53 protein-coding genes (2 of these 53 running past the window's edge) are annotated in these 57044 nt (G+C 59.0%); 30 read left to right on the top strand and 23 right to left on the bottom strand.

Going from position 1 to position 57044, the window contains the following annotated elements; translation table 11 throughout:
* The 16 genes from murG to C1J05_RS13630 form a co-directional block, all read left to right on the top strand.
* Window positions 1-230, top strand: the end of a protein-coding gene (murG, locus tag C1J05_RS13705) for an undecaprenyldiphospho-muramoylpentapeptide beta-N-acetylglucosaminyltransferase (protein WP_114870747.1). 868 nt of this gene lie to the left of the window's left edge; only the last 230 of its 1098 coding nucleotides appear in the window; its start codon lies beyond the left edge, outside the window; it ends in the stop codon at window positions 228-230.
* Window positions 230-1630, top strand: a complete 1401-nt coding sequence (murC, locus tag C1J05_RS13700) for a UDP-N-acetylmuramate--L-alanine ligase (protein WP_114870746.1) — start codon at window positions 230-232, stop codon at window positions 1628-1630. The genes murG and murC overlap by 1 nt, the downstream gene beginning before the upstream one ends.
* Before the next feature lie 102 nt (window positions 1631-1732).
* Window positions 1733-1987, top strand: a complete 255-nt coding sequence (locus C1J05_RS13695) for a DUF2484 family protein (RefSeq protein WP_205388949.1) — start codon at window positions 1733-1735, stop codon at window positions 1985-1987.
* Complete coding sequence (locus tag C1J05_RS13690; protein ID WP_114870745.1) at window positions 1984-2238, top strand: DUF2484 family protein; 255 nt, start codon at window positions 1984-1986, stop codon at window positions 2236-2238. Before C1J05_RS13695 ends, C1J05_RS13690 begins: the two co-directional genes overlap by 4 nt.
* Window positions 2228-2500, top strand: a complete 273-nt coding sequence (locus C1J05_RS13685) for a hypothetical protein (RefSeq protein WP_114870744.1) — start codon at window positions 2228-2230, stop codon at window positions 2498-2500. The genes C1J05_RS13690 and C1J05_RS13685 overlap by 11 nt, the downstream gene beginning before the upstream one ends.
* A gap of 2 nt (window positions 2501-2502) precedes the next feature.
* A complete protein-coding gene (locus C1J05_RS13680) occupies window positions 2503-2820 on the top strand; it encodes a hypothetical protein (protein WP_114870743.1) in 318 nt (105 codons plus the stop codon).
* Entirely contained in the window at window positions 2817-3755 is a 939-nt protein-coding gene (gene murB, locus C1J05_RS13675) for a UDP-N-acetylmuramate dehydrogenase (RefSeq protein WP_114870742.1), read from the top strand. Before C1J05_RS13680 ends, murB begins: the two co-directional genes overlap by 4 nt.
* Window positions 3756-3854: 99 nt before the next feature.
* Entirely contained in the window at window positions 3855-4733 is an 879-nt protein-coding gene (locus tag C1J05_RS13670; protein WP_254684801.1) for a D-alanine--D-alanine ligase, read from the top strand.
* Window positions 4721-5620 (top strand): cell division protein FtsQ/DivIB, encoded by a 900-nt coding sequence (locus C1J05_RS13665; RefSeq protein WP_114870740.1) that lies wholly within the window; start codon window positions 4721-4723, stop codon window positions 5618-5620. Before C1J05_RS13670 ends, C1J05_RS13665 begins: the two co-directional genes overlap by 13 nt.
* Window positions 5617-6954: a cell division protein FtsA gene (gene ftsA / locus C1J05_RS13660; protein ID WP_114870739.1), complete on the top strand. Its 1338-nt coding sequence runs from the start codon at window positions 5617-5619 to the stop codon at window positions 6952-6954. Before C1J05_RS13665 ends, ftsA begins: the two co-directional genes overlap by 4 nt.
* A gap of 176 nt (window positions 6955-7130) precedes the next feature.
* On the top strand, window positions 7131-8783 hold the full coding sequence (ftsZ, locus tag C1J05_RS13655; RefSeq protein WP_114870738.1) for a cell division protein FtsZ: 1653 nt from the start codon (window positions 7131-7133) through the stop codon (window positions 8781-8783).
* A 209-nt stretch (window positions 8784-8992) separates the two neighbouring features.
* Window positions 8993-9913: a UDP-3-O-acyl-N-acetylglucosamine deacetylase gene (lpxC, locus tag C1J05_RS13650; protein ID WP_114870737.1), complete on the top strand. Its 921-nt coding sequence runs from the start codon at window positions 8993-8995 to the stop codon at window positions 9911-9913.
* A gap of 165 nt (window positions 9914-10078) precedes the next feature.
* Window positions 10079-10930: an outer membrane protein assembly factor BamD gene (locus C1J05_RS13645; protein ID WP_114870736.1), complete on the top strand. Its 852-nt coding sequence runs from the start codon at window positions 10079-10081 to the stop codon at window positions 10928-10930.
* Window positions 10931-10967: 37 nt separating this feature from the next.
* A complete protein-coding gene (gene recN, locus C1J05_RS13640; RefSeq protein ID WP_114870735.1) occupies window positions 10968-12617 on the top strand; it encodes a DNA repair protein RecN in 1650 nt (549 codons plus the stop codon).
* A 138-nt stretch (window positions 12618-12755) separates the two neighbouring features.
* Window positions 12756-13100 (top strand): hypothetical protein, encoded by a 345-nt coding sequence (locus C1J05_RS13635; RefSeq protein ID WP_114870734.1) that lies wholly within the window; start codon window positions 12756-12758, stop codon window positions 13098-13100.
* 169 nt (window positions 13101-13269) lie between these two features.
* Window positions 13270-14922 (top strand): chloride channel protein, encoded by a 1653-nt coding sequence (locus tag C1J05_RS13630; RefSeq protein ID WP_441351666.1) that lies wholly within the window; start codon window positions 13270-13272, stop codon window positions 14920-14922.
* Window positions 14923-14944: 22 nt separating this feature from the next.
* Here C1J05_RS13630 and C1J05_RS13625 read toward each other — a convergent pair whose 3' ends face one another.
* From C1J05_RS13625 to C1J05_RS13605, 5 genes are all read right to left on the bottom strand, one after another.
* Entirely contained in the window at window positions 14945-15289 is a 345-nt protein-coding gene (locus C1J05_RS13625; RefSeq protein ID WP_114870732.1) for a DUF427 domain-containing protein, read from the bottom strand.
* Between the two features lie 68 nt (window positions 15290-15357).
* Complete coding sequence (locus C1J05_RS13620; RefSeq protein WP_114870731.1) at window positions 15358-17157, bottom strand: aminopeptidase P family protein; 1800 nt, start codon at window positions 17155-17157, stop codon at window positions 15358-15360.
* Between the two features lie 51 nt (window positions 17158-17208).
* Window positions 17209-19086, bottom strand: a complete 1878-nt coding sequence (gene cobT, locus C1J05_RS13615) for a cobaltochelatase subunit CobT (RefSeq protein ID WP_114870730.1) — start codon at window positions 19084-19086, stop codon at window positions 17209-17211.
* A gap of 97 nt (window positions 19087-19183) precedes the next feature.
* Window positions 19184-20170: a cobaltochelatase subunit CobS gene (gene cobS, locus C1J05_RS13610; protein ID WP_114870729.1), complete on the bottom strand. Its 987-nt coding sequence runs from the start codon at window positions 20168-20170 to the stop codon at window positions 19184-19186.
* 203 nt (window positions 20171-20373) lie between these two features.
* Window positions 20374-21000, bottom strand: coding sequence for a DnaJ domain-containing protein (locus C1J05_RS13605; protein WP_114870728.1), 627 nt, complete (start codon window positions 20998-21000; stop codon window positions 20374-20376).
* Window positions 21001-21077: 77 nt separating this feature from the next.
* Between C1J05_RS13605 and C1J05_RS13600 the strand changes: the two genes are divergently transcribed.
* The gene (locus C1J05_RS13600) at window positions 21078-21371 is read left to right on the top strand and encodes a BolA family protein (RefSeq protein ID WP_114870727.1); all 294 of its coding nucleotides are present in this window, start codon (window positions 21078-21080) and stop codon (window positions 21369-21371) included.
* Window positions 21372-21378: 7 nt separating this feature from the next.
* On the opposite strand, the gene C1J05_RS13595 is transcribed toward C1J05_RS13600, so the two are convergent.
* From C1J05_RS13595 to C1J05_RS13585, 3 genes are all read right to left on the bottom strand, one after another.
* Window positions 21379-21849, bottom strand: a complete 471-nt coding sequence (locus C1J05_RS13595) for a DUF4177 domain-containing protein (protein WP_114870726.1) — start codon at window positions 21847-21849, stop codon at window positions 21379-21381.
* Window positions 21850-21928: 79 nt separating this feature from the next.
* Window positions 21929-23440 carry an Asp-tRNA(Asn)/Glu-tRNA(Gln) amidotransferase subunit GatB gene (gene gatB, locus C1J05_RS13590; protein WP_114870725.1) on the bottom strand — a complete coding sequence of 504 codons (1512 nt, stop codon included), beginning with the start codon at window positions 23438-23440 and terminating at the stop codon, window positions 21929-21931.
* Window positions 23441-23505: 65 nt separating this feature from the next.
* Window positions 23506-24756 carry a hypothetical protein gene (locus tag C1J05_RS13585; RefSeq protein WP_114870724.1) on the bottom strand — a complete coding sequence of 417 codons (1251 nt, stop codon included), beginning with the start codon at window positions 24754-24756 and terminating at the stop codon, window positions 23506-23508.
* A 235-nt stretch (window positions 24757-24991) separates the two neighbouring features.
* Here C1J05_RS13585 and C1J05_RS13580 point away from each other — a divergent pair, with 235 nt between their 5' ends.
* Window positions 24992-25663 (top strand): transglycosylase SLT domain-containing protein, encoded by a 672-nt coding sequence (locus tag C1J05_RS13580; RefSeq protein WP_114872318.1) that lies wholly within the window; start codon window positions 24992-24994, stop codon window positions 25661-25663.
* Between the two features lie 12 nt (window positions 25664-25675).
* Here the strand turns inward: C1J05_RS13580 and C1J05_RS13575 are convergent, their stop codons facing one another.
* Window positions 25676-26113 carry a hypothetical protein gene (locus tag C1J05_RS13575; protein WP_254684601.1) on the bottom strand — a complete coding sequence of 146 codons (438 nt, stop codon included), beginning with the start codon at window positions 26111-26113 and terminating at the stop codon, window positions 25676-25678.
* The gene (gene pepN, locus C1J05_RS13570) at window positions 26110-28662 is read right to left on the bottom strand and encodes an aminopeptidase N (RefSeq protein WP_114870723.1); all 2553 of its coding nucleotides are present in this window, start codon (window positions 28660-28662) and stop codon (window positions 26110-26112) included. Before pepN ends, C1J05_RS13575 begins: the two co-directional genes overlap by 4 nt.
* A 194-nt stretch (window positions 28663-28856) precedes the next feature.
* Here pepN and C1J05_RS13565 point away from each other — a divergent pair, with 194 nt between their 5' ends.
* Together C1J05_RS13565 and C1J05_RS13560 are read left to right on the top strand one after the other, a co-directional pair.
* Window positions 28857-29660 carry a gamma-glutamyl-gamma-aminobutyrate hydrolase family protein gene (locus tag C1J05_RS13565; RefSeq protein ID WP_114870722.1) on the top strand — a complete coding sequence of 268 codons (804 nt, stop codon included), beginning with the start codon at window positions 28857-28859 and terminating at the stop codon, window positions 29658-29660.
* Between the two features lie 44 nt (window positions 29661-29704).
* A complete protein-coding gene (locus tag C1J05_RS13560) occupies window positions 29705-30208 on the top strand; it encodes a flavodoxin domain-containing protein (RefSeq protein ID WP_114870721.1) in 504 nt (167 codons plus the stop codon).
* Here the strand turns inward: C1J05_RS13560 and kynA are convergent.
* The 4 genes from kynA to C1J05_RS13540 all read right to left on the bottom strand — a co-directional run bounded on the left by kynA (window position 30147) and on the right by C1J05_RS13540 (window position 33480).
* Complete coding sequence (gene kynA / locus C1J05_RS13555; protein WP_114870720.1) at window positions 30147-30980, bottom strand: tryptophan 2,3-dioxygenase; 834 nt, start codon at window positions 30978-30980, stop codon at window positions 30147-30149. The two genes, C1J05_RS13560 and kynA, sit on opposite strands and share 62 nt — an antisense overlap.
* The gene (locus C1J05_RS13550; protein ID WP_114870719.1) at window positions 30977-31459 is read right to left on the bottom strand and encodes a GNAT family N-acetyltransferase; all 483 of its coding nucleotides are present in this window, start codon (window positions 31457-31459) and stop codon (window positions 30977-30979) included. The genes kynA and C1J05_RS13550 overlap by 4 nt, the downstream gene beginning before the upstream one ends.
* Window positions 31456-32649: a kynureninase gene (gene kynU / locus C1J05_RS13545; RefSeq protein WP_114870718.1), complete on the bottom strand. Its 1194-nt coding sequence runs from the start codon at window positions 32647-32649 to the stop codon at window positions 31456-31458. The genes C1J05_RS13550 and kynU overlap by 4 nt, the downstream gene beginning before the upstream one ends.
* A gap of 78 nt (window positions 32650-32727) precedes the next feature.
* Window positions 32728-33480 (bottom strand): SDR family NAD(P)-dependent oxidoreductase, encoded by a 753-nt coding sequence (locus C1J05_RS13540; RefSeq protein WP_114870717.1) that lies wholly within the window; start codon window positions 33478-33480, stop codon window positions 32728-32730.
* A 110-nt stretch (window positions 33481-33590) separates the two neighbouring features.
* On the opposite strand from C1J05_RS13540, the gene C1J05_RS13535 reads away from it, so the two are divergent.
* From C1J05_RS13535 to C1J05_RS13515, 5 genes are all read left to right on the top strand, one after another.
* The gene (locus C1J05_RS13535; RefSeq protein WP_114870716.1) at window positions 33591-34538 is read left to right on the top strand and encodes an MBL fold metallo-hydrolase; all 948 of its coding nucleotides are present in this window, start codon (window positions 33591-33593) and stop codon (window positions 34536-34538) included.
* Between the two features lie 58 nt (window positions 34539-34596).
* A complete protein-coding gene (locus C1J05_RS13530) occupies window positions 34597-35046 on the top strand; it encodes a methyltransferase family protein (protein ID WP_114870715.1) in 450 nt (149 codons plus the stop codon).
* Between the two features lie 131 nt (window positions 35047-35177).
* Window positions 35178-36752: a Re/Si-specific NAD(P)(+) transhydrogenase subunit alpha gene (locus tag C1J05_RS13525; RefSeq protein WP_114870714.1), complete on the top strand. Its 1575-nt coding sequence runs from the start codon at window positions 35178-35180 to the stop codon at window positions 36750-36752.
* A gap of 13 nt (window positions 36753-36765) precedes the next feature.
* Complete coding sequence (locus C1J05_RS13520) at window positions 36766-38199, top strand: NAD(P)(+) transhydrogenase (Re/Si-specific) subunit beta (RefSeq protein WP_114870713.1); 1434 nt, start codon at window positions 36766-36768, stop codon at window positions 38197-38199.
* Between the two features lie 204 nt (window positions 38200-38403).
* Window positions 38404-39687, top strand: coding sequence for a DUF3422 family protein (locus tag C1J05_RS13515; RefSeq protein WP_114870712.1), 1284 nt, complete (start codon window positions 38404-38406; stop codon window positions 39685-39687).
* A gap of 105 nt (window positions 39688-39792) precedes the next feature.
* Here C1J05_RS13515 and C1J05_RS13510 read toward each other — a convergent pair whose 3' ends face one another.
* The 3 genes from C1J05_RS13510 to C1J05_RS13500 all read right to left on the bottom strand — a co-directional run bounded on the left by C1J05_RS13510 (window position 39793) and on the right by C1J05_RS13500 (window position 43589).
* On the bottom strand, window positions 39793-40767 hold the full coding sequence (locus C1J05_RS13510; RefSeq protein ID WP_114870711.1) for an ABC transporter permease: 975 nt from the start codon (window positions 40765-40767) through the stop codon (window positions 39793-39795).
* On the bottom strand, window positions 40760-41767 hold the full coding sequence (locus C1J05_RS13505) for an ABC transporter permease (RefSeq protein WP_114870710.1): 1008 nt from the start codon (window positions 41765-41767) through the stop codon (window positions 40760-40762). The genes C1J05_RS13510 and C1J05_RS13505 overlap by 8 nt, the downstream gene beginning before the upstream one ends.
* Window positions 41768-41885: 118 nt before the next feature.
* On the bottom strand, window positions 41886-43589 hold the full coding sequence (locus C1J05_RS13500) for a peptide ABC transporter substrate-binding protein (RefSeq protein ID WP_114870709.1): 1704 nt from the start codon (window positions 43587-43589) through the stop codon (window positions 41886-41888).
* 273 nt (window positions 43590-43862) lie between these two features.
* Here C1J05_RS13500 and C1J05_RS13495 point away from each other — a divergent pair, with 273 nt between their 5' ends.
* Genes C1J05_RS13495 through C1J05_RS13480 form a run of 4 tightly spaced genes read left to right on the top strand, consistent with a single transcriptional unit; the run spans window position 43863 to window position 49232 of the window.
* Complete coding sequence (locus tag C1J05_RS13495; RefSeq protein WP_114872316.1) at window positions 43863-45683, top strand: ABC transporter ATP-binding protein; 1821 nt, start codon at window positions 43863-43865, stop codon at window positions 45681-45683.
* A 10-nt stretch (window positions 45684-45693) separates the two neighbouring features.
* Window positions 45694-46866, top strand: coding sequence for an acetylornithine deacetylase (gene argE / locus C1J05_RS13490; protein ID WP_114870708.1), 1173 nt, complete (start codon window positions 45694-45696; stop codon window positions 46864-46866).
* 3 nt (window positions 46867-46869) lie between these two features.
* Complete coding sequence (locus C1J05_RS13485) at window positions 46870-48036, top strand: M20 aminoacylase family protein (protein WP_114870707.1); 1167 nt, start codon at window positions 46870-46872, stop codon at window positions 48034-48036.
* Between the two features lie 29 nt (window positions 48037-48065).
* Window positions 48066-49232 (top strand): M20 aminoacylase family protein, encoded by a 1167-nt coding sequence (locus C1J05_RS13480; RefSeq protein WP_114870706.1) that lies wholly within the window; start codon window positions 48066-48068, stop codon window positions 49230-49232.
* Between the two features lie 30 nt (window positions 49233-49262).
* Here the strand turns inward: C1J05_RS13480 and C1J05_RS13475 are convergent, their stop codons facing one another.
* The 3 genes from C1J05_RS13475 to moaA are packed head-to-tail and all read right to left on the bottom strand — an operon-like array spanning window position 49263 to window position 52613.
* Window positions 49263-50306: a glycosyltransferase family 4 protein gene (locus tag C1J05_RS13475; protein WP_114870705.1), complete on the bottom strand. Its 1044-nt coding sequence runs from the start codon at window positions 50304-50306 to the stop codon at window positions 49263-49265.
* Window positions 50307-50315: 9 nt separating this feature from the next.
* The gene (locus C1J05_RS13470) at window positions 50316-51602 is read right to left on the bottom strand and encodes a 3-deoxy-D-manno-octulosonic acid transferase (RefSeq protein ID WP_114870704.1); all 1287 of its coding nucleotides are present in this window, start codon (window positions 51600-51602) and stop codon (window positions 50316-50318) included.
* A 3-nt stretch (window positions 51603-51605) separates the two neighbouring features.
* On the bottom strand, window positions 51606-52613 hold the full coding sequence (gene moaA, locus C1J05_RS13465; protein ID WP_114870703.1) for a GTP 3',8-cyclase MoaA: 1008 nt from the start codon (window positions 52611-52613) through the stop codon (window positions 51606-51608).
* Between the two features lie 94 nt (window positions 52614-52707).
* On the opposite strand from moaA, the gene C1J05_RS13460 reads away from it, so the two are divergent.
* Window positions 52708-53181: a hypothetical protein gene (locus tag C1J05_RS13460; RefSeq protein WP_114872315.1), complete on the top strand. Its 474-nt coding sequence runs from the start codon at window positions 52708-52710 to the stop codon at window positions 53179-53181.
* Here the strand turns inward: C1J05_RS13460 and C1J05_RS13455 are convergent.
* The 3 genes in view from C1J05_RS13455 to glmU are tightly spaced (each overlapping or abutting the next) and all read right to left on the bottom strand, a layout consistent with a single transcriptional unit that may run on beyond the window.
* Window positions 53178-53879 carry a DNA alkylation repair protein gene (locus C1J05_RS13455; RefSeq protein ID WP_114870702.1) on the bottom strand — a complete coding sequence of 234 codons (702 nt, stop codon included), beginning with the start codon at window positions 53877-53879 and terminating at the stop codon, window positions 53178-53180. The genes C1J05_RS13460 and C1J05_RS13455 overlap by 4 nt on opposite strands.
* Window positions 53876-55699 carry a glutamine--fructose-6-phosphate transaminase (isomerizing) gene (glmS, locus tag C1J05_RS13450; RefSeq protein WP_114870701.1) on the bottom strand — a complete coding sequence of 608 codons (1824 nt, stop codon included), beginning with the start codon at window positions 55697-55699 and terminating at the stop codon, window positions 53876-53878. Before glmS ends, C1J05_RS13455 begins: the two co-directional genes overlap by 4 nt.
* Window positions 55699-57044 carry the 3' portion of a bifunctional UDP-N-acetylglucosamine diphosphorylase/glucosamine-1-phosphate N-acetyltransferase GlmU gene (glmU, locus tag C1J05_RS13445; protein WP_114870700.1) on the bottom strand. Its footprint extends 10 nt past the window's final position, so 1346 of the gene's 1356 nt are visible here — the last part of the coding sequence; its start codon lies beyond the right edge, outside the window; the stop codon is at window positions 55699-55701. The genes glmS and glmU overlap by 1 nt, the downstream gene beginning before the upstream one ends.

Below are 57044 nucleotides of genomic sequence, written 5' to 3'. Positions count from 1 at the left end.
CAGGCGATCATCAAACCGCAAATGCGCGCGGACTGGTGCAGGCGGGTGGGGCCATTCTGATTCCGGAAAAGGCGCTGACGGTCGATGCGCTGGCCGAACAGATCGAAATTGTTTTTTCCGATTCCAAAGGCGCCACGAAAATGGCAAATGCCGTGCTGGGCGCTGGCCGTGCCGATGCCACGGACAGGCTGGTCGATATGGTTCTGTCCCTGAGCAAGGAGATTGATTGATGAATGCAGCCACCAAACTTCCCGGTGATGTGGGGCCGATCCATTTTGTCGGAATCGGCGGAATCGGGATGTCGGGCATCGCCGAAGTGTTGCTGAACCTTGACTACACGGTGCAGGGCTCTGACCTAAAGGCATCCAAGATCACCGACAGGCTGGCTGCAAGTGGTGCGACAATTTTCGAAGGCCAGCGGCCCGAAAACCTGGAAGGTGCCGAGGTTGTTGTGATTTCCTCGGCGATCAAGAAAGGCAATCCCGAACTGGACGAGGCGCGGCGCCTGGGCCTGCCGATCGTGCGGCGCGCCGAAATGCTGGCGGAATTGATGCGGCTGAAATCAAACATCGCCGTGGCGGGCACCCATGGCAAAACGACAACGACGACCATGATGGCCGAATTGATGGTCGCAGGCGGGTTTGATCCGACGGTGGTGAATGGCGGTATAATCCACGCCTACAGGTCGAACGCCCGCATGGGGCAGGGCGAATGGATGGTCGTCGAAGCAGACGAAAGCGACGGCACGTTCAACCGGTTGCCCGCAACCATCGCCATTGTCACCAATATCGACCCCGAACACATGGAACACTGGGGCGATTTTGATACGCTGCGGCAGGGGTTTCTGGATTTCGTATCCAACATCCCGTTTTACGGGGTCGCGGTTTGCTGCACCGATCACAACGAAGTGCAGGCGCTGGTGGGCAAGGTTACTGACCGGCGGATTGTCACCTACGGGTTCAACGCACAGGCCGATGTGCGCGCCGTGAACCTGAAATACAAAGCCGGCGTGGCGCATTTCGATATCGCGCTGCAAGCCGAGGGCAAACTGATCAAAGGCTGCACATTGCCGATGCCGGGCGATCATAACGTATCCAATGCCCTGTCGGCGGTCGCAGTGGCGCGCCATCTTGGCATGAAACAGGATGAAATCCGCACCGCGTTGGCAAATTTTGGCGGTGTGAACCGGCGATTTACCAAAGTGGGGGAAGTCGACGGCGTTACCATTATCGACGATTATGGCCACCACCCGGTTGAAATAGCAGCGGTTTTGCGCGCCGCGCGTCAGGCAACCGAAGGTCGCGTGATCGCGATCCACCAGCCGCACCGTTATACGCGGCTGCATTCTCTGTTTGATGATTTCTGTGCCTGTTTCAATGACGCGGATGTCGTTGCGATTGCGGATGTCTATGCAGCTGGCGAAGACCCCATCGCGGGGGCCAGCCGCGACGATCTGGTGTCGGGTCTAATCCGCTACGGGCACCGCCACGCTCGCGCCATCGACAACGAAGACGATCTGGCCCGTCTTGTGCGTGAACAGGCCGGCCCCGGTGATATGGTCGTTTGCCTAGGGGCGGGCACCATCAGTGCATGGGCCCACGGTTTACCAGACCGGCTGGCCAAGGGATAGCGGTATGAGAGATACACTACAGCGTCGGATCGGACCCGGATTGCTGGCAGTGTATGGCGTCGTTGTTCAGTCGTTAACGGGTTTGATTTGGGCGGGAGCGGCATGAATATCGTCCTGATACTTGCCTGTCTCTGGGCTCTGGCGTCTGCGGTGGTTGCAATGCTGCCGATGCGATACCAGTATGTTCCCGGTTTTGCGCTGTTGTTGATGGCGCCGGTTTTGATCTTTCTGATCGGCCTGCAATACGGATGGGAATTTTCCGTGTTGGGGGCGGCTGCCTTTGTGTCGATGTTCCGCAATCCTCTGCGTTATTTCTATCAGCGTTTCCGTGGCCGCCATCCCGAGGTTCCAAAATGACGTATTCCCTTATTCTGGCTTGTATGTGGGCCGTGATCGCAAATGTTCTGGCGATGACACCCAGCCGCGACAACCACTGGCGCAATGCCTATATCCTGATCGCCATCGGGATCCCGCTATTGGGATATGTGACCTATCAGAATGGACCGTGGGTGGGGCTGTTCGTGCTGGTCGCAGGCATTAGCGTTTTGCGCTGGCCGGTGATCTACCTGACGCGCTGGTTGCGTAAGGCCGGGCGCCATGGCAGTTGAGGCCCTGTTGTTTATGGCGGCCACGGCTGCCATTGCGGCCTTGATCACAGGCAGTGCGCGTTATTTCGGCTTGACCCGCTTGTTGCGCATCCTGCTGGTTCTGTGGATTGTGCTGAGTGTGGTTTTGTTTCTATTGGCATTGAGCACACCATCATTTGACCGGCGGATTTTTCTGTCGCTCTGGCTGTATTTCGCACTGCCGGCCTTTTGTGGAGGCGCGCTTGCATCCTGGGGGGTAGGGCGGATCATGGGAAAGGGTTAAACATGATTGAAGTTGCGGAAGTTCTGGGCGGGGTCGTTCTGACCTTTATCATCTGGATCGTGCTGTCCTTTGTTGCAGGGTGGCGGCGCAATCGCAGGCTGTTCGGTTTTCTTTTCCTGTTTGCCATTCTGTTTCACGCGGTCTGGATCAAATACGGCGTGGGGGAATCTCCGCTGGATCCGCCCGCTCTTACATCGCAGCTGGCGGTTCTGTTTTATGGCTGTGCTGCCTATGTTGTCGGCCTGATGTTTGGCGGCTTGTCCCGTCTGATCCGGGGCCGCAAGAAACCTGACCCGTCAAATCCGGATCACGGTTCGTGACGGCACTGCCGACACCAAGAGGCCGGTTGAGCGAGGCGCGCAATCTGTCCGATCTGACGTGGCTGCGCGTTGGCGGGCCGGCGGATTTCCTGTTTCAGCCCGAAGATGCCGATGACCTTGCCGCCTTTCTGGCGGCCCTTGATCCCGGTATCGCGGTCTTTCCCATGGGGGTTGGTTCAAACCTGATCGTGCGCGACGGCGGATTGCGCGCCGTGGTGGTGCGTTTGGGGCGTGGGTTCAATGATATCCGGATCGACGGAAACACCGTTACAGCCGGGGCGGCGGCGCTGGATGCGCACGTGGCGCGCAAGGCGGCCGACGCGGGGCTTGATCTGACATTCCTGCGCACGATTCCCGGCAGCATCGGAGGTGCTGTGCGGATGAACGCAGGCTGTTACGGCCACTATACGGCAGATGTCTTCCAAAGCGCGCGCGCCGTTACGCGTGACGGGCGCATTGTCACGCTGACGGCTGATGATCTGAAATTCCGCTATCGCCAGACCGTCCTGCCCGACGGGTGGGTGGTGTTCGAGGCAACATTTGCCGCCCCGACCGGTGATCCCGCAGATTTGCACGCGCGCATGGCCGGCCAACTGGCCAAACGGGACGCGACACAACCGACAAAAGAACGGTCGGCAGGCTCGACCTTTCGCAATCCGGCGGGTTTCAGCTCAACCGGGCGGGCGGATGACGTGCATGATCTCAAGGCGTGGGCGGTGATTGACAAGGCCGGAATGCGCGGTGCGCGGCGCGGCGGCGCGCAGATGAGCGAGATGCACCCGAACTTTCTGATCAACACCGGCGGCGCGACAGCCGCCGATCTGGAAGGATTGGGCGAAGACGTGCGAAAAAAGGTTTACGATTCCAGTGGGATCACGTTAGAATGGGAAATTATGCGGATCGGTGATGCGATCCCAAAAGGCGGAGCCGGATAACCCAAAAGGGAGCGGCGCAATAACAGGGTCTTAAGGCCCGGACATAGAGGCACGAAAGTGGGTCAGTCGAGCAGGACGTCCCCGACAGTGGCAGTTTTGATGGGTGGCCCTTCGGCAGAGCGCGAAGTGTCCCTGTCTTCAGGGCGTGCATGCGCCGCTGCGTTGCGGGACCAGGGATATCAGGTGATCGAGGTCGATGCCGGCCGCGACCTGTGTTCCGTTTTGCAATCGCACAATCCCGATGTTGTCTTTAACGCCCTGCATGGCCGTTGGGGCGAAGACGGATGTGTTCAGGGTCTGCTGGAATGGCTTGGGTTGCCTTACACGCATTCAGGTGTGCTGGCATCCGCGCTGGCGATGGACAAGCAGCGCACCAAACAGGTTTACAAGACAGTCGGGTTGCCGGTGGTGGACAGCATCATTGCGTCTGCATGCGATGTACGCCGTTCGCACGTGATGCAGCCCCCCTATGTGGTCAAGCCGAACGCCGAAGGCTCAAGCGTGGGTGTCTATCTGGTGCACGAGGCTGCCAACGGTCCGCCGCAACTGGCCGACACCATGCCGGAACACGTGATGGTCGAGGCGTTCGCGCCGGGGCGGGAACTGACAACCACGGTGATGGACGGCAAAGCGCTGACCGTCACCGATATCCTGACCGACGGCTGGTACGATTATGACGCGAAATACAAGCCCGGCGGGTCGCGCCATGTGGTTCCGGCGGATCTGCCTGCCGACATCTTCGGCATGTGCCTTGATTTTGCAGTGCGAGCACACAGTGCACTGGGGTGTCGCGGTGTCAGCCGAACCGATTTCCGCTGGGATGAAACGCGCGGCGCGGATGGTCTTGTTCTTCTGGAAACCAACACGCAGCCGGGCATGACCGACACGTCGCTCAGCCCCGAGCAGGCGCAGGCGTGCGGAGTAAGCTTTGGAGAGCTGTGCCGCTGGATGGTCGAGGATGCCTCATGCAACCGTTAACAGCTTTGCGCAAAAGATCAGAAAGCATTCCCTGCGATCCGGCGCCGTCGCGCTGGTCCTATCGCTATCAGCGCCTGATCCTGACACCCGGCGTCCGGCTGATGTTTCGTGTCGGGATGCCGTTCCTGCTGGCGCTGGGGGCTGCCGGATTTTACTTTTCTGATGAAACCCGCCGCGATCGCATTGCCGCTTCGGTGGCTGAGGCGCGCAACAGCGTGGAAACCCGCCCCGAGTTCATGGTGCAGCTGATGGCTGTCGACGGTGCCGGTTACAAGGTGGCGGGCGAAATCCGCGAAGTTGTGCCAATCAGTTTTCCGGTCAGCTCCTTTGATCTGGACCTGAAAGAAATCCGCAAGACTATTTCGGATCTTGATCCCGTCAGGGAGGCAACGGTGCGCATCCGCCCGGGCGGCGTGTTGCAAGTGGATGTGATCGAGCGCATGCCGGCCGTTATGTGGCGGACCCGAGAGGGGCTGCAGGTGCTGGACGACGCGGGCGTGCTTGTGACGCAGGCGGCATCGCGTTCCGAATATGCAGACCTGCCGCTGATCGCAGGCGAAAATGCCGATGCACATGTGGAAGAGGCCATGCGGCTGTTTCGCGCGGCCCAGCCATTGGCGGGCCGGTTGCGCGGGCTGGTGCGTGTGGGTGAACGGCGCTGGGATGTCGTTCTGGATCGTGACCAGCGCATCCTGTTGCCCGAAAACGCGCCGGTTCAGGCGCTGGAACGCGTCATCGCCTTAAGCGAGGCGCAGGACATTCTGGAGCGTGATCTGGCCGCGGTGGATATGCGTATTGCCGCCCGCCCGACGCTGCGCATGAACAAGGCTGCCGTTTCGGAATGGTGGCGCATCCGACAACTCAGTAACGATGGACTCTCTCAATGATCGACCTTTACCAATCCCAACGTGCAATGCGTCACATGCGCAAACTTGCAATGCAGCGCGGGGTCGTCGCCATTCTGGATGTCGGCAGTTCCAAGATTGCCTGTCTCGTGCTGCGGTTTGACGGCACGTCCGGCCCCTTGGACGAAGCGGGCGGGATCGGATCATTGGCGGGCCAGTCCGGGTTTCGGGTGATCGGGGCGGCAACGACGCGGTCGCGCGGTGTGCAATTCGGCGAAGTTGTCGCGATGCAGGAAACCGAGCGCGCCATACGTACGGCGCTGCAAGCGGCGCAAAAAATGGCGAACATCCGTGTTGATCACGTGATCGCCTGTTTTTCGGGGGCTGAACCGCGGTCTTACGGGCTGGATGCGCAGCTTGAACTGGAAGGGCAGATCGTCACCGAGCAGGATGTCGCGCGGGTGCTGGCCGATTGCGATCTGCCGGAATACGGCGAAGGGCGCGAGGTGCTGCACGCGCAGCCGGTGAACTTTGCGCTGGATCACCGTTCGGGCCTGTCGGATCCGCGCGGACAACTGGGGCAAACCCTGTCTGTGGATATGCATATGCTGACGGTTGATGCCGCAGCGATCCAGAATCTGGCCCATTGCGTCAGCCGCTGTGATCTGGAACTGGCGGGGATTGCATCGTCGGCTTACGTGTCGGGCATTTCATCACTGGTTGAAGACGAACAGGAACTGGGGGCCGCCTGTATTGATATGGGGGGCGGGGCCACGGGTGTTTCGATCTTTATCAAGAAACACATGATCTATTCCGATGCGGTCCGCATGGGCGGGGATCATGTGACATCGGATATTTCGATGGGTCTGCAAATTCCGACAACAAATGCCGAGCGGCTGAAAACCTTTTATGGCGGTGTCCATGCCACCGGTATGGATGATCGTGAAATGATCGAGATCGGCGGCGAAACCGGTGATTGGGAACATGATAGGCGCACCGTCAGCCGGGCAGAGCTGATCGGGATCATGCGCCCCCGCGTCGAAGAAATTCTGGAAGAGGTGCGCGCGCGGCTGGATGCGGCGGGCTTTGATCATCTGCCCAGCCAGCAGATCGTGCTGACGGGCGGGGGCAGCCAGATACCCGGGCTTGACGGATTGGCCAGCAAAATACTCGGGCAGCAGGTACGGCTGGGCCGGCCACTTCGGGTGCACGGGTTGCCACAGGCGGCAACCGGCCCCGGATTCGCCAGCGCCGTGGGCCTGTGCCTGTTTGCAGCACACCCACAGGACGAGTGGTGGGATTTTGACATTCCGGTTGATCGATATCCGGCCCGGTCTTTGAAACGCGCGGTAAAATGGTTCCGCGACAACTGGTAGACGCAAGATATGGCGCAAACTTCGAAATCATGGATTTACCGGCAAAAAATCGCCCATATTTTGTGTCATTTTTGCGTTTTTTAGGTGACGTTACGGCCCTTGCACGATAAGATCAGGGCGATTTAGGTAAAAAAACACCCGTAATTGCGGGTCAGCAGCACAGGCGGACAGTAACCATGACACTCAACCTTTCAATGCCCGGACAAGAAGACCTCAAGCCACGGATTACCGTTTTTGGCGTTGGTGGGGCAGGTGGCAATGCGGTCAACAACATGATCGAAAAGCAGCTGGACGGGGTTGATTTCGTTGTTGCCAACACTGATGCGCAGGCCTTGCAGCAAAGCAATGCAACCAGCCGGGTCCAGCTTGGGATCAAAGTGACCGAAGGTCTGGGCGCCGGTGCACGTGCTTCAGTGGGTGCTGCCGCTGCAGAAGAAAGCATCGAACAGATTGTCGATCATCTTGCCGGCGCGCATATGTGCTTTATCACGGCTGGCATGGGCGGCGGTACCGGAACCGGGGCGGCACCGATTATTGCGCAGGCTGCGCGCGAGCTGGGTGTTCTGACTGTCGGTGTCGTGACCAAACCGTTCCAGTTCGAAGGTGGCAAACGGATGCGTCAGGCCGAAGATGGCGTTGAGGCGCTGCAAAAGGTCGTTGACACGCTGATCATCATTCCGAACCAGAACCTGTTCCGTCTGGCCAATGAAAAAACAACCTTTACCGAAGCGTTCAGCATGGCAGATGATGTCTTGTATCAGGGCGTGAAAGGCGTGACCGATCTGATGGTGCGTCCCGGTCTGATCAACCTTGATTTTGCCGATGTCCGCGCCGTGATGGACGAGATGGGCAAGGCGATGATGGGTACCGGCGAGGCGGAAGGCGAAGATCGCGCCATTCAGGCCGCCGAAAAGGCCATTGCCAACCCGCTGCTGGACGAAATCAGCCTGCGTGGCGCGAAAGGCGTGCTGATCAATATCACCGGCAGCCATGATCTGACGTTGTTCGAACTGGACGAAGCCGCGAACCGCATCCGCGAAGAAGTGGATTCCGAGGCCAATATCATTGTCGGTTCGACATTGGATACCGCAATGGAAGGTATCATGCGCGTGTCTGTTGTTGCGACAGGCATCGATGCCGTTGATTTGCACACCGAAGTGCCGGTACCGCGCCGCCCGATGTCGGCGCCGCTGCGTCCGTCTGCCCCTGTCGAAAAGGCGCAAGACGCGCCGGAACAGGTCGTTGAACAGCCCGAAGTCGCCGTGGCGGCCGAAACCACCGAAGAACCGCAACTGTTCGACGATTTCAACACAAACGTTGCCGAGGAAGAACAGGCCGACGCATTTGTTGCCGAGGAAGCTGAAGAAGCCACAGATGACGGTCTGCCAATGCCGGCCTATCAGCCGAAAGTGGCCGAGTTCGAACCGCAGCAGGAAACGATGCATGACGATATGGAATCGTTCGTAGCGCCGCGCGCACCCGCGCCGGGCACGCCATCGCCCGAAGCGATGAAACGGTTGCGCGATGCTGTGCAGAAACGTCCTTCTGGCCACAGTGCCCCGCAGGAAGTTGCCCAGCGTCAGGAACCCCGTGCGGCAGGTGGCGAAGCCGAGCGCCCGCGCTTTGGAATTAATTCGCTGATCAACCGCATGACAGGTCACGCGCACGAGCAGTCCGGCGAACGCGGCGGTCAGCCGATGCGGACCCAACCGCCAGTTCAGCAGGCGCAAGCGCACCAGCCGCGCCCGTCCCAACAGGCACAGGAAGCGGCTGATCAGGATCAGGAACGGATCGAGATTCCGGCGTTCCTGCGGCGTCAAGCCAACTGATTTTTGTCACAATTCTGTTTCAAGGGGTCGCCGCTTGGCGGCCCTTTTCTTATTAAAAACAAATATTTAGAATGATGTAGGCAGGGAACTGCCGAAGCCTGACGCGCATGTTTCAGTCCGTTACAAAGATTGAGTTGAGGCTTTCGGGTTGCCTGCTTAGTTACCTTTAACAACAAGAAGCAGCGGCGTATCTGTGCCAGGGGCATTAAGTGCAAAACACTTTAAAATCCGAAGTGATCTTTGAAGGCGTTGGCCTGCATACCGGTCGCAATGTGCGTATGGTGGTAAAGCCCGCATTCGCCAATCACGGTATCTGGTTCCGCCGCACGGATATCGCCTTGGGCGACCGGATGATCCCTGCGTTGTGGGATGCGGTAAACCGCTCTCCCTTGTGTACCAAACTGGAAAACGCTTCCGGAGTGTCCGTTTCGACGGTTGAACACCTGATGGCGGCGTTGGCCGGCTGTGGTATCCACAATGCCCTGATCGAGTTGAATGGCCCCGAAGTGCCGATCCTTGACGGGTCGTCGGCATTGTTTGTGCGGGGGTTCATCGGCCGTGGTCTGCAACGCCAATCGGCACCGGTTCGCGCTTTGCAGGTGTTGAAACCCGTGTGTGTTCAGCAGGGGGATGCCCGCGCAACACTGTCACCCGCCAATGCGCTTAAAATCGATTTTGAAATAGATTTCGTTGATCAGGCGATAGGACGTCAGGTCAAGTCGATGAATATGGCAAACGGATCGTTTGTCCGCGAACTGTGCGACAGCCGTACGTTCTGCCGGCAGGCTGACGTGGATGTGATGCACGCCAACGGGCTTGCCCTTGGCGGAACACTGCAAAATGCGGTTGTTGTCGATGGTGCCGAAGTTTTGTCGCCGGGTGGTTTTCGCCACGCGGACGAGGCCGTGCGCCACAAGATGCTGGATGCGCTGGGTGATCTGGCGCTGGCCGGAGCACCGATTCTTGGCCATTATCAGGGTGTCCGCGCGGGCCACTCGCTGACCAACACCCTGCTGCGGGCGCTTTTTGAAACGCCCGGCGCCGTGCGTCTGGTGGAATGTGATCCTGAAATGACGGCGAAACTGCCCGGCGTCGGCGTTGTTTGGGACGAAATTCCCGCCGTTGCCTGATTTTGGCAAACAGCCTTTTTTCCAAACCCCAGACAGCAATTGCGACCTTTGTCAGACACTCGTATAACATTTGAGTCTAAGGCGTTTTGCACCGGAATTTTATGTGCTAGGACGCGTAAGACCAAAGGCTGAACAATTAATAGCAATGGCGGTAAGGAAACAGGCATGACAGGCGGATCCCGGACAAAGGTGATCGGTGCGGTGCTTTTGACCGTGGTCCTAACTGCCTGTGGCGGTGACGGTATTAGGTTGCTGCGCAATAATGATGTGCCGCTGGAAAACTACACCCCCGAACAGATTTTCGGTCGCGGCGAATACGAACTTAGCCGGAACCGCGGCGAACAGGCGGCGTTCTATTTTTCCGAAATCGAACGGCTGTACCCGTATTCCGACTGGGCCAAACGTGCATTGATCATGCAGGCGTTTTCCTACCATCAGGAACAGGATTACCCCAACAGCCGGTCCGCGGCACAACGGTTTATCGATTTCTATCCCGCCGATGATGATGCTGCCTATGCGCAATATCTTCTTGCGCTTAGCTACTATGATCAGATCGACGAAATCGGACGCGATCAGGGGCTGACGTTTCAGGCGCTGCAATCCTTGCGCGCTGTGATCGAACGGTATCCCGACAGTGAATACGCAACAGCGGCGATTCTGAAATTCGATCTTGCGTTTGATCATCTGGCGGCCAAGGAAATGGAAATCGGGCGCTATTACCTGCGTCGGGATCACTATACCGCCGCGATCAACCGGTTCCGTGTTGTGGTCGAGGATTTCCAGACAACAAGCCACACCGCCGAGGCGTTGCATCGTCTGGTCGAAGCCTATCTGGCGCTTGGTCTGACGGATGAAGCACAATCCGCAGGCGCCATTCTGGGCTATAACTACCAATCGACGGAATGGTATCAGGACAGCTACAACCTGCTGACAGGGCAGGGGCTTTCGCCCAATGCGCGCGGCAACAACTGGTTGTCGCAGGTCTATCGCCAGACAATCAAAGGCGAATGGATTTGATGGCGGTGATGCCGTCTTTGGATAATCGATAAACACCATGCTGCGCGGCCTTGATATCAGGGATATGCTGATCATCGACCGTCTGGAACTTGCCTTCCAGCCGGGCCTGAATGTGCTGACTGGCGAAACCGGCGCGGGAAAATCCATTCTGCTGGATTCGCTGGGCTTTGTCCTTGGGTGGCGCGGGCGCGCCGAACTTGTGCGTCAGGGGGCCGAACAGGGCGAAGTGACTGCCTGGTTCGATCTGCCGGAGGGGCACGCCGCGCACGCCGTTCTGCAAGAGGCGGGATTGCCTGCGGGGCCGGAACTGATCCTGCGGCGGGTGAATACATCGGACGGGCGCAAGACTGCTTGGGTCAATGACCGGCGCTGTTCGGGTGATGTGCTGCGCCTGTTGTCGGAAACGCTGGTGGAATTGCATGGCCAGCACGATGATCGCGGCCTGTTGAACCCGCGGGGGCACCGCGATCTGCTGGACAGTTTCGCCGGGCTGGAAGACGACCGCGCCAGATTGCGATCCCTGTGGTCTGTGCTGGGCAAGGCGCGCAAGGCGGTTGAACTGGCCGAAGCCGCGCTGGCAGCCGCACGCGATGAAGAAGAATATCTGCGCCACGCAATGGCAGAACTGGACGCGCTTGATCCGCAGGCAGGCGAAGACAGGGCACTTGATGCTGCGCGCCGGTTGATGCAGGGCGCGGAAAAAATCCGCGAAGACGTCCAGCGCGCCCATGATGCTCTGGGACATGACGGTGCAGAAGGCGCTGTCGGCAATGCGATGCGCTGGCTGGACGGGGTCGCCGACAAAGCCGAAGGCCATCTGGATGCACCGCTTTCGGCATTGGGCCGCGCGATGGTTGAACTGGACGAAGCGACGGACGGGATTGCCCGTGCTCTGGATGTTTTGTCTTTCAACCCGGTCGATCTGGAGGAAACCGAAGAACGGTTGTTTGCGATCCGCGCACTGGCGCGCAAACACGATATATTGCCGGATGATCTGGGATTGTTCGGGGACACGCTGCGCCAGAAACTGGCTGCGCTGGATGCGGGTGATGCCGATCTGGCAGCGTTGAAAAAAGCGCTATCAAGTGCGCAATCCGATTATACCCAAGCCGCCGAACGCCTGAGCGGCGCGCGCAAGAAAGCGGCCGGGAAGCTGGACAAGGCGGTCATGTCCGAACTGGCACCGCTGAAAATGGACAGGGCCGTGTTTGAAACGCAGGTCAGTTCGGCCGATCCTGGGCCGGACGGTATTGATCTTGTCGCTTTTTCCGTGGCCACAAACCCCGGTGCCCCGGCTGGCCCTCTGGCGCGCATTGCTTCGGGTGGGGAACTCAGCCGGTTTCTGCTGGCGCTAAAGGTTTGCCTGACCGGCCAGAACAGTGGCGTGACGATGATTTTCGATGAAATCGACCGTGGCGTTGGCGGCGCGACCGCAGATGCGGTCGGGCGGCGGCTATCAGCGTTGGCCGAGGACGGGCAGGTTCTGGTTGTCACGCATTCACCGCAGGTTGCGGCCCTGGGCGCGCATCACTGGCGCGTTGAAAAACAGGTCAAGGGCGGCATGACGACATCGACAGTCGTTGCCTTGCCTCAGGACGCGCGTGTTGACGAGATCGCGCGCATGCTGGCCGGCGATTCCATCACGGACGAAGCACGCGGCGCGGCGCGGGTTCTGCTGGCCGGATAACGCTTGGCGGGTGTGTTCGGCGCCGATTGTGTCAGAAATGTGCACCTATTGTGTCAAAATATTGGGTTGACCAAAGGCCATCGCAGGGACTACCGTTAAGAGTGTAGTAGTTTTTTGTGTTTGTAAGCGAGTTTTGTAATGTTTGTATCAGTACCACTGCGGATACTGTCCGCCACCCGCACCATCCCCTATGTCATTGTTTTTGCATGCTTGGCAACCGCCTCTGGCGCGTTTATCGGCGCCGATGATTCGCCCGGTGACACTGGTCCGTCCAATGATCCGGCGGGACCGTCTGCCGGTCCGTCTGCCGGCCCATCTGCCAATGAACCTGCCGGTCGTGATGATCAGGGCGCACCGGATGATGAACAGATTCCACGGGATATCGTGGGCCAGTTCGGCTTCATCGACCTGAACGGGGCGGCCGCACAAGTGCAAAGCCAGGATTGTTACGGTGTGTCAATCAACCGGTGTGAAACGCGCTGAACCCGCAATATAGCTGTGGCCGGATCAAAGGTGCGATTTTGGCCGCAGTTTCACGCTATTAGAGCCAACGGGGCTATCGCGCCCCGTTCATATTTGCTTAGTCTTGGCACAGGTTTCCTGATGTAAGCTCCAGATGTCTGATCCAGCGCGTTCTTTTTTGTCCCAGCAGATGGACCAGGCAAAAAAGGCCAGCAAGGACGTGTGGCGGATCATGCTGGATCGCGGGCCCAGCCAGATACAGTTCTGGTTCATTGCCTTGCTGATCGGGATCGGGGCCGGTTTTGCGGCGTTGACGTTTCGCAAAGCCATCGAAAGCCTTCAGGCGCTGCTATACGGGACGGACGATGTGCAGCATTTGCACAGCTTTGCGTCGGGCCTGCCATGGTACTGGGTGCTGATTATTCCGATTGTCGGCGGCTTGATTGTCGGGCTTGTCCTGCACCGGTTTACGCCGGACGGGCGTGTCCGGTCTGTCGCCGACGTGATCGAAGGTGCTGCGATGCAGGACGGCAGGGTTGAAACCAAAGCCGGGATCGCATCGGCCTTTGCCTCTCTCGTGACGCTTAGTTCGGGTGGATCAACGGGGCGGGAAGGTCCGGTTGTTCACATGGCCGGCGTCATTTCGACATGGGTCAGCAACCGGATTCAGGCTGACGGCATAACCGGGCGCGATTTGCTGGGCTGCGCCGTCGCGGCAGCGGTGTCAGCCAGTTTCAACGCGCCCATTGCGGGAACCCTGTTCGCGCTCGAGGTTGTGTTGCGCCATTTTGCGGTCCATGCCTTCGCGCCAATTGTCATCGCCTCTGTCGCCGGTACCGTGATCAACCGGCTTGAGTTTGGCAACGTCACCGAATTCGCCCGCCCGCTGGAGGGCGCATTGCAGTTTTACGTCGAATTGCCGGCGTTCCTGCTTTTGGGGCTGTTGTGCGGGCTGGTGGCCGTTGCCCTGATGAAAGCCGTTTTCTGGGCCGAAGACGTTGGCACCTATATCCAGAACAAGACAGGATTGCCGCGCTGGCTGCGCCCGGCTGTCGCGGGGGCGTTGCTTGGCGCGCTGGCCATCTGGTTTCCTCACATCATCGGCGTCGGATACGAAACGACATCGCTGGCCCTGAACGGAGAGCTAGCCTTTCACGAGGCGGTGGTGTTCGCGGTTCTGAAAACCATCGCGGTGGCAGTGACCATGGCCGGGCGCATGGGGGGCGGGGTGTTTTCGCCATCTCTTATGGTGGGTGCGCTGACAGGTCTGGCTTTTGGTCTGGTTGCCACAGGCATTTTGCCCGATGTGTCGGGGTCGACCACGCTTTATGCGCTGGCGGGCACCGGTGCTGTTGCGGCTGCGGTTCTGGGGGCGCCGATATCAACAACGCTGATCGTGTTCGAACTGACCGGTGACTGGCAAACCGGAATTGCAGTTATGGTGTCGGTGTCGCTGTCCACGGCGCTGGCGTCCCGTCTGGTCGACCGGTCGTTTTTCCTGACCCAGCTGGAACGGCGCAACATCCATCTGGCTGCCGGTCCGCAAGCCTATCTTCTGGCGATGTTCCGCGTCGCAACGGTGATGCGCAACATGCACGACGAACGCGGCATTGATGAAAGCCAGTGCTGGGACATGATCAGGGATGGCATCTATGTCGATGGAAATGCCACGCTTGAGGCTGCGATGCCGGTGTTCGAAAAATCGGGCGCCGCTTTCATTCCGGTGGTCACGTTGCAGGGTGAAGATGCCCCGCCGGAATTGAGCGGGGCGTTGTTCCATGTCGATGCGCTGAAGGCCTATAACAGGGCACTTGCCGACACAGCGGCCGAAGAACATTCCTGACCAGTGCACGCCGTGGCGCGATTTAGATCTGTTCCACGGTGACGTCGTCATTATTGTAAAACGCAATATGGTCCTTGATGCGCGCCACATCTTCCATGGGCGCATCATAAGACCAAGCGGCATTCTTGTATGTCGCGCTGCGGCTGGCGATGGCGTAATAGGTCGCATCACCTTTGTGCGGGCAATGGGTGCTATGATCGGACTGGTCCAGCATCGCCATGGCGATATCGGATTTTGGAAAATAGATCACAGGCGGGTAATCGCCCTCGGACAGTTCAAGGGCATTTGCGCTTTCTGCCAGAACGGCACCGCCTGCGCGGACCGACCAGCGCCCCGGTGCTTTGCGAATTCTTATGTGATCAGCCATAACGGTCAGAACCTTTCTTGCAGACTTCAATCTCTCAGATAGTGGCCCTGTGATGCGACATTACGGTGTCAGATCGGGGCCGTTGCGGTATCCAACCATGTTTTCGCGGACTTGCCCAGACGCGGCCCCACTTTTTCCGCAACGCTGCGGTGGTAGCTGTTCAGCCAGTCGCGTTCGGCTTCGCTCAGCATCTCGGCAATGATCGCGCGGCGGTCTATGGGCACATAGGTCAGGGTCTGCCAGTGCAGCATTTTGCGGTGCGTGTCCGCGCTCGGCATGTCGGGGGCTGTTTCCACCACCAACAGGTTCTCGATCCGGATACCAAACGCGCCTTCGCGGTAATAACCCGGCTCGTTCGACAGGATCATGCCGGGTTCAAGGGGCACGTGGCTGACACGGCTCAGGCGCTGCGGCCCTTCATGTACGCTCAGATATACGCCTACCCCGTGCCCAAGACCGTGATCAAAATCCTGCCCTGCCTGCCACAACGGCAAACGCCCGATCGCCTCGATATCGCGACCGGCCAGGCCTTTGGGCCAGCGCAGTCGCGACATTGCGATCATACCCTGCAAGACGCGCGTAAAGCAGCGCCTTGGTTCTTCCTCTACAGTTCCGATCGAAATGGTTCGGGTGATGTCTGTTGTGCCATCCAGATACTGGCCGCCACTGTCCAGCACCAGAAAATCGCCGTCTTTCAGAACGCTGTCGGTTTCGGTCGTGACGCGGTAATGCATGATCGCGCCGTTTGCACCGGTGCCGGCAATGGTTTCGAAACTGATGTCCTGCAAGGCATTGCTGGCGCGGCGCGCCTGTTCCAGACGGGTCACAACATCGGTTTCCCGCAATGTGCCGGGCGGTTGCGCATCCAGCCAGGCAAGCAGCTCGACCATCGCAACCGCATCGCGCAGATGGGCCTCGGCGCTGCCGGCGATTTCGGTGGCGTTTTTGCGGGCCTTGGGCAGCGCGCAGGGATCATCCCCCGGCACGATATCGATCTTTGCATTCTGCAATGTCTGTTCCACCGCCACCGGCGCGCTGCCCGCATCAAGCAGAACAGGGCCGTCCAGGGTGGCGATATGGGCCAGAAACCGGTCCGGATCCATCAGGCGAACGGCAGGGCCCAGATGATCGGCAATGTTTCCGCGTTTGTCCTCATGCACAAAGAAGTCAACGCGCGCGTCTTCATGCAGAACCGCAAAGCCATGCGCCACCGGATTGCGTGGAATATCACTGCCGCGAATGTTCAAAAGCCACATGATCGAATCTGGCAGCGTGATCACGGCAGCCTTGCAGCCCTTGTCCTTAAGGGATGCCGCCAGCCGCGCGATCTTGTCCCCGTGGCGTTCACCTGCATATTCCAGCGGTTGCGGTTTGACAGGGTTCATCGGCGGCACCGGCTGATCCGGCCAGATCCGGTCCACCAGATTCTCGCAGGGGCACAAAGCGATACCGCTGCCCACCAGCGCCTCTGTACTTTGTTTGATCTGGTTCACGGTGTGAAGCCAGGGATCAAACCCGACCTTGCCGGCGTCGGGCAGGGTGTCTTTCAGCCAGTCGGCAAGGCTTGTTTCCGGCCATGGTACCGGCGTGAACACATCGGCCACCTGCGCCTTGACCTGAGTGCGATAGCGTCCGTCGATGAAAACACCGGCGTTCTTTGCCAGAACGGCGCAAAATCCGGCAGATCCGGTAAACCCGGTCAGCCAGGCCAGCCGCTCGTCATGCGGGGCCACGTATTCGCCCTGATGCGCATCTGCGCGTGGCACCAGAAAGCCGTCCAGCCCTGCCTTTTGCATTTCTGCACGCAAGTCGGCCAATCGGGGTGGCCCCTGTTCGGGCCGGGCGGTCACCTCAAAACTTTGAAACATCCCAACCCCTTCATCTTTTCATAAATACTTCCGCCGGAGGCTCCGGCGCCATCAGCCCGCGCGCCGGATACCCATGACGCGCGCCCGCGCCCGTGGATCATTGTCAAACAGGGCGGCCAGTTGTTCCGTCATGGCCCCGGCAAGCTGTTCAACATCGGTGATTGTCACGGCCCGGTCATAATAGCGGGTGACATCGTGGCCGATGCCGATCGCCAAAAGCTCGACCGCACGGCGACGCTCTACCATCGCGATCACATCGCGCAGGTGTTTTTCCAGATAGTTGGCCGGGTTGACCGACAGGGTGGAATCATCGACCGGCGCGCCATCCGAGATTACCATCAGGATCTTGCGCGATTCCGCACGACCCTGCATCCGGCGGTGGGCCCATTCCAGCGCTTCGCCATCGATGTTTTCCTTCAGCAAACCTTCCTTCATCATCAGGCCCAAATTCGGCCGTGTGCGCCGCCAGGGTGCATCGGCGGATTTATAGATGATGTGGCGCAGATCGTTCAGGCGGCCGGGTTGTCCGGGGCGGCCATTGGCCAGCCACGCTTCGCGGGCCTGCCCGCCTTTCCATGCGCGGGTGGTAAAGCCGAGGATCTCCACCTTGACGTTGCAGCGTTCCAGTGTCCGGGCCAGAACATCGGCGCAGATCGCGGCAATCGAAATTGGGCGTCCGCGCATTGATCCGGAATTGTCCAGCAAAAGGGTCACCACGGTATCGCGGAACTCGGTGTCTTTTTCGACCTTGAAGGACAGGGGCGTTGTCGGGCTTGCCACGACACGGGCCAGACGACCGGCATCCAGAATACCTTCTTCGCGATCAAATTCCCAGGACCGGTTCTGTTGCGCCTGAAGGCGTCGCTGCAATTTGTTGGCCAGCCGCGACACCGCGCCTTTCAGGGGTTCCAGTTGCTGATCCAGATAAGCGCGCAGCCGTTCCAGTTCGACCGGTTCGGCCAGATCCTCGGCGGCGATTTCTTCGTCGTGATCGCTCAGATATACGGTATAATTGGGGTCGGCGTCTGAAATCGGTTGCGGGGCGGGCGGCTCCAGCGGGGCTTCGCCTTCGGGCATTTCCGCTTCTTCGCCCATCTCTTCGTCGGCCATTTCGTCCATGCTGACCTGCGCCTGTGACGCGTCCTGCTGGTCTTCCTGGCTTTGCTCGGCGCTGGCTTCGGCGTCCTGATCGTCGTCGTCCTGATCGCCGGTGCTGTCGGGATCCTGTTCTTCTTCGCCGCCGTCTTCGGCTTCGTTTTCGTTTTCATCATCCAGTTGGTCGGGGTCGTCGCCCAACTGGTCGCCATAGCCCAGATCGGAAATAACCTGCCGCGCGAACTTGGCAAAGGATGCCTGATCCGACAGGGTGTCTTGCAGGTTGTCCAGCGTGCCGCCGGCCTGTTCTTCGATAAAGCCACGCCACAGTTCCATTACGTTCTGCGCGCCGGCGGGCAATGTGCGCCCGGTGGCCAGATGGCGGATCAGGTAACCGGCGGCCACGGAAAGCGGCGCGTCTGATGGCTGCTTGCAGTCCTCATAGCCCTTGCGCGTCGCCTCATGGGCGATCTTGGCGTCGATATTGCCTGCGGTGCCGGGCATATCGCGCGCGCCCATCGCTTCGCAGCGGGCAGTTTCCATCGCTTCGTAAAGTTCGCGCGCCATTTCTCCGGGCGGGGCGTAGCGCGCATGGGTGCTGTCATTGTGATAGCGCCGGTTCAGTGCCAGCGCGTCGGCTGTGCCGCGTGCCAGAAGCACCTCGTCGCGTGTCATCCGGCGGCTGACTTGTGGCAGGCGCATCGCATCGCCCGACAGGCCAGATGGATCAACCGTATAGCTGACGCTCAATTCCGGATCATGCGCCATGACCTTGGTCGCCTCGGCCAGCGCTTTCTTGAACGGATCGGCAGGGTTGTCGGTTGGTTTGCTCATCTTCCGGGCCGGTATGTAAAACGGGCACCCGTCGCTACGGGCCCCGATGCGTCAATGACGGTGCGCGGCAGCGCTGGTATCATGCGCGCAAATCGCGTCATCCCAGGCTCGCGCTGGCCGCGCTTTCGGGCAGTTCCTCGTCGAACAGGCGCTGGTAGAACTCGGCCACGGTCTGGCGTTCCAGTTCGTCGCATTTGTTCAGGAACGACAGGCGAAACGCATAGCCGACATTGCGGAAAATTTCGGCATTCTGCGCCCAGGCAATCACAGTGCGCGGTGACATGACCGTGCTCAGATCGCCCGACATGAAGGCGGTGCGCGTCAGATCGGCGACTGTGACCATCTGTTTGATCGTCTTGCGACCCTTGTCGCTGTTGTAATGCGGGTTCTTCGCCAGAACGATGGCGGTTTCGGCCTCGATGCTCAGATAATTCAGCGTTGCCACCAGTGACCAGCGGTCCATCTGGCCCTGGTTGATCTGTTGTGTGCCATGATAAAGCCCGGTTGTATCGCCCAGACCAACAGTGTTGGCAGTGGCAAACAGGCGGAAATAGGGGTGCGGGTCCAGCACCTTGTTCTGGTCCAGCAGGGTCAGTTTTCCGTCAACTTCCAGCACGCGCTGGATCACGAACATCACGTCTGCGCGGCCGGCATCATATTCATCGAACACGATGGCCGTTGGTGTGCGCAGCGCCCATGGCAGGATGCCTTCTTGAAATTCTGTCACCTGAACGCCGTCGCGCAGTTTGATCGCGTCTTTGCCGATCAGATCGATCCGGCTGATGTGGCTATCCAGATTCACCCGTACCGTGGGCCAGTTCAGCCGCGCGGCGACCTGTTCGATATGGGTGGATTTTCCGGTGCCGTGATAGCCTTGGATCATCACACGCCGGTTGTGTGAAAACCCCGCAAGAATGGCCAGCGTGGTATCTGGATCGAATTTATAGGTGCTGTCCAGTAGCGGAACCCGATCGGATGTATCCGAAAACCCTTTGACGGTCATGTCTGTGTCGATGCCGAATACATCGCGCACCGAAATCGTCTCGGTCGGTTTTGCATTGATATCGATCGAGCCGTCCGCCATCTGTCTTATCCTTGTAAAATATCCCCGGAACGGGGCGTCATTTGTGCAGTTTCCGTGGTGCAACATATCGCGAAGCAGGGCAAGGGGAAGGGGGGTGGAAAATAACGCTGTCCCCGCAAGGGGTGCCCCCATAAGGATCGCCGTAGTGTGACGATCCCGAACTGTACAGGTCAGCCAAGCGCCCGGTGGGCGCAGGCCGGTTATCAGTCTTTGAAGTTACGGCTGACCTTTAGCTGATCCCATGCCCAGACGACTTCCTGCAACTGTTCTTCCTGGCTGCGATCACCCCCGTTCATATCCGGGTGCAAGACCTTGATCAGCGCCTTGTAGGCTTTGCGAACCTCGGTCTTTGTCCAGTGATCCTTGGCTTCCAGAATTTCGACGGCGCGGCGTTCGGTGGGCGGCAGTTTGCGGCTGTTGCTGACCCCTTTGCCGGGGTTCTGCGTGGCATTCGCACCCAGAACCTGATGCGGGTCTTCAATGCCCAAACGTGCCCAGGCGCGCGCCTCGGGGTCTTTCATCGGTTTGGTTTCACGTTCCCAAACCTTGTCCTTGGATTGCTGCGCATTGATTTCAGCCTCGGTCGTGCCGTGGAAGAAATTCCATTTCAGATTGTATTCGCGCACGTGCTGTTGGCAGAACCAGAAATAATCGTCCAGAACATCCGGTGCTTTGGGCGCACGGTATTTTCCCGGCTCTTCGCAGCCTTCATGTTCGCACAGACGGACCGATGTTTCAGAGGCACCCGACATTCCGCGGCGGCCCCGCGGATTTTTCTTCTTGGCCGAAGACACAGACATGTCAAATCCAAACGGATCGTTCTTGTTCATTTTCGTGGTCCTCTTTCCGACTCGGCCCAGAGAGTTTAAAGTAAACACAGTCAGATTGAAGGGGTCAGGTTCAAAAAATGACAGATAAATTGGATGCAGCTGGCGTTGTGCCGGTTCTGGTGCGGGATGAAATCCACGATCGCCTTGAACAGACCTTTTCGCCCACCGCGCTTGAGGTTGTGGATGACAGCGAGGCGCATCGCGGCCACAGTGGATATCAGGAAGGCGGGCAGAGCCATTTCAATGTGATGATCCGCGCCGACGCATTCAAGGGGCAATCGCGGGTGGCGCGTCACCGGGCGGTTCATGCCGCGCTTGGGCCTGCGCTTATTGCGCGTATTCACGCACTGGCGTTGGATATCGGCGTCTAGACAGGCTTTATTCAGCAGGTTTTTTCTGACCGGCGCGTTTTTTCAGGGCTTCGGTCATGCCCGCGACTTCCGACAGTTCTTCGACGCCATTGTCGCTTAGCATCTTGGTCGCGCCCGGCTGTCCTGCCGGCCTTTCCGGGTCTTGTGCAACCTCGGGCTCTGCGGGCGTCACGGGTTCTGGCGCCGCGACTTCCGCGTCGTCAGCCATTTTCAGCACAACCGGTTTGAACTCTTCCAGATCACCGGAACGCGCACGACGAAACACCAGCACGTTGCGATAGGTCGTGACAGAGCTGGTCAATCCACTGCGTTCGCGGCTGGGCAGGGTTTCGGCCCGCTGAAATTCCCATCCGTCGCTGCCCATGTCGTTCATCAGGTGCTGTAACGCATTTGCAAACCGCGATTCAGGCGTTTTCAACCCGCGCGCCTTAAGGCCTTTGGTCGGGGCAGGAACAACTTTGTACTCGTAGTGGGGCATGGGTTAAGCCTTGAAGGGATAGAACGGCGTCATAGCAAACGGTGCTGCATGCGCCAAGTGTTTGCGGTGCCCTGTCCGATCACAGGCCCAGTTTTTCGCTGACCAGTTTGTTCACCGCCGCCGGATTGGCCTTGCCGCCGGTTGCCTTCATCACCTGACCCACGAACCAGCCTGCAAGTTTCGGATTGGCCTTGGCCTTTTCGACCTGCGCAGGGTTATCGGCAATCACGGCATCCACAGCCGCTTCGATGGCGCCTGTGTCCGTGACCTGCTTCATCCCTTCCGTCTCGACGATCTCGACCGGATCGCGACCTGTCGTGTAGGCGATTTCAAAGACTTCCTTGGCGATCTTGCCGCTGATGTCGCCCTTGGAAATCAGCGTGATAATGCCGCCCAGCTGATCCGGGCTGACAGGGCTTGCGTCAATGTCGCGGTCATCTTTTTTCAACCGACCGAACAGTTCGTTGATGACCCAGTTCGCGGCCATTTTCCCGTCGCGCCCGTCTGCGGTTTTTTCGAAAAAGGCCGCGGCTTCGACATCGGCGGTCAGAACCGATGCATCGTAATCGGACAGGCCGAATTCAGTGATGAACCTTGCCTTCTTTGCATCGGGCAGTTCGGGCAGGCCCGCCTTGATTTCGTCCACCCAGCTTTGTTCGATGTCCAAAGGCAACAGGTCGGGGTCGGGGAAGTAGCGATAATCATGCGCCTCTTCCTTGGACCGCATTGAACGGGTTTCGCCCTTGTCCGGATCATAAAGGCGGGTTTCCTGATCGACCTTGCCACCGGCTTCGACGATGGCGATCTGCCGGCGGGCCTCGACTTCGATGGCTTGTTGGATAAACCGCATCGAGTTCATGTTCTTGATTTCACAACGCGTGCCCAGATGCGAAAAATCCTGTGTTTCCATGTATTTTTCGTATTGGCCGGGCAGGCAAATCGATACGTTCACGTCCGCACGCATCGCGCCCGATTGCATATCTCCGTTACACGTTCCCAGATAGCGCAGGATCTGGCGCAGTTTGGTGATATAGGCTGCGGCCTCTTCGGGGCCGCGAATATCGGGCCGGCTGACGATTTCCATCAGCGCCACGCCGGTGCGGTTCAGATCGACGAAAGACATGTTCGGATCCATGTCGTGGATCGATTTTCCGGCATCCTGTTCCAGATGGATGCGCTCTACCCGGACCAGACGCGCCTTGCCTTCGCCCATTTCCACCAGCACTTCGCCCTCGCCTACGATGGGGTGATACAATTGCGAAATCTGATAGCCCTGCGGCAGATCGGGATAAAAGTAGTTCTTGCGGTCAAAGGCTGAATTCAGGTTGATATGCGCGTTCAGGCCCAACCCGGTGCGCACCGCCTGTTCGACACAGAATCGGTTGATCACCGGCAGCATGCCCGGCATCGCGGCATCCACAAAGGCCACATTGGCATTGGGTTCCGCCCCGAATTTGGTGGACGCGCCGGAAAACAGTTTCGCGTTCGAGGTGACCTGGGCGTGCACCTCCATCCCGATCACCAGTTCCCAGTCGTGTTTGGCACCGGCTATCCGTTTGGGGGTCGGGGCCTCGTAGGTGTGGTCCAGCATGGTCTGCCTCATCATCTCGCAACGATGTGGGTTCTAGGGCAGGGCGCGCATCAGGGCAAGAGCGGTCAGGCGGCGCTGACCATCGGACCAGAGGGTGTAAAGGTCACCTGATGCCCGCGGGCGATATCATCGCGGAACAATGTGGCAATCACGTCCAGCGCGTTGCGGCGTCCGTGTTCGGCAAAATTGCGCATGGAACGCACCCGTGCCGAGTTGTCAAAGCCGGTGGTGGCATGAGCCCAGACCAGTGGATGGATTTCTGTCATATGGTCGCGAATGATCCAATCGGCGCAATCGATCAGTTGATGACGCACCAGGTCCACCTCGTCCGCGCTGCCGCATCCGGCGCGAACGGCAACCGCGCAATAGGCGGCCAGCAGGTTCACGGTGTGCTGGTCGGGGGCGTGGGCCAGAATGTCATGCAGCCCTTCAATGAAGAATTCCACCTCGACCTGTGCGCAAGCGGCATCGTCGATCACGACAGCATCGAAATACGACCACGTATAGGCGCCAGCGCCCCAGATATCGATGGTGCGCGACGCGGTGCGACGGGCCTCAAGTTCCAGCTGGGCCAGTGATCCGAACCAGCGGGGCAGCAGATGGTTGCCCATGGCACGCATGTGGTGCGGGTTTTTCGGATCAAGATCAATCAGCGCTTCGTAATCGTCCGCGACGCGGGTGCGGGAATTGGGATAGCCTGCCAGCAACGCACAGCGCGCCGCAGCAAGCGCGGGGCTAAGCGGTTCCAGACCGGAAAACTGGTTCAGAATTCCGGTTGCGCGGTCAAAATGGGCGGCGAACGCCTCGCGGTTTTGCGGTTTGAGTTCGGTCAGCCAGCCTGTACCGCGCCACGCCCACCCCATATCCAAATGTGCGTGCGCGACAATCAGGGCGACCGGATAATTGTCTGGATGTTCGTCCAGCACCTGTTCCAGCGCTTCGATGCCATCAAGAATAGGTGCGCCGCTGGCGGGTTTCCCGTCAAACAAGGCATGTTCGGCGGCAAGAACAACATCGGCCCGCGCCCCGTACATCAACAGATCGGCAACCGGCATGCCGCCGCGTGTTTTCGCACGGGTCTGATCGGCATCGAAAATCAGCTGCGACAGCGTTTCCCAGTCTTCCTGTCGCGCCAGTTTCTGGCCCTTGTTCTGAAACGCCGTGCGTTCGGCATGTTCCGATGTTGCTTCGACAACGGGAATGTTCAGATGATCGGCAATGTTGCGCTTGACCTGAAAGTCGATGGGTTCTGCACTGTGGCAAACAGGTTGTGCCGCCCGGTTTCGGGCGGGCATCGCGGCTTTTGCAGTTTCCATACAAGCGGAAACCGGCGCAATTGCATTGCGCAAAACAGAAAAACTAAGCCTTAGATCGCGCATTTCGGTAACATCCAACTCATTGATAATCTTAACTGGGTACAGGGCAGGGTTTTGCCTGTGCAATCAGGCCTAAAAAAGGCGCAACTGGGGTGATATCTGGCAATTGAAAGGGCGGTTGACCTGCCCGGGTTTTCAATTGCGCTGCCCTGCGGACAAGGGAATACTGGCGTTGATGATTGAACGCGTTCTTTATCTGGTCATTGCCGGTGCTTTGGGGCTGGCATCGACAGCGCCGTTGCTGGCGTCGACAGAGGATGGGTTGGTGCGCCCGCTGGTACGTGAAGCGAATCTACCGCGGACCCGTTGGGAATACCAACAAGGGTCAGATATCTGGACACGGGGCGCGCTGGCGGCGCTTAGAACGCATGGTGCGGCGCTCGCGCAATCGGAACCCGTTGATATCAAAGACTGGTGCCCCGCCTATCCGGAGGCGGATCTGGCCCAGCGGCAGGCATTCTGGGTCGGGTTTCTGTCTGCGCTGGCGAAACATGAAAGCACCTACAGGCCCTATGCCGTGGGCGGCGGCGGGCGCTGGTTCGGATTGCTGCAAATCCAGCCATCGACCGCGCGGGGATATGGTTGCGCTGCCCGTTCGGGGCAGGACCTGAAAGACGGCGCATCCAATGTCAGTTGCGCGGTTCGGATCATGGCCGTGACGGTGCCGCGTGACGGTGTCGTTGCAACCAAAGGCGGGCGCTGGGGCGGTGTCGCTGCCGATTGGGGGCCGATGCGCAATGCCAACAAGCGCGCTGACATGCAGGCATGGCTCGGCAAACAAACCTATTGCCGCCCGCTTCAGTCCGTGCGTCCGCGTGAACGCACGGGCACGGGTGGCGATCGCTGATCTGCCGGGCATTCACATCAGAGAGAAGTGATGTCGTTCGACCCGCACCCCCTGTGCGCTCAGCGCCTGTTCGAATATCTGGTGTGGTGGCAGGCTTTCATAAGGCAGTCTGATCTTTTTGCGTGCCGGCGTCACTGCGCTGACGCGCACTGAAAAATCCAGCCTTGTGTCAAAGCGCATGTGGTCGATATCCTGCAGCGCCATATCGGCCCTGCGCTTTCCGGTGAACCAGGACAGGGTTGTCTCGTCGAGTTCGACACCCGCCGCGCGGTTGGTGAACAGATCCCACAGCGCCGGCAGAGTAAAGGCCGCCAGAATGGCCATTAGCCACCATGCCGCATCCACCAGAATTACGGCTGCAATCAGGACGAAATAGATCGCAATCACGATTGTTGCGGTGCGGTGGTTGCGCCCGTAATTGACATGCCGGAAGGGGGCGGGTTGTGTCATGCCCCCCTGATCCGGCTGATCATTTCATGTGTGTCGCGCGACAGATCGGGCGTTGCCGCGATTCGGTCAAGCTGGGCGCGCACATGATCCTGACGTTTGCTGTCATAGCGGCGCCATGTCTGGAACGCGCTGGTCATGCGGGCGGTTGTCTGCGGATTGGCCGCATCCAGTTTGATCAGCCAGTCGGCCAGCAGCGCATACCCGCTGCCGTCCTGTTGATGAAACCCTGCGTGATGCATTGACAAAGCACCCAGTGTGGCACGGAACCTGTTGGGGTTTTTCCAATTGAAATCAGCATGTTTCGTCAGGTTCTTCGTGATTTCCACGGTCTGGTGCGGCGTGGACTGGATGATTTGCAGGCTGAACCATTTGTCGATCACCAGACGGTCGTGTTTCCACTGGTCGTAGAACGCTTGTGTTTCCGCGATCCCTTTTCCGGAATTCAGCAAACAGGCAAGAGCCGACAATTGTTGAGTCATATTATCCGCGGATTCGAACTGCCGCGCCGCCTGCGCGCCACCGTCAAGGCGCGACATCAGTGCAAGAACAGCCCCCTGCAACGCGCGTTTGCCGACCTGATCGGCATCCGGCGAATAGGGGGCGTCAATATGCATTTCACTGTAGAGTCGTGGCAGAAGATCCTGATTATATTGCGAGATAGCCTGCTTCATCGTTTCGCTGGCTGCCCAGATCGCTTGCGGGTCAGGCACATGCCCGGTGTCGTGCAGACTGGTGGCCATATCGGACTGGCTGGGCAGTCCCAGCATCAGGGCACGGGTTGCCGGGTCAACACTGTCGTCGCGCAACACGGCCGCCATCCCGGCAAGAAAGGTGGTGTCGGGGGGCGCGTCTTTCAGAATCATGTCGCTCAGGGCGGCGCGCGCCAAGGCGCGTCCCGCTTCCCACCGGTTGAATGGGTCGGTGTCATGGGCCAGCAGGAAACCGCGTTGCGCCTCGCCCTCGGGGTGGGACAGGATGACCGGCGCCGAAAAGCCGCGCAAGATCGATGCAACGGGGCGCGTGGCAAGCCCTTTGAAGGAAAAGGACTGGCGCGCCTGCGTCATTTCCAGAACCTGTGTTTCCTGTACCTCGTCACCGTTCTGGCCCAGCAGACCGACAGCAATGGGAATAACCTGTGGCTGCGGGTCGGGCGTAGTAGAACTTGGCTTTGTATCCTGTTGAAAGGTAAGGGTAAAAACCCCATCTTTGAAATCTTCTTCGACGGACAGGCGCGGTGTTCCGGCCTGTGAATACCAGCGTTTGAACTGTGACAGGTCGCGACCTGTGACATCTTCGAACACTTTCAGCCAATCCTCGATCGTGGCGGCGTCACCGTCATGGCGTTTGAAATAAAGATCAAGCGCCTTGCCATAGGCCTCATCCCCGACCAGTGTTTTCAGCATGCCGATCACCTCGGCGCCTTTTTCGTATACAGTTGCGGTATAGAAGTTGTTGATTTCCTGAAAGCTTTCCGGGCGTACCGGATGCGCCAGCGGACCGTTATCTTCGGGAAACTGGCGCGCGCGCAGATCAATCACATCGGTGATGCGTTTTACCGGAGCACTGCGTACATCGGACGTGAACTGGGCGTCGCGGTATACCGTCAATCCTTCTTTCAAGCACAGTTGGAACCAGTCGCGGCAGGTGATGCGGTTGCCCGTCCAGTTGTGGAAATATTCATGGGCGATGATCGCTTCGATCCGTTCGAAATTTGTGTCGGTCGATGTTTCCGGGCTGGCCAGAACGGCTGAGGAGTTGAAGATGTTCAGCCCCTTGTTCTCCATCGCCGCCATGTTGAAATCGTCCACCGCCACGATGTTGAATACGTCCAGATCATATTCGCGGCCGTAAACGTCTTCGTCCCACTTCATGGATTTTTTCAGGGCTTCCATGCCAAACGCACATTTGTGCAGATCATCGGCACGCACCCAGATGTTCAGCGCGACCTTTTTTCCAGTCATCGTTGTAAACGTATCGGGATGGTTCACCAGATCACCGGCAACCAAAGCAAAAAGATAGGCGGGTTTGGGCCACGGATCATGCCATTCGGCCCATCCGTCGCCGGCCCCGACAGGGTTGCCGTTGGACAGCAGAACGGGGTGGGGGCCATTTATGCGTACGGTAAACACGGACATCACGTCGGGGCGATCCGGATAGTAGGTGATCTTGCGAAACCCCTGCGCCTCGCACTGGGTGCAATACATGCCGCTGGATTGATAAAGGCCCTCCAGTGCCGTGTTTGAGGCCGGATCAATCTCGACCTCGGCTTCCCAGATAAACGGGGCGTCCGGAACGGGGCATCTCAGCCCGTCGTCCGTGCATTCGGGATCGACTTTGGTGCCGTCAATGCTGGCGCGGATCAGCGTGAGGTCTTCGCCGTGCAGGAAGAACGTGCGGTCCTTTGCATCGGGATTGGGGCGAAACTGGATCCGGCTGGCTACTTTGGTGGCATGAGGCGACAGATCAAAGGTCAGGTGAACCGCATCCACAAGATATCCGAAAGGTTCATAATCGCTCAGGTAAATTGTTTCTGGGGCAGCGTCTTTCATGGGGAACCTTTCGGGCTGGGAACGCGCAGACGGTAGAAAGATTGCGCATCCGCTGCAAGCAGGGTTTGGCCGAGCTTTAACCGGGTTGGAACCCGCCATTGTGCAATTGGGCACACGCGCGTGTGCGCACGAAGCCACTGGCATAGGGTTAAAAGGCATTTTATAAGCGCGTGAAGTCCATAACAGGGAAAATCATGGTCCGTCGCAGCCCGCAGCGCCCGATTGTCGGCATTATTTCAAATCAGTATCTGCTGAATGACCAGTATCCGGCCCACGCGGGCGGGACGATGAATTCGGCTGCGATTGCCGATGTGTCCGGCTGTCTGCCCATGCTGATCCCGGCCGATCCCCGGTTTGTATCGGTGGATGAGCTTTTGGACGTATGCGACGGTTTCATGCTGACAGGTGGACGCCCGAACGTGCATCCCGAGGAATATGGCGAGGCGGAAACCGAAGCACATGGTACGTTTGATCGCGCGCGTGATGCTATTGTGCTGCCACTGGTGCGCGCCTGTGTGGCGCGCGGGCAGCCGTTTCTGGGTGTGTGCCGCGGTTTTCAAGAGGTGAATGTCGCGATGGGGGGAACGCTTTATCCGGAAATCCGGGATTTGCCGGGGCGAATGAACCACCGCATGCCGCCCGATGGCACGTTGGAAGAAAAATTCGAACTGCGCCACAAGGTGCGGTTTACAGAAAACGGAGTATTCCACGGTGTTATGGGCGCCACCGAAGTGATGACAAACACCTTGCACGGGCAGGGTATCAAGACACCGGGCAAGGATATCGTAATCGACGGATACGCGCCTGATGGCACGCCCGAGGCGATCTATATACAAGGTGCCAAGGGCTTTACCCTGTCGGTTCAGTGGCATCCGGAATGGGACGCCTGCAACGATCCCGTATCGCGCCCCCTTTTCGAGGCGTTCGGCGCAGCAGTCAGGGACTGGGCGGCGCATGACGACACATCGGAAATTTCAAAAATAGCCGCGCAGCTTTAACGCAAAGCAATACAAACTCAAATCACACGATTTACTTTGGGCGCATGACACATTCTGACGCCCGGAAAATACTTATCGTTTACGCCTCGACCGAGGGGCAGACCCGAAAAATCGCGCGGTATTGCGCTGACAGATTGATGGCCATGGGCCATTCGGTCGAAATGTTGCGCGCTGCCGATGATGATGGCGGTACTTTGGGGCAGGCGGATGCGGTCATTCTGGCCGGATCGGTCCATATGGGCCGTTTGCAAAAGGAACTGGCCGATCTGGACCGGATTGCGGCCGAATTCTGCGACAAGGCCGGATTGCGCCCGTTGTCGATCCACCAGGTTGCCGGTGCGTTTCGTTTCACGCAGTACGATTTCTTCAAATCGTGGGCGATGCGCTATATCGCGGCAAAGATGGATCAGGACGTCGATCCGCACGCGGATCGGGAATACACGGATTGGGCCAAACTGGCTGACATCGTAAAGGATTTCGTCAGCTTCAAAGGCCGGTCCGCAGATGCCAAAGCTCCGGAAACAGTTCGACCTCAAGCATCTTCCTGAGGTAACTGACGCCGCCGGTCCCGCCGGTGCCGCGTTTGAAGCCGATGACACGTTCCACCGTGGTCACATGATTGAACCGCCAGCGGCGAAAGTAATCTTCAAGATCGACCAGCTTTTCCGCCAGTTCATAAAGTTCCCAATGGGTTTGCGGCGCGCGATAGACCTTGCTCCAGGCGGCGATGATGGCATCGCTGGGGGTATGCGGCATGGCGATATCGCGGTGCAGTGCCTCCTCCGGCAGGGGAATCGAGGCATGTAGCGCCTGCAATGCCACATCATAGAGTGACGGAGTCGCCAGTTCGGCCTGCAACAGGGCCGTTATGTCCGGGCGGTGTGCATGCGGGCGCAGCATCGCGGGGTTGCGATTGCCCAGAACGAATTCGATCTGACGGTACTGATGCGATTGAAAGCCCGAAGACTGGCCAAGTGAGTCGCGAAAGGCGGTGTAATCGCTGGGCGTCATGGTGCGCAGAACATCCCATGCATTGTTCAGCTGTTCGAAAATGCGCGAGACGCGCGCCAGCATCTTGAACGCAGGGCGGCGGTCACCCGTTTGCAGCGTCGCGCGCGCCGCTGTCAGTTCGTGTATCGCCAGCCGCATCCATAATTCCGATGTCTGGTGCTGGATGATGAACAGCATTTCGTCATGCGCGTCTGACACCGGATGCTGTGCGTCCAGCAGGGCTGACAGGCTCAGATAATCGCCATAGGACATACGCCCGTCAAAGGACATTTGCGCGCCTTCTTTGGTGGGGTCGTAGGGATCGGTCATGTTGCAATATCCTTTTGCATCAGTGACATATGAAAGCGTTCTAATGTCTGTCCGTTGACGGGATGCTGCTCCCTGCAGTCAATCTGCCAGCCGTGCTTTTCAAAGAATTTCCGTGCGCCAAGGCTGGCATGCACGGTCAGGGTGGTCATATTGTCTTGCTTTGCACGTTTCATCAGCGCGCGATACAGCGCATCGGCCACGCCTGTGCCTTTGGCCTCGGGCAGAACAAAGGCCATGTCCAGATAGCCCTCGGCGGTCAAAGACATGAACCCGATGATTTGCCCATCCTGTTCGGCAACCCGGCAATGCTGGTTCAGCAGGCGGTCGGGTGTGGCATCATCCGGCGCGCTTGCAAGGGCCCAAGCGGCGCGCTGGTCTGTGCTGTAATATTCTGCGGCGCCTTCGCGCACGGCCCGGTAGAAAACCGCAGCGCATGCTGCGCGATCCTGCGGGTGATAGGGGCGGATCAGCGGTGTCATGTGACTGCGGCGCGAACCTTGTATTCGTCGCGGTCCCACAGTTTGTTTTCCATCACGTCAGCCATGATATCAACAGCTTGGCGTACATCGTTCACGTCGATGTACAGCGGTGTAAAGCCAAATCGCATCACATCCGGCATCCGGAAATCGCCGATCACTCCGCGTGCGATTAACGCCTGCATCGCCGCGTATCCCTGTTCAAAGCGGAACGATACCTGCGAACCGCGCCGCGCAGCATCTCGCGGGCTGGCCAGTGTCAGTTGCGGGCATTTGCGTTCGACCAGTTCCACAAACAGGTCCGTCAGTTCCATTGATTTGGCGCGCACATCTGTCATATCGGCCATGTCCCAGATATCAAGCGCGCATTCCAGCGCGGTCATCTGCAGGACCGGCGGTGTGCCCACGCGCATCCGTTCGATGCCTTGCCCCGGGCGATAGTCCAGATCAAAGGCGAAAGGGGCGGCATGGCCCAGCCAGCCTGACAGGGCCGGTTTGATGTGATAGGCGTGGCGCGGCGCGACATAGATGAACGCTGGCGCGCCGGGGCCGCCATTCAGGTATTTGTAACTGCACCCCACCGCGAAATCCGCGCCCGCTGCTGCGACATCCACCGGGATCGCGCCTGCGGAATGGGCCAGATCCCAGACCGTTAGAATGCCGTGGTCATGCGCCTTTTTGGTCAGGGCGGCCATATCGTGCATCCGGCCCGTGCGGTAATCCACCTCGGTCAGCATCATAACGGCCACATCATCATTGATCGCATCGGCAACATCTTCTGGATCGACGATGCGCAATTCGTGACCGCGATCCAGCGTGTTCAGCAACCCTTGCGCCATATACAGATCGGTCGGGAAATTGCCGTTGTCAGACAGGATCACCTTGCGGTCCTGCGCCAGATCAAGTGCAGCGGCCAGCGCCTGAAACACCTTGATGGTCAGGGTATCGCCCATGACCACATGGCCGGCTTCGGCGCCGATCATTGCGCCGACACGGTCGCCGATTGTCATCGGTTGCGCCATCCAGCCGGCCTTGTTCCAGCCGGTGATCAGCATTTTGCCCCATTCGTCCCGCAGCATCCCGTCCAGTCGGGCAGGGGCTGATTTAGGCAGGGGGCCAAGCGAATTGCCATCCAGATATATCATGCCTTCGGGCAGATCGAACATGGCTTTGGTGGCGGCGAAATCGGTCATCTGGCCCTCATCAGGTATTTTAGGCTTAAAGTATATCTGCGGGCATACGCCCCGAAACGCTGTGTGTAAAGCCGTGGCCTAAATCTGACCGCCAGCGATTTCGATAGATTGACCGTTCACGCTTTGCGATCCGGGCAAACACAGCCACAACGCTGCGGTGGCAACTTCGTCGGGCGCGATCAGACGCTGGTGCCGGTTGGCCTTGATCATAAGGTTTCGGGCCTCATCGGTTGAAATGCCCGTGCGTTCGGCAATGCTGGTGGTGTTTTGCGCCACGATGTTCGTATCCACATAACCCGGGCACAACGCGTTGAACGTATAGGGTTTGCCCATGTAATCCTCGCTCAGGGCGCGGGTCAGCCCGATCAGCCCGTGTTTGGATGCGGTATAGGCCGACGCACCTTTCAACCCGCGCACCCCCGCAATGGACGATACAGTGATCACGCGGCCCCAGTCGGTTTGCACCATGCTGTTCATCGCCTCGCGGATGGTCAGAAAGGCGCCGTCCAGATTGGTGGCCATGATGTTGCGCCAGAATGCCATGTCTGTCTTGTGCAAGGCGCGCCCTTCGGCGATGCCGGCATTTGCAACACAAATCTGGATCGGGCCATGGGCTTGCACGGCCTGCGACATGACCTTTCTGACATCGCTTTCGTCGCGGACATCCATTGCCAGACCTGTGATCTGATCTGTGGCCACCCGATCCAGTACCTGTTGGCGGCGCCCGGTGATCGTGACGTGGGCCCCGTTATCGGCCAGCGCCTGTGCGATTGCCAGCCCGATGCCCGATCCCCCGCCGGTGACAAAGGCATGTTTCCCGCTTAACTGCATCTGCAATTCTCCTCTTTTCACGCAGCTTAGCGGGGTATGGCCGGGGGGCAAGCAACGGCTTTACTTACCCATTCGTATCTGTGAATGTGATGTGAGCGAAAGGAGCTGCCATGAAGTATTTTTTGGGTGCCATTCTGATCCTGACAGCCGGCATTGCGCAGGCCAGCGAAGAGATCGCCGACCAGTATCCGCAATCAGAGCTGTATTCCAAACCCGTTGAATTCATACCGCATGTGTATTCCGCAATCGGGGCCACGGCACCGCCGACCTATGAAAACGCGGGCCACAACAACAACCTGTCATTTATCTTGACGGATGAAGGGGTTGTGGTGATAAATTCGGGTGCGTCCTATCGTCTGGCCGCCGCATTGCATGATGAGATCAGGGCGGTCACAGACCAACCTGTGGTTCTGGTGATCAATGAAAACGGGCAGGGCCATGCGATGCTGGGCAACGGCTATTGGGCGGAACAGGGTGTAGATATTCTGGCCCATCAGGACGCGATTGCCGAAACGATGGAAAACGGTGATTTCATCCTTCAAGGCATGCAGCGGTATAACCGTGACAAGGCCGAAGGAACTGATGTGGTCCATGCCAACCTGTCGTTCGAGGACCGGTATGACCTGACTTTGGGGGGCGTAGACATACAGGTGCTGCATCTGGGGCCTGCCCATGATCCCGGCGACGCGCAGATCTGGATACCGCAATGGAACATCATGATTACGGGTGACATCGCGTTTCACGAACGGATGCTGCCGATTTTCGCACATACCTGCACCTCGTGCTGGATAGAAACATGGGAAACGGCACTGGAACCCCTAGCACCGACATATGTGATCCCCGGACATGGCCACCCGACCAATTTTGATCAGGTCCGCCGGTACACATTGGATTATCTGGTGGATTTGCGCGCCAAAATCGGTGCTTATATCGATCATGGCGGCGATCTGGCCGGCGCCTATTATGTGGATCAGTCAAACTGGGCCGGGCTTGATACGTTTGAAGAGCTTGCTACAAAAAATGCAGGCCGCGTGTTCGAAGAGATGGAGTGGGAATAGTGCAAATCTGCTGCATGGGGGGCGACCGGTTCGGTTTGCAACGCGGAACCTGTCCGCGATGAAATGGCTGGATACGCCCCCTGTCTGGCTGGCCGGATTTGTTGCGCTGGCGTGGGTGCAGTCGTCCTATTTTTCATTCGGGCTGGATTTTGGCGGAGCGTGGGCCGGATTTGCGGCGGGCATTCTGATCGGTGGCGGAATAATCCTGGCGCTGATGGCTTTTGTTGAATTCCGACGTCATAAGACAACAATCGTACCGCACCAGACACCTGAACGGCTGATCCAGTCTGGCATATTCAGCAAATCGCGAAACCCGATCTATCTGGGCGACGTTCTTATTCTGGCAGGTTTGATCCTGCGCTGGGATGCGGTGCCGTCGCTGGCGCTGGTGCCGGTTTTCGTCTGGGTTCTGGAAAAGCGGTTCATCATCCCCGAAGAAAACCGGATGCGGCGCACCTTCCGGATGGATTTTGCCCGCTACGAAGGCAAGGTGCGCCGCTGGGTTTAGATCAATTGCGAAAAATTCTATTTCAATCGCCTCTATTGCTTGCGCAACTATATTGCGCGCGCTAGGGAACTAACCTGACGCCGCATGCTGCCCTGCGGCAAAATGAAATCTACCAGACGGGGGAATTCAAGTTGAAGATCGGAACACCCAAAGAAGTCTTTGAGGGCGAGGCACGCGTGGCCATGACCCCCGACAGTGCCGTTCAATTGCAAAAGCTGGGCCATGAGTGTCTGGTTGAATCGGGCGCTGGTGTCGCTGCCGGGTTTTCCGATGCGGCCTACAAGGCGGCCGGCGTCAAGATTGCAAAGACCGCGGCGGCCCTGTTCAAAGGCTCTGACGTGGTGGCCAAAGTCCGCCCCCCCACCGAAACAGAAGCCAAGCGCCTGACCGACGGGCAAACCCTGATTTCGTTCTTTTACCCCGGGTCCAATGAAAAACTGATGGATCTGGCTGCGTCCAAGGGCGCCACCGTGATCGCGATGGATATGGTGCCACGCATCAGCCGTGCGCAGAAAATGGATGCGCTCAGCTCGATGGCGAATATCGCAGGCTACCGCGCCGTGATCGAGGCCGGTAACAATTTCGGGCGCTTTTTCACCGGGCAGGTGACTGCCGCAGGCAAGGTGCCCCCGGCCAAGGTTCTGGTTGTGGGCGCCGGTGTGGCCGGATTGGCCGCCATCGGCACCGCCACATCGCTGGGTGCGATCACCTATGCGTTTGATGTGCGCCCCGAAGTGGCCGAACAGATCGAAAGCATGGGCGCAGAGTTCGTGTTTCTGGAATTTGACGCCAGCGAACTGCCGGATGGCGCGGCGACAGGCGGGTATGCGCCCCCGTCCAGCCCTGAATTTCAGGCCAAACAGCTTGAGAAATTCCGCGAACTGGCCCCCGATATCGATATCGTGATCACCACGGCACTGATCCCCAACCGCGCCGCGCCGATCCTGTGGACCAAGGATATGGTCGAAGCGATGAAGCCCGGATCGGTCATTGTCGATCTGGCGGCAGAGCGGGGCGGCAATTGCGAACTGACCGTGGCAGATGAAAAGGTTGTGACCGACAACGGTGTCACGATCATCGGCTACACCGACTTTCCCAGCCGGATGGCGGCGCAAAGCTCGACACTTTATGCGACCAATGTCCGCCACATGATGGCCGATCTGACACCGGAAAAAGACGGTGTGATCAATCACGACATGGAAGATGATGTGATCCGCGGGGCCACCGTGACCCACGCCAAAGAGGTGACGTTCCCGCCCCCGCCGCCCAAGGTGCAGGCGATTGCGGCCAAACCCAAGGAAAAGGTCAAGGAACCGACCGCCGAAGAAAAGCGCGCGGCCGAACTTGCCGCGTTCAAGCAGCAGACCCGCAATCAGGTCACATTGCTGGCTGTCGGCGGTGCCCTGGTGCTGGCTGTCGGGCTGGTCGCTCCGGCCAGCTTTATGCAGCATTTCATCGTTTTCGTCCTGGCGGTCTTTGTCGGTTTTCAGGTGATCTGGGGGGTTGCGCACAGTCTGCATACCCCGCTGATGGCCATCACCAACGCAATCTCGTCGATCATTATTCTGGGTGCGCTCATGCAGATCGGATCAGGATCATTTCTCGTGATCCTGCTGGCGGCTCTATCGGTCTTTATGGCCGGAATTAACATCTTCGGGGGTTTCCTCGTGACACGGCGCATGCTCGCCATGTTCCAGAAATCCTAAGGGGGCCCGCGACATGGAATACGGTTTCACAACAGCAGCATATGTGGTTGCAGCAGTTCTTTTCATCCTCAGCCTTGGCGGTCTGTCCGGACAGGAAAGCGCCAAGCGCGCGGTCTGGTATGGCATCGTGGGTATGGGGTTGGCGGTTTTTGCCACCCTGATCGGCCCGGGATCGGGCCTGTGGCTGGCATCAATCGTGCTTATCGCGCTGGGCGGAGCCATCGGCTATCAGCTGGCGACCCGCGTGCAGATGACGCAGATGCCCGAACTGGTCGCGGCCATGCACAGCCTTGTGGGTCTGGCGGCGGTTTTCGTCGGCCTCATCGCGCATATCGAACTGGGCCGGGTGCTGGCCATGGACGATACCGCGCGCAAATCTCTGGAAGGGTTTGCCGCCCTGCTGGCCAAGAAAGACGCAACCGAGGTGTCGATCCTGCGGGTTGAATTGTTCCTTGGCGTGTTCATCGGTGCGGTGACGTTCACCGGCTCTGTCATTGCCTATGGCAAACTGGCGGGCAAGGTTGACACGGCGGCCAAGAAACTTCCGGGCGGGCATATGCTGAATGCGACTGCGGCCGCGATCTCGGTGTTGTGCCTGATCTGGTATTTCAACACGGGCGGGTTTCTGCCCCTGTTCGTGATGACGCTTGCGGCGTTGTTCATCGGCTATCACCTGATCATGGGCATCGGCGGGGCGGACATGCCTGTCGTTGTCTCGATGCTGAACAGCTATTCGGGCTGGGCGGCGGCGGCGATCGGCTTCAGCCTTGGCAATGATCTGCTGATCGTGGTCGGCGCATTGGTCGGCTCAAGCGGTGCGATCCTGTCCTACATCATGTGCAAGGCGATGAACCGGTCGTTTATCAGCGTTATTCTGGGTGGCTTTGGCGGCCCTGCGGGCGAACAGATGGCGGTCGAGGGCGAACAGATCGCCATCGAGGCCGAAGGCGTTGCCACCGCCCTGAACGAAGCCGACAGCGTGATCATCATTCCGGGATACGGCATGGCGGTCGCGCAGGCCCAGCAGGGCGTTGCCGAACTGGTGCGCAAACTGCGCGCCAAGGGCAAGAATGTGCGTTTTGCCATTCACCCCGTGGCAGGGCGGTTGCCCGGCCACATGAACGTTCTGCTGGCCGAGGCGCGTGTGCCTTATGACATCGTGATGGAAATGGACGAAATCAACGACGATTTTCCGGATACGGATGTGGCGATCGTGATCGGGTCCAACGATATCGTGAATCCCGCGGCACAGGATGATCCTAACAGCCCCATTGCCGGTATGCCGGTTCTGGAATGCTGGAAGGCCAAGCAGGTGTTTGTTTCAAAACGCGGCCAGGGCACAGGCTATTCCGGTATCGAAAACCCGTTGTTTTTCAAGGAAAATACGCGGATGTTCTACGGCGACGCCAAGGCGTCACTGGACAAGCTTTTGCCCATGATCGAGTAGGGCGTACCGCCTGCACGACACCTGAATTATGGATGCCTCGCACGATATGTGCGGGGCATTTTCCGTTCAAGCCGTCCGGTTTTGCCGTTCCAGATTGCATTGCATACCATCGTATCCTGCTAACTTACTGAAAATTAACAAAAATAACTTTCATTTATGCGCCCGACCTGTAAAAAGGCCATGTCGACATCTAGGACAGGTTTCATGCCCCCGATCCAGGACCATCCGCTGCGCTATCCGCTTGCCAACGAACTGCACGCGCGCCCGTTTCCCGCCACCAGCGTGCCGTGTACGGCAGTCTATATCGCCATCAAACAACCCGACGATGCCGCACACCGGGACCGTGCCAGGGATATGGATCATCTGGTTGACCTGCTGGACCGGTTCGGCGCGCCCCATCCCCAACCCGGCGCGACGCATTATTCCGGCAAGATCGGGCGCCACATGCTGAAATGGGAACAGCACACCGAATTCGTGACCTATACAGCCTTCGTGGACGGCGTCAGCGACCGGCCGTTCAATCCTGCCGATTTTGAGGTGTTCCCCGAAGACTGGCTGGCGCGCGCACCGGGGCAGCGTATCACATCGATCATGTTGCGAGTGCTGGAACGCCCCTTGGACGAACAGATAAGCACATTGATCGGCGACTGGTTCGTTCCAGAAAGCGTGGCGGTTGCGCATGTGCTGGACCATGCGGCGGTTGTGGCCGGCGATTTCAGGATCGACGCAGCGGGGCACCAGCGGTTTGCCGTGTTTGTGTCGCCCGATGTCGGGCGCCGGCGTGTGGGCCGTGTGGTGCAGCGCCTGTGCGAGATTGAAACCTACAAATCCATGTCGATGCTGGGGTTTTCACGCGCGCGCAAACTGTCGGCGATGCTGGGCGGGCTGGATGGCCGTCTGACGGCACTGATGGGGGACATGTCAGAGGGGCGTGTCCCTGCGGATCAGACGCTGGCATCGCTGCTGTCGATTTCGGCGGAACTGGAAACGCTGGCGGCGCAATCTTCGTTCCGGTTCGGCGCAACGGGCGCCTATGATGCCATCGTGAACCAGCGTATCGCGGTTCTGCGCGAAACCCGTTTTCTGGGTCGGCAGACATTCGGCGAATTCATGATGCGACGGTTCGAACCGGCAATGCGCACCGTGAAATCCACTGAAAGACGGCTGGAAACCATGGCGGATCGCGCCATTCGTGCGGGCGATCTGCTGCGCACGCGCGTTGATGTGGAACGCAGCGCGCAGAACCAGAAACTGCTGGAAAGCATGGACAGTCGCGCCGATATGCAACTGCGCCTGCAACACACGGTCGAAGGCCTGTCTGTGGTGGCAATCAGCTATTACGCGGTGTCACTGGTTGGGTATCTTCTTTATCCGCTGACCGCGGTGACGGGACTAAGCAAAGGAAACATTCTCGCGCTGTCCACTTTGCCGGTGGTGGCGCTGGTCTGGTACTTTGTCCGCCGGATCAGGGCGCGTATCAACAAATAGCCGGGTACGATGCTGCCTTGATCCGGCGCACCGGTTTTCTTTTTGCGTGAAATACGGAAATCCCGCAGGTCCGAGCGAACACAACCGGTCGCGTTTTTCTACCCGCTATCTGCCGCGAATACGCGGGTCCAGCGCGTCGCGCAGGCCGTCGCCCATGTAGTTCACGCTGAGCACGGTCAGCGAAATCGCCAGCCCCGGCAGCAGCACACGTTCGGGAAACTCTTCCATTCGCGGTACGGAATCCGAAAGCATCTTGCCCCATGTCGGAAAGTCGGAAGGAAAGCCGACACCCAGAAACGACAGGGCGCTTTCGGTGATGATGGCGGTTGCCAGACCCAGCGTTGCCGACACCATGATCGGTGAAACGATGTTGGGCAGCAGATGGCGTCTGATGATCTTGCCCGGTGTCGTGCCAATCGATCGTGCCGCCAGAATGAATTCCCGTTCCTTAAGCGCCAGAACCTCGCCCCGTACGATACGGGCCGTCTGCATCCAGCTTGTAATGCCGATCACGCCGACAATCAGGATGAACATGCCCTGTTCCGGCCCGAAGGCGGCGCGCAGCGGTTGGCGGAACAACGTGACCGCCACCAGCAGCAGCGGCAGGATCGGCAGAGACAGTACCAGATCGGTAAACCGCATCAGGATGCCATCCAGCTTGCGGAAATATCCCGCTACAACGCCAATGGTCGTGCCGATGATCAGGGACAGCAACATCGCGCTCCAGCCCACTGCCATCGATGCCTGACCACCCGCCATCATGTTGGCCAGCCCGTCACGCCCCAGATTGTCGGTGCCAAAAGGACGGTTCCAGGCGGTCTTTGCATCCGAGTCCCACAGCAGGGTGTAAATCGGGCGCAGGTCCTTGTTGCGGATATCAAGTTTTTGCGGATCGATTGTCCAGATCAGCGGACCTATCAGAACTGCCAGAGTGATAAAGACCAGAAATCCCATACCCAGCACCGCACCCTTGTGGTGTTTGAACTGGTCCCAGACATCAACCCACTGGCTGCGCGGTGGCTTGACCAGTTCGCTGTCCTGCAAGGCACTGATGACAGTTTGTGGGGCAGGCTCAGTCATAGCGGATCCTTGGGTCGAGAATACCATAGAGCACGTCCGCGATCAGGTTGAACACCACGATCAGGATGGCAAAGATAAAGGTCAGGGTCATCACCATCGGCAGGTCGTTGGCAAACAGCGCCGTGATCAGCAACTGGCCGATCCCGTTCACCTTGAACACCTGTTCGGTGATGATGGCGCCGCCAAAGATGGCAGGGATACCAAGGGCAATCACGGTGACCACGGGGATCAGCGAATTGCGCAACACATGCACCATGACAACCACGCTTTCGCTCAGCCCCTTGGCGCGGGCAGTGCGCACATAATCCTGGTTGAGGTTGTCCAGCATGGCCGAGCGCATGTAGCGGCTGATCTGGGCCGTGGTTTGCAGGGCCAGCACCATGACTGGCATGATCATCTGGCGCAGCTGCACCATGAAGCTGTCCCAGTCATTCACCTCGTGGGTGGTGTCATAGATCGATGGAAACCAGCCCAGATTGACGGAAAAGATCACGATCACCAGAACACCCGAGAAAAACGGCGGTACGGAAAATCCGATCATCGACACGAACGTACCGGCCTGATCGAAAACGGAATATTGTTTGTAGGCCGAATAGATGCCGATGGGCAGAGCGATCAGGATGCCGACGATGTAGGACATGCCCACCACCCACAGGGTTTGCGGCATACGCTGCACGACGATATCCATGACGGGGCTGCGGGTTTGCCAGCTGATCACGCGCAACTTGCCTTCGGAAAAGCTGGTGCCGAACCAGTGATCGAACAACACCTGCGGTTCGATCCAGAAAAACTGGACCAGCCATTTGAAATACTGGATATGCAGCGGCTGCCCCATCCCCAGTGCTTCGCGCATCTTCTGTTTGACTTCGGGCGGCACCGTCAACGGCACCTGCGCCATCGGATCGCCCGGGGCCAGCTGCAAGAGCATGAAAATGGCAAGGCTGATAAGCAAAAGCGTCGGGATCGCAAAGACCAGTCGTCGGATCGTGAAGGTCAGCATCGGCGGCGCCTTTGTAAATCAGTCATTCTTGTTATTGGCAAAAACACAGGGTGGGTGCGACCCCACCCTGCGCTTCTTTGCAGGGCCGGGGCAGGATAACCTGCCACGGCGCAACGCATCACTTGATGCGATACCAGTCTGCGACATTCCACAATTCGCTGTCCCAAGTGTTCAGGATAACGCCACCCAATGTGGTGGAGTGGGCCGACACACGACCACGATCGACCAGCGGGACGATGGTGTAGGTGTCTTTTGTCAGCATGTCGTTCATCTTCTTGGCCAGTTCACCGCGTTGTTCCAGCGAACCTGTACGCGCCAGTTCGTCGATCAGCGCATCATAGGCCGGATCGCAGAAGCGGTTGATGTTTTCACCCTGCCACTGGCTGTCAGGCTTTGGCTCGTTGCCGCAGCGATACGCCGCCAGATAGGCTTGGGGGTCGGTGCCATCAAAGTTGTTGGCGTACATTTCCACGTCCGCATAGAACTTCTGGAACGTGTCGGGCGATCCGGGATCGCCGCCAAAGAAGACCGACGCATCCAGATTGCGCAGTTCGGTTTCAACGCCGATCTCGCTCCACCACTGTTTGATCAGCGCCTGAAAGTCCTGACGCACGGCGTTGGTCGATGTTTGGTACAGGATCGACAGTTTCACGCCGTCCTTGTCGCGGACACCGTCACCGTCGCTGTCAACCCAGCCGGCTTCGTCCAGCAGCGCGTTGGCACCGGCAATGTCCTGCGTCAGACAGTCGGTGTTGTCCGATGCATAAAGCGCCGGGGCAGGGACCAGATTACAGGTCGGGCGACCCGCCTGACCATAGCCCACTTCGACCAGCAATTCGCGATCGATGGCCATCGAAAGCGCCTTGCGCACGCGCACATTGCTTAGGAACGGGTGCGGATGTGCAACCGTTGCACGCTCGCCTTCGGGCAGGTCGGGCGACGGGTCGGTCATGTTCATTTCAAGACGCTCGACCAATGTACCGAATGCCGCGATTGGAACGCCTTTGCCGCCTTCGGCCATTTTGGCCAGAACGTCGGGCGCAAGCTGCATGTTCCACGCATAATCATATTCACCGGTTTCCATGACGGCACGACCGGCGGCTGTGGCATCGCCGCCGCCTTTGAAGGTCAGTGTCGCAAAGGCGGGTTTCGCCGGATCGCGGTAGTTCTGGTTGGCTTCCATCTGGATCACGTCATTGGGGCGGAAATCCGTCACAACAAACGGGCCTGTGCCGATCGGGCCAAAGTTGGCATCGGTACATTCCGGTGCGCGTGCGCCCAGACAATCGGCAAACTGTGCTGCCTGAATGATCGGCGACTGGCCGCCCATGAATGGGCCATAGGGGTTCGGTTTGGGCTGGTTGAACGTGACCTTGACGGTCAGATCATCCACCACATCAACGGATGTGACGCCATCAAATTTCGCGCCCTGGGCGCAACCACCTTCGGGGTGCATGCAGTAATCTGCGGTGAATTTCACATCTGCCGACGTAACAGGTGATCCGTCAGACCACACCAGACCGGATTTCAGTTTCCATGTGATGCTGGTCAGATCGGCGCTGACGCCGCCATTCTCCACGGTCGGGATTTCTTCGGCCAGGAACGGCACCAGATCGCCGTTCTGGTCATAGCGCCCCAGCGGTTCGATCACCAGCGAAGCTGATTCGATATCCTTGGTACCACTGGACAGATAGGGGTTCAGGATCGATGGCGCCTGCCAATAGATGATCTTGACCTCACCATCCGAGCCGCGTTCGGCCATGGCAACAGGGGCCATCGCGGTACACGCAATTGCACCCATCAATAGGGTTTTAAGTTTCATGTCATACTCCTTGTCGGACACATTGGTGTCTCGTTTTTGTGGCGCGCCTTGTGCACGCGCGTGCGTTAGCCGTTGGGAACACGTGGTTCATGCCGCTGTCAGATTCGATTTCTGACGTCAGTCATACCCCCCGTCTAAACGGAATGCCGCTATCGAAACAGAGTTTGAGAAAATTGCAAGCCTTGCCGCAGCGAAAGCATGTGCGCGGGGTTTGACATTGCCTGCCCGCAAGCCGTAGCGTTCGCGGGCCAAAGCATCGTTAGGGGATATTCCGTGCTGGACCAGCCTATTGCGCAGATCGAAGGACTACGGGTCGAATTCCAGACGAAGGATGGCCCGGTTGTCGGTGTTGAAGATGTGTCGTTCTTTATAAACCCCGGTGAAACTGTTTGTGTTGTCGGGGAATCCGGTTCCGGCAAATCGGTTTCGTCGCTTTCGCTGATGCGTCTGGTTGAATATGGCGGTGGCAAGATTGCCAATGGACGTTTGCTTTTTGATCGCAAGGACGGCGGGCAGCTTGATCTGGCGGATGCAGACGCCGATCTGATGCGCCACATTCGCGGCAACGAAATCGGAATGATCTTTCAGGAGCCGATGACGGCCCTGAACCCGGTGTTTACGGTCGGGCGCCAACTGACCGAAGGGTTGCGCCTGCATATGGGCATGTCCAGGGATCAGGCCGAAGAACGCGCCGTTGAATTGCTGCGTCAGGTCCGCATCCCCGAACCCGAGCGGCGGTTGCAGCAATATCCGCACGAACTGAGCGGTGGCATGCGCCAGCGGGTTGTGATTGCCATGGCGCTGGCTTGCGAGCCGCGCCTTTTGATTGCAGATGAACCGACAACGGCGCTGGATGTGACCATTCAGGCCGAAATTCTGGCCCTGATGGACCGGCTGAAGCGTGAAACCGGAACGGCTGTGATGTTCATCACCCACGATATGGCCGTTGTCGCGCAAATGGCCGATCGTGTGGTTGTCATGTTCCGCGGCAACAAGGTCGAAGAGGGTACGGTTCAGGAGATTTTTGAGAACCCGCAGCACGATTATACCAAGGCCTTGCTGGCAGCGGTGCCGAAACTGGGCGAAATGACCGGCACCAAGGTTCCGTCGCCGATGAAGCTGCTGGGCAGCGAAGGCCAGAACATCGACCCGATCCTGGGAACCGACAAGGTGTTGCTGGACGTCAAGAACCTGACCACGCGGTTCGAGGTCAAGGGCGGTTTCCTGCGGCAGACCGTGGCCAATGTGCATGCCGTCGAAGACGTATCGTTTACCATCAACAAGGGCCAGACACTTAGTCTTGTCGGGGAATCCGGTTGCGGAAAATCGACGGCGGGCCGATCCATCCTGCGATTGGTCGAGCCGTTGTCGGGCGAAATTGATCTGGACGGTGTCAACATCATGAAACTGGATCAGTCCCGCCTGCGCGAGGCGCGGCTGGACATGCAGATGGTGTTTCAGGACCCGTTCGCATCCCTGAACCCGCAGATGCAGCTTAGCGATCAGGTGGCGGAACCGATGTGGAATTTCGGAACCCATTCCGGCGACGCGTTGCAGAAACGGGTAGAAATGCTGTTTGACCGGGTGGAATTGCCGCGTAGTTTCATGCGCCGTTACCCCCATGAGCTGTCGGGCGGACAGCGCCAGCGCGTGGCCATTGCCCGTGCCCTTGCGCTGAACCCCAAACTGATCATCGCGGACGAGGCTGTTTCGGCGCTGGACGTGTCGGTGCAGGCGCAGGTTCTGAACCTGATGATGGAACTGCAATCGGAACTGGGCGTGTCCTATCTGTTCATCAGTCACGACATGGCCGTGGTCGAACGGGTCAGCCATCAGGTCGGTGTGATGTATCTGGGACGGATCGTGGAACGCGGACCGCGCGACCGGGTGTTCGAAAACCCGCAACATCCCTACACGCAGGCGCTGATGAAGGCCGTGCCAATCGCCGACCCGCGCCAGCGCAAGGACGAACGCGATCTGAATTTCAAACCGATCCCGTCGCCGATCCATCCGGTGGATTACAAACCCGAACCGTCTGTCTACAGCGAAGTCGAGCCGGGGCATTTCGTGCTGACCAGCGAAAGCGGTTATTGAGGATCAAAACATGACAACGCGTCTAAGCGCCAAAGACATCATGGACAGACTGGTGTCCTTTCCAACGGTGAGCCGTGATACGAACCTGCCGCTGGTGGACTGGGTGCAAACCTATCTGGACAGCCACGGTATCACATCCCACCGCTGGCCTGATCCCGACCAGCCGCACAAGGCGGCGGTGTTTGCGCATGTTGGCCCGATGATCGAAGGCGCGATCGTGTTGTCCGGTCATACAGACGTTGTTCCCGTCGATGGCCAGCCGTGGGATACCGATCCGTTTGCGGTTGTCGAAAAGGATGGCAAATATTACGGGCGCGGCACCTGTGACATGAAAGGGTTTGACGCGCTTGCCATCTGGGCCCTGGTCGAGGCGCATCACCGCGGCGTCAAACGCCCCCTGCAACTGGCGCTCAGCTTTGATGAAGAAGTCGGCTGTACCGGCGCGCCGCCGATGATCGAGGCGATGCAGCCGGTCTTGCCCAAAGGATCCGCTGTTATTGTCGGCGAACCTTCGACGATGAAGGCCGTCACCGGCCACAAGGGCGGGCAGGGTTTTGCCACCCATGTCATCGGTTTTGAAGTGCATTCTTCCCTGATGCATACGGGCGTGAATGCGATCATGTCCGGGGCCAAGCTGATCGAATGGGCAAACGAGATGAACGCCGCCAATATGGCAGCCACACCCACAGATCTGGCCGCGATGTTCGATCCACCCTACACCACCGTGCATGTCGGCATGATCAAGGGTGGCACGGCGCATAACATCACCGCAAAGGATTGCTGGTTTGATATGGATTTCCGTGCCGTAGCGGGGGAAAACATGGAAGGCTGGGGCGAGCGCTATCTGGCCCGCGTGCGCGAGGTTGAGGCCGAAATGCAGGCCGTGCATCCGGACGCCCGCATCGATGTGAAGCAACATTTCTTTGTACCGCCGCTGCAACCCGAACCCCAGGGCGAGGCTGAAATGCTGGTGCGCGCCCTGACCGGCGATAACGCCGGTCACGTGGTCAGCTATGGCACCGAGGCCGGGCAATTTCAGGCAGCGGGCTATTCCGCGGTGATCTGTGGCCCGGGCGATATCGCGCAGGCGCATCAGCCCAACGAATATATCACCGTGGCGCAATTCAACGCCGGCATCGCCTTTATGGAGCGTTTGGTCCAGCGTCTTGCAACCGAGGGGTAAACCATGCCGATCAAGAACCGTTTTGCGGAAATGCACGCCGAGATAACCGGATGGCGCCATCACCTGCACCAGCACCCCGAATTGCAGTTCGACGTGCATGAAACTGCGGCTTTCGTCCAGAACAAGCTGGCCGAATTCGGGGTGGATGACATCACGCCGGGCATAGGGCAGACCGGTGTTGTGGGTGTGATCAGCGGCAAGACAAACACATCGGGGCGCGTGATCGGTCTGCGTGCCGATATGGACGCGCTGCCCATCACCGAAGCAACGGGGCTGGAGTATGCCAGCAAGTCACCGGGCAAAATGCATGCCTGCGGCCACGACGGACACACGGCGATGTTGCTGGGCGCGGCCAAATATCTGGCCGAGACGCGCAATTTCGATGGCACCGTCGTGCTGATCTTTCAGCCCGCCGAAGAAGGTGGCGGCGGTGGTCGTGAAATGGTCAATGACGGGCTGATGGAGCGGTGGAAGATCGACGAGGTTTATGGCTTGCACAACGCCCCCGGTGTGGATGTGGGCCAGTTTCAGATCCGGCCCGGTGCGTTGATGGCTTCGGCCGATGAAATTTTCATCACCGTGACGGGCCGGGGTGGCCATGCCGCCGCCCCGCACGAGGCGATCGATCCCAATCTGGCCGCGGCGCATGTTCTGATTGCGCTGCAATCCATTGCCAGCCGCAATATCGATCCGCTGGCGCATGTGGTTGTATCGGTCTGTTCGCTGCACAGTGACAACGATGCGACCAATGTGATCCCGCAATCGGTGCGCATGGGGGGCACGGTGCGCACCCTCGACGAAGCGGTGCGCGCGCAGGTCAAGGACCGGATCATCGCATTGGCCACGGCAACGGCGCAGGCCTATGGCTGCACGGCGGATGTGGTGTGGGTAGACGGCTATCCCGTTACGGTCAATGCCGCTGCCAACACCGAATACGCCGCTGACGTGGCGCGCAATGTGGCGGGGGATGTGGAAGACGATACAGCCCCGATCATGGCGGCCGAAGATTTTTCGTTCATGTTGAACGAGCGCCCCGGTGCCTATATCTTTCTGGGCAACGGCGGTGGCGCAACAGTTCACCACCCCGAATACAATTTCAACGACGAGGCCATCCCAGCAGGTTGTAGCTGGTTTGCCGAAATGGTTGAAACACGCATGCCGGCCACGTAAGCCGTCCACTCTATCAGGAAACAAAATACATGCCCGTCAAGAACCGACTCGCCGAAATGCACGATGAAATCACCGCATGGCGGCGCGATATTCATGAAAATCCCGAAATTCTGTTTGAAACGCACCGCACCAGCGCACTGGTCGCTGACAAGCTGAAGGCCTTCGGCTGTGACGAGGTAACAACCGGTATCGGACGGACCGGCGTTGTCGGTGTGATCCATGGCAAATCCAACACCAGCGGCAAGGTGATCGGGCTGCGCGCCGATATGGATGCGCTGCCGATCCACGAACAGACGGGGCTGGAGTATGCCAGCAAGACCCCGAATGCGATGCATGCCTGCGGCCATGACGGGCACACGGCGATGCTGCTGGGTGCGGCAAAATATCTGGCCGAAACCCGCAATTTCGACGGCACCGTCGTGGTTATTTTTCAGCCGGCAGAGGAAGGCGGCGGCGGCGGGCGCGAAATGTGCGCAGACGGGTTGATGGAGCGCTGGAACATTGAAGAGGTCTATGGCATGCACAACTGGCCGGGGCATCCGGTGGGCAGTTTCGCGATCCGTCCGGGTGCGTTTTTTGCATCAACCGACCAGTTCGAAATCGAAGTGGAAGGCCGCGGTGGCCACGCGGCCAAACCGCATGAAACGATTGATACAACCGTAATCGCCAGCCATATCGTTCTGGCGCTGCAAACCATTGCCAGCCGCAATACCAATCCCGTGGAACAGGTCGTGGTGTCGGTGACGTCTTTCGCAACGTCGTCAAGCGCGTTTAATGTCATCCCGCAACGGGTTCATATCAAAGGCACAATCCGCACGATGAGTGCCGAGGTTCAAACACTGGCCATTGCGCGGTTGAAAGCGATCTGTGAAGGCACCGCCGCCACGTTCGGCGGTACCGCCAATGTCATCATGCATCCGGGCTACCCAGTGATGGTGAATTCCGAAGAACAGACCCGCTTTGCCGCCGACGTCGCGCGCAAAGTGTCCGGCGAATGCGATGAAAATGCCGCGCTGGTCATGGGGGCCGAAGACTTTGCCTATATGCTGGAAGAACGCCCGGGGGCCTATATTCTGGTGGGCAACGGGGATACGGCAGCAGTGCACCACCCAGAATACAATTTCAACGACGAGGCGATACCGGCAGGGTGCAGCTGGTGGGCCGAGATTGTGGAGCAGCGGATGCCTGCGGTCTGATCTGAATAGGTCCGGATCAGAATGGCGGGCTTATCGGCCCGCCCACATGTCCTGATAGACTTGTTCAATTCCAGCGGCTTCTGCCGCAGCGCTAAAGCTTTTTTCGGCGACGATACGCGCGGATTTTGCCATCGCTGCGTGGCGGACGCGATCTGACAGGATTGCGTTGGCGGCCTCGGCGGCGGCTTTTGCATCTTCTTGGGCAACGACCGTACCGGTTTTGCCCTGCGCGCCAAAGGCTGTGTAGTAGCCTGCGTCCGATCCGACAAAGGGCACGCCCGAGGCCATGCCTTCCAATGGCACCATGCCATAGCCTTCGTAGCGGGGCAGTTGCACAACAAGGCTCAGCGCGCGCATCAGCGCGGGCAGGGCATCGGGCGCGGTTTCGCCGATAAACAGCATACGATCCTGTAAACCGGCACCGGAAATTCTGGATTTCAGCCTGTTCAGAAACCCCTGATGTTCCTTGGCCGCCCGACCGATCACAAGAGCAACGGCGTCGGGCATGTCCGGCAACAGATTCAGCATGGATTCGACAAACAGATCGGTGCCTTTTTCGGGGCGGATACGCCCCACTGTCGCAATGCCCATGGTGCCGCCATAGCCCAGGGCGGCCCAGGCATTGGCCCGGCTTTCGGCGGGTATGAACAGGTCCGTATCCACGCCATGTGGCACCACGGCGCGCACATGTGGCACAAAATCTGCCGCCCGATCCGTTGTGGCAATCACCGCATCCATCTTGCGGATCAGCCAGCGGGGATAGGCCGAATGAAGCCGTTGCGCCGCCGAGGTGAACACGATCCGGATGGGCAGGCGCAATACATCGCGCGCCCAGATGGCGGTTTGCATTTCAGGGTTGCGACGCACATGCCAGATCGCGAAATCGCGATCCGGTGGCGGGGTGCGCGACAGTGTCTTGGCCGCCGCCTTGCTGATCGGCGCAGGCGCGCCGGGCAGGGCGTGGCCGACAAGACGAAGATCATGCGCGTTCACCTGCTGGCGGATCACATTCGCCGCCGTTGCCGACACGCCGGTGAAGTTACGATTGAAATTGGTGACATAAAGATCGGGCATATGATGTTGCTAGCGCAGTTGCAGATCGCGCGAAAGGTCTGCCGCAACGGCGTCAAGCCGATCGCTTTGCGCGGTGACAAAGCCTGTTGCTGCCGTGCGCATGGCGTCCAGTTCGCCGGGCGCGTCCAGCAGTTTTTGCACTGTCTGCGCCAGTTCGGGCGCATCGGTTACATTTTTCGCCGCGCCGGCATCCTGCAGCGCATCAAAGGTTTCGGCAAAATTGGTCACATGTGGGCCGCTAATCACGGCGCCGTTTGCCTGTGCCACTTCGAACGGGTTGTGCCCGCCAATCGGCAACAGCGATCCGCCCAGAAATACCAGTGGACACAGCGTGTACCACAGGCCCGTTTCCCCCAACGTATCGGCCAAGTAAACTTGGGTATCCGGCGCAAGGGTGTCACCTGCGCTGCGCTGGGTAAACCGAAAATCAGCCTGTTCCAGCAGAGCCCGCACCGTATCGGCGCGTTCGGGATGGCGGGGCACAAGGATCAGGCAAAGATCGGGATGGCTGATCAGCAGTGTCTTGTGCGCAGCCAGCACGATTTCCTCTTCTCCGGCGTGGGTTGAACTGGCCACCCAAGCGGGGCGCCTGCCCAAATGGGTCTGCATGTCTTTCAATGCCGCCGTGTCAACCGGCAACGGGGCCGACGTTGATTTCAGGTTTTCGCCGACAGCCACCCGTGACGGATCGGCCCCCAAGGCGATCAGATTGTCCGCCGTGGTCTGGTTCTGGGTCAATATCCTGTCAAACACGCGAAAAAGAAAAGCGGCGGTGGCGGGCAACCTGTGCCATGTGCGGACCGATTTTTCCGAAAGGCGTGCATTCAGCAGCACCATGGGAATGCCTGTTGCCTTGGTGCGGATCAGCATTTGGGGCCAAAGTTCGCTTTCGACGAACACCGCGCCATCGGGGTGCCAGTGGGTCAGAAACCGGTTCATCGCTGCCTGCGTATCGAGGGGTGCAAACTGGTGAACGCAGCGCGGGGGCAGGCGTTGCGCGATCAGCTTGGCCGAGGTGGCCGTGCCGGACGTGATCAGAAACGACAGATCAGGATGCAGGGTTCCAAGCCGTGTGATCAACGTCAGCACCGAAAGGCTTTCACCGACACTTGCGGCATGAAACCAGATCAGGGGGCCGTCGGGGCGGGGTATCGTTGCCCGGCCAAGACGTTCGTCGATGCGTGGTGCGGGAACATCCTGCGCCGCCAGCTTTGTTGAAATACGGCGAAACGCCAGCGGAGCGAGCAGGGCGCTGATCGCGACATATAGCCGGTACACCAGCGTTGGACGGGGCATGGATCAGCCGCCTGTATGGCTCATGTGCCGTGGCATCTGGCCATCCAGCTTTTGCCGGGAATAATCGAAATCATGGCCCTTTGGCTTGCGGTCGATCGCGGCGCGAATGGCGTTTTGCAATGGTTCAACCGCATCGGGATAATCGCGCAGCGGCGCGCGCAGATCTGCCATGTCTTCCTGCCCCAGACACATGTACAATTCGCCGGTACAGGTCAGGCGTACACGGTTGCAGCTTTCGCAGAAATTGTGGGTCAGCGGCGTGATGAACCCGATTTTCTGGCCGGTTTCTTCCAGCCGCACATAGCGCGCCGGTCCGCCGGTGCGTTCTGCCAGATCGGTAACAGTATAGTGCTGTGCATAGGTCGCTCGCACGTCTTTCAGGGACCAGTACTGTCCCAAACGGTCTTCGTTTCCGATGTCGCCCATCGGCATGACCTCGATCCAGGTCAGGTCCATGTCGCGGCTGGCGCACCATTCTGTTATCGCGGGCAGTTCAGCTTCATTGAACCCCTTGAGAGCGACGGCGTTGATCTTGACCCGCAGACCTGCCTTTTGGGCCGCGTCAATGCCGCGCAACACCTGGGGCAAGCGGCCCCAGCGCGTTATGTCGGCAAATTTCTCTTCGTCCAGCGTATCGAGCGACACGTTCACGCGGCGCACGCCGGCATCAAAAAGGTCCTGGGCAAAGCGTTCCAGTTGCGATCCGTTGGTGGTCAGCGTCAGTTCCTGCAACGCACCACTGTCCAGATGGCGCGTCATGCTGCGGAAAAACGTCATGATGTCACGCCGTACCAGCGGCTCGCCCCCGGTAATGCGCAGCTTTTGCACCCCCATGCCGACAAAAGTGCTGCACATCCTGTCCAGTTCTTCCAGCGTCAGCAGGTCTTTCTTTGGCAGAAAAGTCATGTTTTCAGACATGCAATAGACGCAGCGAAAATCGCAGCGGTCTGTCACCGACACCCGAAGGTAGGTGATTGCACGGGCGAAGGGATCAATCAAAGGCGCGTTCATAAGGGAATAGGTAAAGCGCAAGTGCCCCATCGGCAAGAGGGCAAGAAGCAATTGATGCCGCCGCAGCCAGAAGTTACGGTCAGGTATGAAAGTTATGTCGTTCTGTGTCATCGGGGTATTGTGTGCCGGGCTGTCCGGCTGCGGGGTGTTGCGCTCTGTCTTTCCCGGGGCCGAACCTGAAGAACCGGCCATTAATGCGGTGCCGCTGCAGATCGAAGACACGGTTCCGACGGCGCAGGCACAGACTGTGGAAGAATTCGACACGACGACAGAGGCCCAGAAAGCGGCAGCGCGCGCCGCGCCCGTTGCTGCAGAAGTGGCGCTGGGCACAACAATCGCGTCTTTGGGGGCACCCGGAGAGCCGGGTTTCTGGCTGAAAACGCCGCTGGTGTCGAACGTGCGATTCGGCCGTGTGCTGTTTGCGGATACAGGCCAATCGGCTCAGGTCGAATTGCGCCCGATCGAGGGGCCGGCCACCGCCGGCAGTCAACTGTCCCTGTCAGCGTTCCGCCTGATCAACGCACCGTTGACCGCACTGGTGGAATTGCAGGTCTTCGCGCTGCCCTAAGCCAGATATTTTGCAGCTTCCTTGCGGGCAAAGGGCTTCATCCGCTCGCCGTGCAGGTCCAGAAAGGTGCGTACGCGATCAGCATCGTGCTTGCTCAGGTCGCGCAGCCACCACGCCACCGCTTTCTGGATGAACCATGCCTTGTCATCGACATAGGTTGCCGCCCATCCCAGCACGGTTTCGCGGATTTCACGCTCTTGCTGCTTGGGGTGGTTCTGTTTTGTCCAGGGCAGGGTGATGACCAGCGCCGCCCGCTTTGTCCACATGTGGTCGGACGTGGCCCAGTGTGCGACAGTTGCAACCCGTCCCGGATCGGCCACCAGACGTTTTTGTCCGGCCATGCAGGCATGATCCGCGATGGCCCAACTGTCAAAATCGGGCACCCAGCTTGTGATCAGATCCCAGACGGCGGTGTCTGGCCTGATGCGTGCCTGTGTCAGAAGCTTGGCGGCGGCCAGACGGGCCTCGTAAATGTCGGTACGCCACAGGTCTGCGGCCAGCGTTATGCGGTCATCCACGCTCAGGCTTTGGCGCCAGTCTTTGGTCAGATCGTTCAAAACCGGATTGGGCACGCCCAGATAGACGCGATCAACCTTGTGATAGGCTCTGGCCCCTGCGGCGCGATCTGGATCGGCATGGGCGCGTATCTGGGTCAGCGCGTCTGTTGCCAAGGGGCCAATCGCGGGCAGGTCGGTCATTCGACCGTGACCGATTTGGCCAGATTGCGCGGCTGGTCCACATCTGTCCCCTTGGCCACAGCCGCATGATAGGCCAGCAATTGCGCGGGCAGAGCGTAGAGGATCGGCGTCAGCGCTTCGGAAATTTCGGGCATCTGGATCGAGGCAAAGACACCGTCACCGGCCTCTTTAATTCCGGCGGCGTCGGAAATCAGAACCACCTTGCCCTTGCGCGCCATCACCTCTTGCATGTTGGACACGGTTTTATCGAACAGGGCATCGCGCGGGGCCATGACGACAACAGGCACGTGTTTGTCGATCAACGCGATTGGTCCGTGTTTCAATTCGCCCGAGGCATAGCCTTCGGCGTGAATGTAACTTATTTCCTTAAGCTTGAGTGCGCCTTCAAGGGCGAGGGGAAACATCCGCCCGCGCCCCAGAAACAGCACATCGCGCGCTTCGGCGATGCGGCGTGCGGCACGTTTCATCGGAGCGGATGCATCCAGCGCCGCGCCGAAGGTGGCCGGCAACCCGCGCAGCGCCGACAGATGATCTGACAGGGCCGTTGGCGCGATTGCCTTGCGATCCCTGGCGGCTTTCAGTGCCAGAATATACAGCACCACCAATTGACAGGTGAACGCCTTGGTCGAGGCAACGCCGACTTCAACACCTGCCAGAATGGGCAGCACAAGGTCGCTTTCCCGCGCGATGGAACTTTCGGGAACGTTGACGACAGACACGATCTTGTCGGCTTTGCCGGCGCAATAGCGCAAGGCGGCCAGCGTGTCGGCGGTTTCACCGGACTGGCTGACAAAAATCGCCAGTGTTCGCGGTGGAATGGGCGGTTCGCGATAGCGGAACTCGGATGCCACATCAACTTCGACAGGCAGGCCCGCCAGTTGTTCCAGCCAGTATTTGGCCGTCAGGCACGCATAATAGGCCGTGCCGCAGGCCACCATGGTCACGCGGTCGTAATCGGCAAAATTAATACCGCCGTCGGGCAGGGCGATCGTTTCCGTTCCCGCTTGCAGGTAATGCTGGATCGCCTGCGCAAGAACGATGGGCTGTTCTTCGATCTCTTTGGCCATGAAGTGTTTGTGGCCACCCTTGTCGATCTGGGTTGATCCGATCTGGATAGATTTCTTTGCACGGTTTGCCAGACTTCCGTTGGCATCGCGGATTTCAACGCTGGTGCGGGTCAGAACCGCGCGGTCGCCTTCTTCCAGATAGGTGATTTCGCTGGTTAACGGGGCCAGGGCAATGGCGTCTGATCCGACAAACATTTCGCCTTTGCCGTGGCCGATGGCCAGCGGTGAGCCCTTGCGCGCCACGACCAGAAGATCGTCTTCGCCTTCAAATAGAAAGGCCAGTGCAAAGGCACCTTCCAGCTTGTCCAGCGCCTGATTGGCGGCCTGCACCGGGGTTGATCCGGTTTCAAGAAAATGCTGGGTCAGCAGCGCCACGGTTTCGGTATCTGTTTCGGTCTGGAACTGAATGCCCAGATCGGCCAGTTCCGCGCGCAGGTCGCGAAAATTCTCGATGATCCCGTTGTGCACAACCGCGACACGCCCCGCCCTGTGCGGGTGCGCGTTGGCCACGGATGGTGCGCCATGCGTGGCCCAGCGGGTGTGCCCGATGCCGGATTTTCCCGCCAGCGGATTATGCACCAGCTCATCCGACAGGTTGACCAGTTTTCCCAAAGCGCGGCGGCGGTCCAGAACGCCAGCGTTCACGGTGGCGATACCGGCGCTGTCATAGCCGCGATATTCCAGCCTTTTCAGCGCCTCGACCAGAATGGGGGCAACTTCGTGGGTGCCCAGAACCCCGACAATACCGCACATTAACTGTGCCCCTTTTCATTGGATTTCTTTTTTCGCTTTAACATTTCGAACAATTTTACCGCCAGCCCCGGTTTGTTCACCTGTGGGGCGCGTGCGATCGCCAGCGCATCGTTTTCGACGTTCGTCGTGATCACCGATCCGCTGGCTGTCATCGCGTTGTTACCGACAGAAACCGGCGCCACCAGCATGGTATTCGATCCGATAAAGACATCGCTGCCGATATCGGTGTGGTGCTTCATCACGCCATCATAGTTGCAGGTGATCGTCCCCGCGCCGACATTTGTGCGGGCGCCGACTGTGGCGTCGCCGACATAAGACAGGTGGTTGATCTTGGCGCCTTCGCCGATCTGTGCGTTCTTGACTTCGACAAAATTGCCAACGCGCGCATCTTCGGCCAGTTCGGCACCGGGGCGCAGGCGCGCGTAAGGGCCGACAACCGCACCGCGCGAGACATGACAGCCTTCCAGATGGCTGAATGCACGGATTTGCGCGCCGGACTCTACGGTAACGCCGGGGCCGAAAACCACGTTCGGTTCAACCACCGTGTCGCGCCCTATCACGGTGTCAAAGGACAGGTACACAGTGCCCGGAACGGCCAGTGTCACGCCATCCTCCATCAATGCCGCGCGCGCCCTGATCTGAAAAGCGGCTTCGGCCTCGGCCAGTTGGGCACGGGCGTTCACACCCAGCGTTTCGGCCTCGTCACAGGTTACGACGGTGGCGCTTAACCCTCTGGCGCGCGCCAGCGCAACGATGTCGGTCAGATAATATTCGCCGGCGGCGTTGTCGTTGCCCACAGCGTCGATCAGATCGAACAGGGTTTGCGCATCGCAGGCAATCACGCCGCTGTTGCACAGGGTAATCGCACGTTCGACTTCGGTGGCGTCCTTGAATTCGACAATGCGGCGCAGGCTGTCACCGTCCATGACCAGACGGCCATAGCGGCCCGGTTCCTTGGCCTGAAAACCAAGCACCACGACAGCATTGTCCGCACGTGCCGCAATCATGCGGTCCAGTGTTTCGGGGCGAATAAACGGGGTGTCGCCATAAAGAACGATGACATCGCCGAAGAAACCGGCCAGCGCGGATTTGGCCTGTGCCACTGCGTGGGCGGTGCCCAGCTGTTCGGATTGAATGACGATCTGGGCGGTTTCGTCCTGATCATGCGCGGCTTGCGCCACCTGATCAGCACCGTGGCCGGCGACAATCACGATCTTTTCCGGTTCCAGCGCGGCGCCGGCATGCATCGCATGTGCCAGAAGCGGGGCGCCTGCAACCTTGTGCAGAACCTTGGGCAGATCCGAATTCATTCGGGTGCCTTGACCGGCGGCCAGAATAACCAGTG

The sequence above is a fragment of the Sulfitobacter sp. JL08 genome (assembly GCF_003352045.1).
Lineage (GTDB): Bacteria > Pseudomonadota > Alphaproteobacteria > Rhodobacterales > Rhodobacteraceae > JL08.
The sequence above is the reverse complement of the archived record's forward strand: the minus strand, read 5'-3'. Positions and strand labels throughout refer to the sequence as shown.

Excerpts from the sequence above, each read along its gene's own strand:
- murC (WP_114870746.1), top strand. The coding sequence starts at position 230 with ATGAATGCAGCCACCAAACTTCCCGGTGATGTGGGGCCGATCCATTTT.
- C1J05_RS13695 (WP_205388949.1), top strand. The coding sequence starts at position 1,733 with ATGAATATCGTCCTGATACTTGCCTGTCTCTGGGCTCTGGCGTCTGCG.
- C1J05_RS13690 (WP_114870745.1), top strand. The coding sequence starts at position 1,984 with ATGACGTATTCCCTTATTCTGGCTTGTATGTGGGCCGTGATCGCAAAT.
- C1J05_RS13685 (WP_114870744.1), top strand. The coding sequence starts at position 2,228 with ATGGCAGTTGAGGCCCTGTTGTTTATGGCGGCCACGGCTGCCATTGCG.
- C1J05_RS13680 (WP_114870743.1), top strand. The coding sequence starts at position 2,503 with ATGATTGAAGTTGCGGAAGTTCTGGGCGGGGTCGTTCTGACCTTTATC.
- C1J05_RS13670 (WP_254684801.1), top strand. The coding sequence starts at position 3,855 with ATGGGTGGCCCTTCGGCAGAGCGCGAAGTGTCCCTGTCTTCAGGGCGT.
- C1J05_RS13665 (WP_114870740.1), top strand. The coding sequence starts at position 4,721 with ATGCAACCGTTAACAGCTTTGCGCAAAAGATCAGAAAGCATTCCCTGC.
- ftsA (WP_114870739.1), top strand. The coding sequence starts at position 5,617 with ATGATCGACCTTTACCAATCCCAACGTGCAATGCGTCACATGCGCAAA.
- ftsZ (WP_114870738.1), top strand. The coding sequence starts at position 7,131 with ATGACACTCAACCTTTCAATGCCCGGACAAGAAGACCTCAAGCCACGG.
- C1J05_RS13645 (WP_114870736.1), top strand. The coding sequence starts at position 10,079 with ATGACAGGCGGATCCCGGACAAAGGTGATCGGTGCGGTGCTTTTGACC.
- recN (WP_114870735.1), top strand. The coding sequence starts at position 10,968 with ATGCTGCGCGGCCTTGATATCAGGGATATGCTGATCATCGACCGTCTG.
- C1J05_RS13635 (WP_114870734.1), top strand. The coding sequence starts at position 12,756 with ATGTTTGTATCAGTACCACTGCGGATACTGTCCGCCACCCGCACCATC.
- C1J05_RS13630 (WP_441351666.1), top strand. The coding sequence starts at position 13,270 with ATGGACCAGGCAAAAAAGGCCAGCAAGGACGTGTGGCGGATCATGCTG.
- C1J05_RS13625 (WP_114870732.1), bottom strand. The coding sequence starts at position 15,289 with ATGGCTGATCACATAAGAATTCGCAAAGCACCGGGGCGCTGGTCGGTC.
- C1J05_RS13620 (WP_114870731.1), bottom strand. The coding sequence starts at position 17,157 with ATGTTTCAAAGTTTTGAGGTGACCGCCCGGCCCGAACAGGGGCCACCC.
- cobT (WP_114870730.1), bottom strand. The coding sequence starts at position 19,086 with ATGAGCAAACCAACCGACAACCCTGCCGATCCGTTCAAGAAAGCGCTG.
- cobS (WP_114870729.1), bottom strand. The coding sequence starts at position 20,170 with ATGGCGGACGGCTCGATCGATATCAATGCAAAACCGACCGAGACGATT.
- C1J05_RS13605 (WP_114870728.1), bottom strand. The coding sequence starts at position 21,000 with ATGAACAAGAACGATCCGTTTGGATTTGACATGTCTGTGTCTTCGGCC.
- C1J05_RS13600 (WP_114870727.1), top strand. The coding sequence starts at position 21,078 with ATGACAGATAAATTGGATGCAGCTGGCGTTGTGCCGGTTCTGGTGCGG.
- C1J05_RS13595 (WP_114870726.1), bottom strand. The coding sequence starts at position 21,849 with ATGCCCCACTACGAGTACAAAGTTGTTCCTGCCCCGACCAAAGGCCTT.
- gatB (WP_114870725.1), bottom strand. The coding sequence starts at position 23,440 with ATGCTGGACCACACCTACGAGGCCCCGACCCCCAAACGGATAGCCGGT.
- C1J05_RS13585 (WP_114870724.1), bottom strand. The coding sequence starts at position 24,756 with ATGGAAACTGCAAAAGCCGCGATGCCCGCCCGAAACCGGGCGGCACAA.
- C1J05_RS13580 (WP_114872318.1), top strand. The coding sequence starts at position 24,992 with ATGATTGAACGCGTTCTTTATCTGGTCATTGCCGGTGCTTTGGGGCTG.
- C1J05_RS13575 (WP_254684601.1), bottom strand. The coding sequence starts at position 26,113 with ATGACACAACCCGCCCCCTTCCGGCATGTCAATTACGGGCGCAACCAC.
- pepN (WP_114870723.1), bottom strand. The coding sequence starts at position 28,662 with ATGAAAGACGCTGCCCCAGAAACAATTTACCTGAGCGATTATGAACCT.
- C1J05_RS13565 (WP_114870722.1), top strand. The coding sequence starts at position 28,857 with ATGGTCCGTCGCAGCCCGCAGCGCCCGATTGTCGGCATTATTTCAAAT.
- C1J05_RS13560 (WP_114870721.1), top strand. The coding sequence starts at position 29,705 with ATGACACATTCTGACGCCCGGAAAATACTTATCGTTTACGCCTCGACC.
- kynA (WP_114870720.1), bottom strand. The coding sequence starts at position 30,980 with ATGACCGATCCCTACGACCCCACCAAAGAAGGCGCGCAAATGTCCTTT.
- C1J05_RS13550 (WP_114870719.1), bottom strand. The coding sequence starts at position 31,459 with ATGACACCGCTGATCCGCCCCTATCACCCGCAGGATCGCGCAGCATGC.
- kynU (WP_114870718.1), bottom strand. The coding sequence starts at position 32,649 with ATGACCGATTTCGCCGCCACCAAAGCCATGTTCGATCTGCCCGAAGGC.
- C1J05_RS13540 (WP_114870717.1), bottom strand. The coding sequence starts at position 33,480 with ATGCAGTTAAGCGGGAAACATGCCTTTGTCACCGGCGGGGGATCGGGC.
- C1J05_RS13535 (WP_114870716.1), top strand. The coding sequence starts at position 33,591 with ATGAAGTATTTTTTGGGTGCCATTCTGATCCTGACAGCCGGCATTGCG.
- C1J05_RS13530 (WP_114870715.1), top strand. The coding sequence starts at position 34,597 with ATGAAATGGCTGGATACGCCCCCTGTCTGGCTGGCCGGATTTGTTGCG.
- C1J05_RS13520 (WP_114870713.1), top strand. The coding sequence starts at position 36,766 with ATGGAATACGGTTTCACAACAGCAGCATATGTGGTTGCAGCAGTTCTT.
- C1J05_RS13515 (WP_114870712.1), top strand. The coding sequence starts at position 38,404 with ATGCCCCCGATCCAGGACCATCCGCTGCGCTATCCGCTTGCCAACGAA.
- C1J05_RS13510 (WP_114870711.1), bottom strand. The coding sequence starts at position 40,767 with ATGACTGAGCCTGCCCCACAAACTGTCATCAGTGCCTTGCAGGACAGC.
- C1J05_RS13505 (WP_114870710.1), bottom strand. The coding sequence starts at position 41,767 with ATGCTGACCTTCACGATCCGACGACTGGTCTTTGCGATCCCGACGCTT.
- C1J05_RS13500 (WP_114870709.1), bottom strand. The coding sequence starts at position 43,589 with ATGAAACTTAAAACCCTATTGATGGGTGCAATTGCGTGTACCGCGATG.
- argE (WP_114870708.1), top strand. The coding sequence starts at position 45,694 with ATGACAACGCGTCTAAGCGCCAAAGACATCATGGACAGACTGGTGTCC.
- C1J05_RS13485 (WP_114870707.1), top strand. The coding sequence starts at position 46,870 with ATGCCGATCAAGAACCGTTTTGCGGAAATGCACGCCGAGATAACCGGA.
- C1J05_RS13480 (WP_114870706.1), top strand. The coding sequence starts at position 48,066 with ATGCCCGTCAAGAACCGACTCGCCGAAATGCACGATGAAATCACCGCA.
- C1J05_RS13475 (WP_114870705.1), bottom strand. The coding sequence starts at position 50,306 with ATGCCCGATCTTTATGTCACCAATTTCAATCGTAACTTCACCGGCGTG.
- C1J05_RS13470 (WP_114870704.1), bottom strand. The coding sequence starts at position 51,602 with ATGCCCCGTCCAACGCTGGTGTACCGGCTATATGTCGCGATCAGCGCC.
- moaA (WP_114870703.1), bottom strand. The coding sequence starts at position 52,613 with ATGAACGCGCCTTTGATTGATCCCTTCGCCCGTGCAATCACCTACCTT.
- C1J05_RS13460 (WP_114872315.1), top strand. The coding sequence starts at position 52,708 with ATGTCGTTCTGTGTCATCGGGGTATTGTGTGCCGGGCTGTCCGGCTGC.
- C1J05_RS13455 (WP_114870702.1), bottom strand. The coding sequence starts at position 53,879 with ATGACCGACCTGCCCGCGATTGGCCCCTTGGCAACAGACGCGCTGACC.
- glmS (WP_114870701.1), bottom strand. The coding sequence starts at position 55,699 with ATGTGCGGTATTGTCGGGGTTCTGGGCACCCACGAAGTTGCCCCCATT.